The sequence below is a fragment of the Nostoc sp. DedQUE08 genome (assembly GCF_034530895.1).
Classification (GTDB): Bacteria; Cyanobacteriota; Cyanobacteriia; order Cyanobacteriales; family Nostocaceae; genus Nostoc.
Window position 1 is genome coordinate 1 of record NZ_JAVRCD010000002.1, and the last position, 57,671, is coordinate 57,671.

The 57,671-nt window shown below is 42.8% G+C and carries 44 protein-coding genes (1 of these 44 running past the window's edge); 12 read left to right on the top strand and 32 right to left on the bottom strand.

All coding sequences use genetic code 11. The features are described from left to right. Positions 1 to 292: 292 nt before the first annotated feature. The 10 genes from RMY64_RS01325 to RMY64_RS01370 form a co-directional block, all read right to left on the bottom strand. Entirely contained in the window at positions 293 to 505 is a 213-nt protein-coding gene (locus RMY64_RS01325; RefSeq protein ID WP_094351406.1) for a CopG family transcriptional regulator, read from the bottom strand. A gap of 56 nt (positions 506 to 561) precedes the next feature. Further along, positions 562 to 1,236, bottom strand: a complete 675-nt coding sequence (locus RMY64_RS01330; RefSeq protein WP_322686757.1) for a response regulator transcription factor — start codon at positions 1,234 to 1,236, stop codon at positions 562 to 564. Then, positions 1,233 to 2,657 (bottom strand): HAMP domain-containing sensor histidine kinase, encoded by a 1,425-nt coding sequence (locus RMY64_RS01335; RefSeq protein ID WP_322699091.1) that lies wholly within the window; start codon positions 2,655 to 2,657, stop codon positions 1,233 to 1,235. Before RMY64_RS01335 ends, RMY64_RS01330 begins: the two co-directional genes overlap by 4 nt. 405 nt (positions 2,658 to 3,062) lie before the next feature. Continuing rightward, a complete protein-coding gene (locus tag RMY64_RS01340) occupies positions 3,063 to 5,759 on the bottom strand; it encodes an MGH1-like glycoside hydrolase domain-containing protein (protein WP_322699092.1) in 2,697 nt (898 codons plus the stop codon). Positions 5,760 to 5,980: 221 nt separating this feature from the next. Continuing rightward, complete coding sequence (locus RMY64_RS01345; protein WP_322672435.1) at positions 5,981 to 6,436, bottom strand: VOC family protein; 456 nt, start codon at positions 6,434 to 6,436, stop codon at positions 5,981 to 5,983. An 86-nt stretch (positions 6,437 to 6,522) separates the two neighbouring features. After that, positions 6,523 to 7,494, bottom strand: a complete 972-nt coding sequence (locus RMY64_RS01350; RefSeq protein ID WP_322699093.1) for a glutathione S-transferase family protein — start codon at positions 7,492 to 7,494, stop codon at positions 6,523 to 6,525. 139 nt (positions 7,495 to 7,633) lie between these two features. Continuing rightward, positions 7,634 to 9,685: an amylo-alpha-1,6-glucosidase gene (locus RMY64_RS01355; RefSeq protein WP_322699094.1), complete on the bottom strand. Its 2,052-nt coding sequence runs from the start codon at positions 9,683 to 9,685 to the stop codon at positions 7,634 to 7,636. Between the two features lie 202 nt (positions 9,686 to 9,887). Next, positions 9,888 to 10,529 carry a GNAT family N-acetyltransferase gene (locus RMY64_RS01360; protein ID WP_322672438.1) on the bottom strand — a complete coding sequence of 214 codons (642 nt, stop codon included), beginning with the start codon at positions 10,527 to 10,529 and terminating at the stop codon, positions 9,888 to 9,890. Positions 10,530 to 10,729: 200 nt separating this feature from the next. Continuing rightward, entirely contained in the window at positions 10,730 to 11,548 is an 819-nt protein-coding gene (locus RMY64_RS01365) for a PD-(D/E)XK nuclease family protein (RefSeq protein ID WP_322699095.1), read from the bottom strand. A 90-nt stretch (positions 11,549 to 11,638) separates the two neighbouring features. Continuing rightward, a complete protein-coding gene (locus RMY64_RS01370; protein ID WP_322699096.1) occupies positions 11,639 to 12,139 on the bottom strand; it encodes a hypothetical protein in 501 nt (166 codons plus the stop codon). Positions 12,140 to 12,989: 850 nt separating this feature from the next. On the opposite strand from RMY64_RS01370, the gene RMY64_RS01375 reads away from it, so the two are divergent. The 5 genes from RMY64_RS01375 to RMY64_RS01395 all read left to right on the top strand — a co-directional run bounded on the left by RMY64_RS01375 (position 12,990) and on the right by RMY64_RS01395 (position 22,833). Beyond that, a complete protein-coding gene (locus RMY64_RS01375) occupies positions 12,990 to 13,541 on the top strand; it encodes a PadR family transcriptional regulator (RefSeq protein ID WP_322699097.1) in 552 nt (183 codons plus the stop codon). 124 nt (positions 13,542 to 13,665) lie between these two features. Continuing rightward, positions 13,666 to 17,082 carry an efflux RND transporter permease subunit gene (locus RMY64_RS01380; RefSeq protein WP_322699098.1) on the top strand — a complete coding sequence of 1,139 codons (3,417 nt, stop codon included), beginning with the start codon at positions 13,666 to 13,668 and terminating at the stop codon, positions 17,080 to 17,082. A gap of 224 nt (positions 17,083 to 17,306) precedes the next feature. Further along, positions 17,307 to 17,504, top strand: a complete 198-nt coding sequence (locus RMY64_RS01385; RefSeq protein WP_322699099.1) for a hypothetical protein — start codon at positions 17,307 to 17,309, stop codon at positions 17,502 to 17,504. 133 nt (positions 17,505 to 17,637) lie between these two features. Continuing rightward, entirely contained in the window at positions 17,638 to 18,990 is a 1,353-nt protein-coding gene (locus tag RMY64_RS01390; protein WP_322699100.1) for an efflux RND transporter periplasmic adaptor subunit, read from the top strand. 315 nt (positions 18,991 to 19,305) lie between these two features. Next, entirely contained in the window at positions 19,306 to 22,833 is a 3,528-nt protein-coding gene (locus RMY64_RS01395; RefSeq protein WP_322699101.1) for an NB-ARC domain-containing protein, read from the top strand. Positions 22,834 to 22,896: 63 nt separating this feature from the next. Here the strand turns inward: RMY64_RS01395 and RMY64_RS01400 are convergent, their stop codons facing one another. From RMY64_RS01400 to RMY64_RS01410, 3 genes are all read right to left on the bottom strand, one after another. Then, a complete protein-coding gene (locus RMY64_RS01400) occupies positions 22,897 to 23,100 on the bottom strand; it encodes a hypothetical protein (protein WP_322686769.1) in 204 nt (67 codons plus the stop codon). A 10-nt stretch (positions 23,101 to 23,110) separates the two neighbouring features. Further along, a complete protein-coding gene (gene def / locus RMY64_RS01405) occupies positions 23,111 to 23,674 on the bottom strand; it encodes a peptide deformylase (RefSeq protein ID WP_322672448.1) in 564 nt (187 codons plus the stop codon). A 626-nt stretch (positions 23,675 to 24,300) separates the two neighbouring features. After that, positions 24,301 to 24,588, bottom strand: a complete 288-nt coding sequence (locus RMY64_RS01410; protein ID WP_322672449.1) for a Mo-dependent nitrogenase C-terminal domain-containing protein — start codon at positions 24,586 to 24,588, stop codon at positions 24,301 to 24,303. Between the two features lie 382 nt (positions 24,589 to 24,970). Between RMY64_RS01410 and RMY64_RS01415 the strand changes: the two genes are divergently transcribed. From RMY64_RS01415 to RMY64_RS01425, 3 genes are all read left to right on the top strand, one after another. Next, positions 24,971 to 25,873: an ABC transporter permease gene (locus tag RMY64_RS01415; RefSeq protein WP_322699102.1), complete on the top strand. Its 903-nt coding sequence runs from the start codon at positions 24,971 to 24,973 to the stop codon at positions 25,871 to 25,873. A 326-nt stretch (positions 25,874 to 26,199) separates the two neighbouring features. Further along, positions 26,200 to 27,009 (top strand): DUF3598 family protein, encoded by an 810-nt coding sequence (locus RMY64_RS01420; RefSeq protein WP_322699103.1) that lies wholly within the window; start codon positions 26,200 to 26,202, stop codon positions 27,007 to 27,009. Positions 27,010 to 27,081: 72 nt separating this feature from the next. Then, on the top strand, positions 27,082 to 28,599 hold the full coding sequence (locus RMY64_RS01425) for a BamA/TamA family outer membrane protein (protein ID WP_322699104.1): 1,518 nt from the start codon (positions 27,082 to 27,084) through the stop codon (positions 28,597 to 28,599). A 103-nt stretch (positions 28,600 to 28,702) separates the two neighbouring features. Here RMY64_RS01425 and RMY64_RS01430 read toward each other — a convergent pair whose 3' ends face one another. The 18 genes from RMY64_RS01430 to RMY64_RS01515 form a co-directional block, all read right to left on the bottom strand. Next, on the bottom strand, positions 28,703 to 29,380 hold the full coding sequence (locus tag RMY64_RS01430; protein WP_322699105.1) for a hypothetical protein: 678 nt from the start codon (positions 29,378 to 29,380) through the stop codon (positions 28,703 to 28,705). A gap of 184 nt (positions 29,381 to 29,564) precedes the next feature. Further along, on the bottom strand, positions 29,565 to 29,948 hold the full coding sequence (locus RMY64_RS01435; RefSeq protein ID WP_322699106.1) for a hypothetical protein: 384 nt from the start codon (positions 29,946 to 29,948) through the stop codon (positions 29,565 to 29,567). 196 nt (positions 29,949 to 30,144) lie between these two features. Beyond that, positions 30,145 to 30,822 (bottom strand): hypothetical protein, encoded by a 678-nt coding sequence (locus tag RMY64_RS01440; RefSeq protein ID WP_322672455.1) that lies wholly within the window; start codon positions 30,820 to 30,822, stop codon positions 30,145 to 30,147. A 751-nt stretch (positions 30,823 to 31,573) separates the two neighbouring features. Further along, on the bottom strand, positions 31,574 to 32,752 hold the full coding sequence (locus RMY64_RS01445) for an ABC transporter permease (RefSeq protein WP_322699107.1): 1,179 nt from the start codon (positions 32,750 to 32,752) through the stop codon (positions 31,574 to 31,576). Positions 32,753 to 32,824: 72 nt separating this feature from the next. Then, positions 32,825 to 34,096: an efflux RND transporter periplasmic adaptor subunit gene (locus RMY64_RS01450; RefSeq protein ID WP_322699108.1), complete on the bottom strand. Its 1,272-nt coding sequence runs from the start codon at positions 34,094 to 34,096 to the stop codon at positions 32,825 to 32,827. 75 nt (positions 34,097 to 34,171) lie between these two features. Continuing rightward, on the bottom strand, positions 34,172 to 35,383 hold the full coding sequence (locus RMY64_RS01455) for a glycosyltransferase family 2 protein (RefSeq protein WP_322699109.1): 1,212 nt from the start codon (positions 35,381 to 35,383) through the stop codon (positions 34,172 to 34,174). A gap of 172 nt (positions 35,384 to 35,555) precedes the next feature. Further along, positions 35,556 to 36,686, bottom strand: coding sequence for a glycosyltransferase family 2 protein (locus RMY64_RS01460; protein ID WP_322672459.1), 1,131 nt, complete (start codon positions 36,684 to 36,686; stop codon positions 35,556 to 35,558). Further along, the gene (locus tag RMY64_RS01465; protein ID WP_322672460.1) at positions 36,683 to 37,855 is read right to left on the bottom strand and encodes a glycosyltransferase family 2 protein; all 1,173 of its coding nucleotides are present in this window, start codon (positions 37,853 to 37,855) and stop codon (positions 36,683 to 36,685) included. Before RMY64_RS01465 ends, RMY64_RS01460 begins: the two co-directional genes overlap by 4 nt. A 26-nt stretch (positions 37,856 to 37,881) precedes the next feature. Beyond that, positions 37,882 to 39,021: a glycosyltransferase family 1 protein gene (locus tag RMY64_RS01470; protein ID WP_322699110.1), complete on the bottom strand. Its 1,140-nt coding sequence runs from the start codon at positions 39,019 to 39,021 to the stop codon at positions 37,882 to 37,884. A 69-nt stretch (positions 39,022 to 39,090) separates the two neighbouring features. Then, entirely contained in the window at positions 39,091 to 40,293 is a 1,203-nt protein-coding gene (locus tag RMY64_RS01475) for a hypothetical protein (protein WP_322699111.1), read from the bottom strand. 2 nt (positions 40,294 to 40,295) lie between these two features. Next, the gene (locus RMY64_RS01480; RefSeq protein WP_322699112.1) at positions 40,296 to 41,492 is read right to left on the bottom strand and encodes a hypothetical protein; all 1,197 of its coding nucleotides are present in this window, start codon (positions 41,490 to 41,492) and stop codon (positions 40,296 to 40,298) included. A 5-nt stretch (positions 41,493 to 41,497) separates the two neighbouring features. Continuing rightward, positions 41,498 to 42,766: a hypothetical protein gene (locus RMY64_RS01485; RefSeq protein WP_322686785.1), complete on the bottom strand. Its 1,269-nt coding sequence runs from the start codon at positions 42,764 to 42,766 to the stop codon at positions 41,498 to 41,500. A gap of 16 nt (positions 42,767 to 42,782) precedes the next feature. Further along, on the bottom strand, positions 42,783 to 43,478 hold the full coding sequence (locus RMY64_RS01490; protein WP_322686786.1) for a carbohydrate deacetylase: 696 nt from the start codon (positions 43,476 to 43,478) through the stop codon (positions 42,783 to 42,785). Between the two features lie 56 nt (positions 43,479 to 43,534). Then, a complete protein-coding gene (locus RMY64_RS01495; protein ID WP_322686787.1) occupies positions 43,535 to 45,346 on the bottom strand; it encodes an ABC transporter ATP-binding protein in 1,812 nt (603 codons plus the stop codon). Then, entirely contained in the window at positions 45,343 to 47,202 is a 1,860-nt protein-coding gene (locus tag RMY64_RS01500; RefSeq protein WP_322699113.1) for an ABC transporter ATP-binding protein, read from the bottom strand. The genes RMY64_RS01495 and RMY64_RS01500 overlap by 4 nt, the downstream gene beginning before the upstream one ends. A 27-nt stretch (positions 47,203 to 47,229) precedes the next feature. Then, a complete protein-coding gene (locus tag RMY64_RS01505) occupies positions 47,230 to 47,796 on the bottom strand; it encodes a hypothetical protein (RefSeq protein ID WP_322699114.1) in 567 nt (188 codons plus the stop codon). A gap of 24 nt (positions 47,797 to 47,820) precedes the next feature. After that, positions 47,821 to 49,872 (bottom strand): glycosyltransferase, encoded by a 2,052-nt coding sequence (locus RMY64_RS01510; protein WP_322699115.1) that lies wholly within the window; start codon positions 49,870 to 49,872, stop codon positions 47,821 to 47,823. 434 nt (positions 49,873 to 50,306) lie between these two features. Continuing rightward, a complete protein-coding gene (locus tag RMY64_RS01515; RefSeq protein ID WP_322672470.1) occupies positions 50,307 to 52,652 on the bottom strand; it encodes an NACHT domain-containing NTPase in 2,346 nt (781 codons plus the stop codon). Positions 52,653 to 53,750: 1,098 nt separating this feature from the next. Between RMY64_RS01515 and RMY64_RS01520 the strand changes: the two genes are divergently transcribed. From RMY64_RS01520 to RMY64_RS01535, 4 genes are all read left to right on the top strand, one after another. Further along, positions 53,751 to 54,218, top strand: a complete 468-nt coding sequence (locus RMY64_RS01520; RefSeq protein ID WP_322699116.1) for a DUF4870 domain-containing protein — start codon at positions 53,751 to 53,753, stop codon at positions 54,216 to 54,218. Positions 54,219 to 54,387: 169 nt separating this feature from the next. Further along, a complete protein-coding gene (locus tag RMY64_RS01525; RefSeq protein WP_322699117.1) occupies positions 54,388 to 55,485 on the top strand; it encodes a Gfo/Idh/MocA family oxidoreductase in 1,098 nt (365 codons plus the stop codon). 7 nt (positions 55,486 to 55,492) lie between these two features. Then, positions 55,493 to 55,738: an HNH endonuclease gene (locus RMY64_RS01530; RefSeq protein ID WP_322672473.1), complete on the top strand. Its 246-nt coding sequence runs from the start codon at positions 55,493 to 55,495 to the stop codon at positions 55,736 to 55,738. 35 nt (positions 55,739 to 55,773) lie between these two features. Continuing rightward, the gene (locus RMY64_RS01535) at positions 55,774 to 56,019 is read left to right on the top strand and encodes a hypothetical protein (RefSeq protein ID WP_322699118.1); all 246 of its coding nucleotides are present in this window, start codon (positions 55,774 to 55,776) and stop codon (positions 56,017 to 56,019) included. A 70-nt stretch (positions 56,020 to 56,089) separates the two neighbouring features. Here RMY64_RS01535 and RMY64_RS01540 read toward each other — a convergent pair whose 3' ends face one another. Next, a protein-coding gene (locus RMY64_RS01540; RefSeq protein WP_322699119.1) for a DUF3536 domain-containing protein crosses the window boundary here: on the bottom strand, positions 56,090 to 57,671 show its 3' portion. The gene runs 1,160 nt beyond the window's last position; only the last 1,582 of its 2,742 coding nucleotides appear in the window; its start codon lies off the right edge, out of view; it ends in the stop codon at positions 56,090 to 56,092.

A 57,671-nucleotide genomic window follows, 5' to 3' on the forward strand; every position in this document is an offset into this window, starting at 1 on the left:
TCGCCTACATTTGTGATGACCCGTAGCCAAAAATGGATAAAGTCGAGTTTAGAGGATGTCTGAAAAGTTTTTTTTGTATACATCTAACCCTTGGAGATCCCCATAAATCCCCCTTAATAAGGGGGACTTTAAGACTCTTATTCCCCCCTTTTTTAAGGGGAGCCAGCGCGGTCTTGGGGGTTTCCCCCATGAGCGACTGGCGTGGGTTAGGGGGGATCAAGAAATATTTGATACTTCTCAGACATCCTCTTACCCCACTTCTGCAATAAGTCTGCTATATTCGAGTCGATAGTTAGTGTGATTTTGACGAACTGCCAACAGTGATTTTTGAGTCTGCTGTTCCCATCTCAGAGTTTTCAGCATTGTCAACCTCAAGACTTCGGAGCAATTCTCGAATTACATCTGTTGCTGGTCTTCCTGTGAGAGTACAGTATTGTTCAAGTTTCTTCATTTCCTCGGTTGTGAGATTTACTGTCAGTCGTTTAACCGCCCATTTTTTCTTCATAATTTTCTTTTATCTTGAATATGTTGCTTTTTCTCGAAATCACCAACTCATTACGATTACTCCCGTAGTGCATAGCCTACACCACGGACTGTATGAATCAAACGTCTTTCATTATTTTCTTCTAACTTGAGTCGCAAATAACGAATATATACTTCAATAATATTAGAATCACCCATGAAATCGTAACCCCAAACTTTCTCTAAAATTTGATCTCTAGTAAATACTTGACGAGGATGTGAAAGGAGATATTCTAATAAGTCAAATTCTTTTGCTGTTAACTGAATGCTTCGTTTTTCCCGAAATACTTCACGAGTGCGCCGATTTAAGCTTAAATCTTCAAATTGCAACAAATCCTCGTCTGTTTCTTGCGTGCGCCGGAGATGAGCGCGAATTCTAGCTAATAGTTCCTCAATGCTGAAGGGCTTAACTACATAATCATCAGCTCCTGCATCTAATCCGGCGACGCGATCGCTAACTTCATCTTTTGCTGTCAACAAAATCACTGGTACTGTACTACCTGTTGTTCGCAAACGCCGACAAATTTCTAAACCCGTCAACCCTGGAAGCATCCAATCCAGAATTGCTAAATCTGGTGAGGAGTCTCGCGCCAGAGTCAAGCCTGCAATGCCATCATGAGCAACACTTACTCGGTATCCTTCGCTATTAAGCTCTAATTCGACAAATCGCGCCAGTTTGACTTCATCTTCCACCAAAAGGATATGTGCTGTCATATATATATAGGTAAACTGATTGTAAACATACTCCCTTCTCTTAACTTTGATTCCACACTGACACTACCCCCCATCCCTTCTACAAGTGTCTTAACAATCGATAAGCCCAAACCACAACCCCCAGTATTATGAGAACGAGATTCATCTACACGATAAAATCTCTCAAATATCCGTGCTTGCTGTTGCAAAGGAATGCCATAACCTTTGTCACAAACTTGAATAATAGCCCGATCTTGAAGCCGAGCTAACTTAAAAATTATGGGTGTGTCAGCATTAGAATACTTAATGGCATTATCAATTAAATTTAATAATACTTGTTTAAAGCGACTATAATCTGCTTTGATCTCAATTGGATAAATTTCTGATTCGATTGTAATTGTGCGATCGCTATATTTTTTTGCCATCATGACAACTTCTTCAACCAAGTCATTCAACACATAAGATTTTATTTGAAAATATAAGTAACCACTATCTGCACGTGCTAGATCGAGTAAATCTTGTAGCAGACGGATAGTGCGTTCAGCTTCCGATGCCGCAGTTTCTAAAGCTTCTTGTTGAGTTTTGGTTAAGTTATTCTGCCTTCGCAAGACGCTTTGCAAATAACCATGTACAATCGTTAAAGGTGTGCGTAATTCATGGGAAACATTACTCACAAATTCTCGCTCTTGCTCCCATGATTGAGAAAGGCGCGATAACAGCATGGTTAAAGTTTGAGCTAATTCTTTAACTTCACTGGGTGCATTATCAAGATATAGCTGTGCTTGTCCTAAATCTTCAGCAGAAATCACAGAAGCCATTTGATTTAGCTGGCGCAAAGGTTGCAGAGAACGCTTAATGTAGAATGCGATCGCAGCAGTTAAAACAATAATTGCCAAAGCACTAGTAATACCTAAACTCTGCACCATTACGATAAACATTTTCTGTTCGCGGGTAATATCCTTGACTACAAATAACTCACCCAATAACTTACCCTGCACTTGCACAGAACTACTACATAAAACAAAATAGCTTTGGTTTACTTTGTAAACTTGTGGTTTAATCGGCATCTTTGTCAGAGTCATTAACTCAGCTATCGTAGCATCAGATAATAAATCCAAAGTGGTAGATTTTGCTACAATTTTATTATCAGGACTTTTTAGCCATAATAATATATTGGTATTTGCTAAATTATTAATAGCCTTTTGCAACCCAGTTTCAGGTTGCATCATTTCACTATAAATTTGCACATCTTGCGGTAAACGCTTGGCAATTTCTTCTATATTATATTTATGACTATCAACTAAAATTTGCTGCATTTTCCAGCTAGTCCATGTAGCAAGGCTACCTAATACCAAAGCTGAAAATGATGCAATACCAACCGTGAGGCGTGACTGCAAGGAAAATGGATCTATATTTATCCTAACTTTTATGATTTGCTTCACTGTTCCGGTTGCATTTTAGGTGTTTAATAAATCTTAAAAAATAAAATCAAACTGCTAAATGTGAGCTTGCTGTTAACTGTTACATCTTTAGTTATAGCTGATTTTAACTTACTTCTGTTGCATATCTACAGGGAAAAGTACAGCTATTACCAAAAGATTGCTAAATATTTTTATCTCATCGCCCTCTCAAATACGCGAATTATTATTTAATAATATAAATGCATTTCCTAGTAATTAAATTAATTTATGCTGAGAATTACCTTAAAATTTGTAATACTATTTTTTATACTTCTAGCTTGACTGAACGCAGATATTAAAAGTAAATTTTGCTATTTAACCAGAAAGAATAAAGGCAAATAACAAGTCTTTTGAATGAGGGTGAGGTAGGAGTTGGTTTAGATGTACTTACCTTATTTTATCCTTCTCTATTTCTGGTTCTTGATGCTGTGCTTCATATTCACCAAATTGCTGGATTAATTTGGCAACTAAACCTGTCCAGCCAGTTTGATGACTAGCACCAATTCCGGCTCCGTTATCACCATGAAAATACTCATAGAATAAAATCAGATTTTGCCAGTGTGGATCGTTTTGAAACTTTTGCATTCCACCATAAACAGGACGTTTACCAAAAGAATTTTGCAAGAAAATTCTGGTTAATCGTTGAGATAATTCTGATGCAATTTCCCAAAGTGTCATCATTTGACCTGAACCTGTCGGACATTCCACTTTGAAATCGTCTCCTAGATAATAATGAAACTTTTGCAGAGATTCAATTAGGATAAAATTTACCGGAAACCAAACGGGGCCGCGCCAGTTAGAGTTACCACCAAATAAACCACTAGTAGATTCAGCCGATTCATAATCGACTCGAAATTGCGAACCATTAACATCAAAAATATAAGGATTTTCAGCATGAAATCTCGAAAGTGCCCGAATGCCATAAGGGCCAAAAAACTCGCTTTCATCCAGCATTTTTTGCAGAATACTTCTGAGCTTATCTCTAGAAACGATCGCCAGTAATCTCCTCGCACCCACTCCTTTTGTTTCCATACAAGCCACATTTTGCCGCAAATCAGGACGGTTTTGGATGAACCATTCCAATCGCTTTTTAAAACCAGGAAGCAATTTTAAAGTTTCTGGTTCAATAGTTTCAATGGCAAATAGAGGAATTAAACCTACCATTGATCTAACTTTTAAGGTAATTTGTCGTTCGGGTAAATGCAGCACATCATAATAAAATCCATCGGAATCATTCCACAAACTAGCTTCTATTTCGCCGATGTTATTCATCGCATCGGCAATGTAAAGAAAATGCTCAAAGAACTTGGTAGCAATGTCTTCGTAAACAGGATTAGTCTTGGCTAATTCTAAAGCGATCGCTAACATATTTAAACAATACATTCCCATCCAACTCGTACCATCAGATTGGTCAATATGTCCGCCAGTAGGTAAAGCTGCGCTGCGGTCAAATACGCCAATATTATCTAAACCGAGAAATCCACCTTGAAAGACGTTATTACCCTGAGTATCTTTGCGATTTACCCACCAGGTAAAATTGAGCATTAGTTTCTGAAATACCCTTTCTAAAAACTGTCTATCTGTTCGTCCGTAAATCTTCTGCTCAATCTTGTAAATTCGCCAAGTTGCCCAAGCGTGAACAGGTGGATTAACATCACCAAAAGCCCATTCATAAGCAGGAATTTGCCCGTTAGGATGCATATACCATTCCCGTGTTAAAACATCCAATTGATACTTAGCAAAATCAGGATCGATCATAGCCAAAGGAATAGTATGAAATGCCAAATCCCAAGCTGCAAACCACGGATATTCCCACTTATCGGGCATAGAAAGAATATCTTTATTGTAGAGATGAAACCATTCCCGATTTCTCCCTTGTTGGCGTTCTGGAGGTGGTGCTGGTGTATTGCGATCGCCTTTCAACCAATCCTCTACAACATAGTGATAATATTGTTTACTCCACAGCATTCCAGCAAATGCTTGTCGTTGCACATTTCGCATATCTTCATTGAGAGAAAATGGTGTAACGCGCTGATAAAATTTATTTGCTTCCTGTTGTCGTTTCCAAAAGATTATATCGAATTCTTTGCCAAATGGCTCAACTACATTATGTACATCACTCAATCGCAATTTCACGATTTTAGTTTCACCTGCACCAACTGCCAACAAATAATCGGCAGATGCTTTAGTGCCAAATTTATTTGGATTTATTACCTCTTTTTTACCCTGAACAATGTAATCATTAATGCCATCTTTGACATAGGCAGACGAATTAGAATAGCCAAACAATCGCTGATAATTTGTTTCGTTTTCTGTAAAAAGAATTTCGTTTGCTTCTTGACAATACAGCCATCTTTTACCTAAAGTTGGATGAAACGCCTCAATTAAATTAAAGCCATTACCAGATTCGCTTTGTTTTAAAGTCGGTTTGTTGATATCTCCATTCCAACACCAAGTGTTACGAAACCAGAGAGTAGGTAATAGGTGTAGGGTTTTTGCTTCCGATCCTCGGTTGATTACTTTTATTTGGATGAGAATATCTTCAGCATCATTTTTGGCATATTCGATAAAGACATCAAAGTAACGATTTTCATCAAATATACCTGTATCTAGTAATTCAAATTCTGGCTCTTGGCGATTTCTGCGTTGATTTTCTGCAACCAATTGGGAGTAAGGAAAGGCTTTATGGGGATATTTATAAAGCGCTTTCATATAAGAATGGGTAGGAGTATTGTCTAGATAAAAATAATATTCTTTAACATCTTCCCCATGATTTCCTTCGCTACCAGTTAGACCAAAAAATCTTTCTTTGAGAATAGAATCTTCGCCATTCCAAAGTGCGATCGCAAAACAAAGTCGTTGATGATTATCAGAAATGCCAGCAATGCCATCTTCACCCCAACGGTAAGCGCGAGAACGAGCCTGATCGTGGGTAAAATAGTCCCAGGCTGTACCGTTGTGACTGTAATCTTCGCGCACCGTTCCCCATTGGCGATCGCTTAAATATGGCCCCCATCTGCGCCAATGAGCTTTGTGAGTTAGGGCTTCTGCTAATCTAATTTCTTCTTGGGTTAAAATTGTCATAATATCACCCTATGCATATCTGTATTTTAGTCCAGTTAATTTGCTATCTGGAGTATACTTTTTCTACCTAAGATAGGGCTGAAGTTATAATTAATAATTGATAGTAAAACTGGTATACTAATAAAATTTGCGATCGGACGATCGCAAGTTGAAAATAAGCAGACGAAATCGGCACTATTAATTAACTGCAAACAGCAAAGGGGGCTAATGGTAACTTCAACCTATTGGTTGATAGTCTCTAGATATGGCCGCGGTTGGTGAAAACCCTGGAGTGAAGCATCGACGATGAGGCAAACTTCGATATGCATACCATCAGGATCGGAAAATGATAAGTTAAGTACTGGGCCAAGGTCGGCGATCGCGCCATCACTCACACCTCGATCTATGAGTTTGCGGCGGATAATCTGAAATGCTGATTCTGTTGGAGCATTCAAAGCTAAGTGGTCGATGTGTCCCCGTGCAAACATATCCGGCAATCCAGAACTATGGACATTATTAGGTATCTCTGCTGCGTGAAGCACACTCTGCGATCCAGCCAGCAGAAGTGCGTGACGAAAGGCTGGGGTCGTCTCTTGAAAGATTACTGGCATCTCGAATACATCAGTATAGAAGTCGATAAAGCGGTCGATATCTGCTGTCACCACTGCAACATGGTGGATACCTGATACAAGGCTCATGGTGTTACTCCAGTTAGATTGTGCAATTTCTTTTCTATGAATAGAGAGCGATAACTTCTTTACGAAACGCCTTAGTGAAGCGATGTCTACAACGGGCTTACGCCTACGCGATCGTGCTGTTGCTCAAAATCAACCATCGGCCCCTTCGGCACAATTCGATTTGGATTAATATCAGTCATGCTCATGTAATAGCCGCGCTTGGTATAGTCTAAATTGCAAGTCGCTTTGAATGGCTGACGCTGATATAGGTCTAGTAGATAATTCCAGAGATTTGGATAGTCGATAATTCGCCGCAAATTACACTTAAAGTGACCGTAATACACTGAATCGAAGCGATACAGAGTAACAAACATACAAATATCGGCTTCAGTAAGTTGATTGCCGCATAAATATCGTTGCTGGCTGAGAATCGCTTCCCATCGATCTAAACTCTCGAAGAGTTCAGTTACCGCATCTTCATAGGCTGCTTGCGAAGTCGCAAAACCAGCGCGATATACACCAACATTGATTGGCAGATAGATTGCATCGATCGTTTGATCAATCTGATGCTGTAAGTCGCGTGGGTATAAGTCTATTTTTTGTGTTGCCAATTCCCCAAACTCTACATCAAACATCCGCATGATTTCGCGAGATTCGTTATTGACGATTGTTTGAGTTTGCTTATCCCACAATACCGGAACAGTAACTCGTCCTGTGTATTTGGGATCGGCTTTCAGATAAATCTCTTGCAAATATTGAGTGTGATTCACCCAGTCAGGAATAGCTCCCGGTGCTTCAGAAAACATCCATCCCTTGTCGCTCATAATCGGATCGACGATAGAGACTGAGATTGCATCATTCAAACCTTTGATTTCTCGCATAATTAAAGTGCGATGCGCCCACGGACAGGCTAAGGAAATGTAGAGGTGATAGCGTCCTGCTTCTGCCTGAAACCCACTAGAACCATCGGCGGTGACGCGATCGCGAAACGTTGTCGCCGTTTCCTTGAACTTACCGCTAGGATCTGATTTATTCCCATTGGTTGTCCATTTGCCTTCGATCATCATTCCTGACGGCATAATTTCCTCCTAACACTAAGGCGTGTCTATAAACTTTTGAGGATTACTTCAGCATTACGCCTTTGCTTTTCTGAAGGATGTGAATTTCTTAAAAATTCTTGACAAAATCGACTTTGCCGATATACCACGGTTCGGCCTATCAACTCGTTGTCGCCAACCAAGCACGCAAAACCTCTGCCACTGTCCACGCTTGGGCAATACATCCCCGTGGAGTCATCGGGGCATCACCATCAAAAATTTCGCTGAGACTGCCAACACCGCGTGCAGTGAGATGATTCGCCATTGGTTCCAAAAATTGACGAGCTTGTTCGGGATTTTTGTAGACGCGCAGGTGTGCTAAGACGAACGGCCCCAACAACCAACCCCAGACGGTTCCCTGATGGTAAGCTCCATCACGTTGATACTGATTGCCACCGTATTCTCCCTGATATTGAGGACGATCGGGGGAAAGCGATCGCAATCCATAAGAAGTCAGCAGCGATCGCCCGCAAGCTTCCACCACACCCTTCTGCTGGACAGGTGTGAGCGGACTTTCTGGTAATGACACAGCAAATATTTGGTTAGGACGTAGCAACCCATCATCACCATCAGGACTGTCTAAAACGTCATAGCAATAACCTGTCTCTTCATTCCAGAAGCGAGAAAATCTATACTTTGCCCGCTCTGCCATTGCTTCATACTCTTGGTGTGGTTTACCAAGCTGACGGGCAAACTTTGCCATTGTCCGTAAAGCATTATACCAGAGGGCATTAACTTCAATCGGTTTGCCAATTCGGGGCGTAACTACCCAATCATCAACTTTGGCATCCATCCAGGTCAGTTGTACGCCTGCAACGCCTGCATAAAGTAAGCCATCGGCGGCATCGAGATGAATATTGTAGCGTGTACCGCGACAGTGCCAATCAATGATGTCTGCAAGTATGGGAAAAAGTTCACTTAGCAAAGTATCATCCTCTGTAGCGCTGTAGTAAGCGCGGACTGCTTCAAAGTACCAAAGTGTGGCATCGACTGTATTATATTCTGGTTGCTCGCCCGCATCGGGAAAGCGATTAGGTAACATTCCCTGGTCTACGTATCTGGCAAAGGTGCGAAGAATTGAGCGTGCTACCTCTGGACGACCAGTGGAAATTGTCAAACCAGGTAAACTAATCATGGTGTCGCGTCCCCAGTCGCTAAACCAGTGATAACCAGCGATGATGGTTTTGCCGTAGGGGTCTTCTGGCAATGAGCGATCGACAATAAACTGGTCAGCAGCTAGTACTAGATGGTCGATCCAGCTAGGTGATTCTTTAATTTTCAGGGGTCGATTAGTTTTCCAAAATCCTGTTAACTTCTGCTCTTGAGCGCGACGTAACTTGAGTGCAGCTTCACCGTTGAGATTTGGTTGTTTTTCTGTGCTGGCTACAAATGCGATCGCTTCCCCAGGATTCAGTGTAACTTCAAAAGTGGCGGCGTGGAGGTGGTCTTCTCGATCTCTCAATCCCCGATAGCGTTCAACTGCCAAGTCAAAGCCATGATACCAATTATGAACAACAGATGTACTAACACGTGAAATGCTGCGTAGCTTGCCGCCGTAGGCATCGCCTTTAGGTGAATCACTCAGTAGATATAGTGGTACAGCACCCGGATAAGCAGTTACACAAATCCCCTGTTCCACCTCGTCAACAGACATCTGCCAACCATTGCTTTGAGTATCGCTGTGATAATCGCGGTAGTTGACTATTGCTTTGAGCCTCAACTTTAGCGGTTGGGTGGCACGACGCAAAGTATACTGAACATAAGTTGTATTAGCGCCTTGTTGCATCCACACCCGTTTTTCTAATAAGGCATCGGCAATAGCAAAACGCCATACAGGAATTGTACCTTCTAGAGAAAAACGTTCAATATGCTGATAACCGTGCGGACTGACAATACCATCTGCCCAACGATTAGTGTCTAGAGAATAAGAGCGAGCCTCCTGCAAAGGAGCTGCGCTAACGCCATACAATACAGTTTCATCTAGTTTTGTCAGCATTAAAGTGCGACCCAAAGGTGGTTTCAATGCTGCTACCAATAGTCCGTGATAGCGGCGAGTCAATAAACCAGCCACAGTCCCAGAGGCGTAACCACCAATACCGTTAGTAACTAACCACTCCCGCGATTCTGCAATGTCAAGATTGCCGCAGATTTCTCGCCCAAATTCTATACACATAAGTCACACCACTTTGCTCTAAATTCAAAATTGAAAATTAACAATTCCCATAAATTTAGTTGTTCTGTATCATGAGTCTGTTTCGGTTAACACTCTTTCTGGCAATCAATATCTGGATTATCAATTATGAATTCTCTCCTATACTGAGAGTGGTATTAAAAGTTGATAAGAGAGCCGCCAAACTCCTAACTCCTAACTTTTGTTAGATTGGGGATTGATCCTCAGTTATTTGAGATTCACTCACTAGAGGATTGAGGACGACTTCATTTGCTACACTATCAGCTTTACGGGCACGAATTGCTGGACGCGATCGCCTATAACCTGCTCTTTCAGCTTTTTGGTGTTCGTAATCAATCAATCTGCCATAATATTCATGCTTGCTTAAATTCATCGACAAAAAAATATGCTGGCGGATATTACCAAAACCTTTGCGGTTAAAAAACTTTAATGCTGAAGTATTGGTGGGGTCAGTATCTACCAGCATAAACCGCGCCCCATCTTCAATCATCCGAGCGACGACTTTATCAACCAACTTGTCTGCAACTCCCCGACGCTGATACTTCGGACTAACTCCCAGCCATAAAATATATCCATAAGTCCAGGATGCTTTGGTGATGATAGTTCCCAAAACGAATCCTGCTAGTTCCCCGTCTGTTTCAGCCACAAGACAGTATTCTGGATCGGTGTTATAAAGTCCAATCACTTCCCATTCATCCCAGGTCCGGTATAAATAAGGGTATAAATCGCTGGTAAATAACCCTTCTCCCAAGTGGTAAACGGGAGCAATGTCATCAATTCCTAATTCGCGTACATAAATTGCTTCAGTTTCATCAAAAGTTGACATAAATTTAGAAATTGTGATTTATTTACTATAGATATGTTGTTGAATGAAAAAAAAGAGCATTTACCGAATCTAGCTTTTTAAATCAAAATGCTTTCAAATGTTTTAGAGTTAGAAAAAGGACTTTACATTACTTTTTAATTTTCCACAATACTCTACAGATATAAGGAATCTGTTTTAGCAACCAAATCCTGCGGATAAAATCAAAGTGAGACTTCTTGAATACTGTCAAAATTTGGCAATGAGTCTTTCACAGCTTCTTCAGTTGCTTGTGTGCGTAGTTTACCGTCGTAGGCATCGCACCGTTTGGCAAACTGACAATAATCACAGTTTTTGCTACCCTCCACCACTTGGGGAAACTGCTGGTTATTTTGATAATTTTCCAACCAATGAGTTAACTGACTTAATAGTTGATTAAGTTTCTTTCCTGTTTGTGCGTGTTGAGCAGTACTGTAATTAAATTTAATATTTTGCGGTTTGCCCTCAGATTGGACAAACCAATAAGTCATAGAAATCTTTTCTGGCAAATAATCGCTAGTTTCTGCCAAGACATACATATAAAGCCGTGTTTGCCAGTTTGATTCTAACTTGCGTTTGTTGGGTGGTTTAGGATAAGTTTTCCAGTCGAGAATTTGCGCTTGTTGGTTATCTGCAATCAATAAATCATAGATAACTGTGAGCAAATAATCCTGAACTTGCAGAGTCCGATAGTGTTCGCTTTCACGGAAAGTTTGATTATCAGATGCAGCCGTTAAAATTTCTGGCGCTGCATCGGCAAAACCTAGCATCCAGCTTTGCAGTTGAGCATCTGCTTCCAGGAAACTATCAATTGGCAAACCCATTTCTCGCTGTTGCATTAGCAAGTGAAAACGACTACCCAAAGTTAGCCGTTCTTCTTGTTCTGGATTTGAGGGAGAATTAAGTTTTTCGAGATAGGTATGTTGAAATTTACGCGGACAAGCTTCTAGTAAGTTAAGTTGTCCTTGAGACAGTCGCAATAGTTGAGTGGGAGTTGACAGCATTCTTCTATTTTAGAAGTAAATTATAATCTGCAACTCACCTTTGGCAGACTATCTGTAAAAAACAGGTATTTTTTACTGCTTTTACATCTGCTATTTCAACTCGTCTCGATCTACCTCATCCTGGCGATCGTCGGAATGCTTACTTTTTTCTTGAGACTTGATTGAGCCAAAGCTGTAGGCTATAGCTATTTTAACGATGTCAAAATATGCTGGGTGATTAGCTTTGTTAACGATCGCCAAAGAAATTGACCCTGCCACTAAGATTACTAAAAGTGGCGAAAATGTTTCTACTCCAGAGCCGTTGTTGTTGTTAGACATGATACGATCTCCAAGTGAAAAGTTACGAAGCCTTTGGCTGACTTCACTCAGCGAAAGGCTATTTATGGTCAGTATGAGCCTTAACCCCAAGACTCGAAGATCATAGCGATCGCAAATAGACAGACTAGGAAAATCGCTATCTTCGTAACCCACGATCGTAGACTTGCGGATAAAAGCATCCCAACTATTGCATTTGCCCCCAAAGTGTGAGACACAACAAAGGCTATTCCCAGCCCCAGCAGCCCCAGCAGAAAATATTTGAGTCCTATACAAAACCACCTGAACAACAGATTATCGTTATCTTTGAGACTGGGTTTCATAGTTTTTTTCCTGTTTTGAAAGTTGAATCTAGGTAGCAGTTTGCCCTCCCCCGACCACACTAAAGAAACAGCGAATTCTCCACAGCTTTGCTCCCACTAAATCAAGGTAGACAAAAGTCCTACTCCTGAGTGGAGTGGGAATACCAATCAAAGGTGGTCTTGATATTTGCAGATGATGAAAAATTAAGCTCTTTGATGAATTTCCAGGACAATCTGGATATCAAAAATTAGGCGCTCAATGCGCGTAATTGCATAGAAGGCGTACTACGCACATTGAACCCTCGAAATTCCTACAGGTAACTTGTATACAAATTGCCTGTTTCAGAATTTACAGCTCCAGTCTTTGCCTTTATGTCTTACTCACTAAGTTCCTTTTAATTCACCCTTAACCTACTAGGTTACCGCGGTTTCTACTACTAACTATAAAGTCACTTAGTTTCTAAGTCAAGTAACTATCAGTAACTAAGTTACTTACTCAAACTGTAGAGAAAATTATTTAAACAGCTGGGTATTGGGGACTGGGGACTGGGAAAAAGTTTTTTAAAATTTGGTGGTGAGAAAAAGCCCCCACCATAATTTTTCGATTTGACACCCAATCCCTAATCCCTAATCCCCAGTCCCCAGTCCCTTTTACCTACCTATTGTGAGGTGTGCATCTCACTCGCTCGTAACTAGCCCACAGGTAACTTATGCGGCTTGGCCTTTACGGTATGACAGAGAATGCTGACAATTGAACCTTGGGTACTTGGCTAAAAAAGCTCAATTTGATATTGTTGATCGACATATCAGATTGATATATCAAAATGCTGAAGTTGGCAGTATTAGGTCTATTACAGCGAGAACCATTAAACGGTTATCGGCTCAAACAGCAACTAGAGATGTTTATGAGTTGCAGTATTTGTGTCAACTATGGCGCGATTTATCCTCTGCTGAAGCGCATGGAAGAACAAGGTGAAGTGATTTTATGTGCAGAACAAGGAGAAGAAGGTGGACATTGTGGAAAGGTATATGAGATTACACCCCTCGGCAAAAACACTTGGTATCAAGAGATGTTGGCATATCCTCATGAAAGCTGGGTAAATGCGCGATCGCGATTCTTTATCAAATTTTTTTTCTTTAGCCATTTATTACCCGAAGAACGAGTCCAGTTAATCGAACATCGATTGATGTTATGTCAGTTACGCCTTGCAGAGAAAAAAGCACTGGAAGTTACTGATGATTTATATCAAGCGAAAGTGCAAAAACGGGCAGTTCAAGTCATCAAATCGGAGATTGAGTGGCTAGTTGAGCAACTCCAAACAGAACAACTTCAATTAGCTCAAACGCCAACCTCAATCAAGAGTGCTGAGTACTGAGTGCTGTTAGCGATAGCGGGGCGTTTAGCCCGTGCTGAGTGCTGTACATGGATAGCGAGGCGTTGAGCCAGTGCTAAGTAAAACAGCTTTAACCCAAAAAACTTTTGAAGTATCCTAACTAACTATGTGGATCGTCAAAATTGCTTTACGTCTTCCGTATACATTCGCGATCGCCGCTTTGATGATTGTGATCCTGGGTGTAGTGACGATATTTAGTACACCAGTTGACATTTTTCCCGCAATTAACATTCCGGTTGTCAGCGTAGTTTGGACTTACACTGGTACGACATCTGAGGAAATGGCACAGCGGATCGTCACCATTAGCGAACGCGCCATGACAACAACTGTTGGTGACATCGAACACATTGAGTCTCAATCTTTGAGTGGTGTTAGTGTCGTCAAGGTTTTTTTCCAACCCAACGCTAATATCGCCTCAGCAGTTGCTCAAATTACATCTGTCAGCCAAACAATTCTCCGCCCTTTGCCACCTGGGATTACACCGCCATTCATCATTCAATACAACGCTTCTTCGGTGCCGATTATCCAGATGAGTGTCAGTAGCAAAACCTTGCCGGAAGAAGCACTCTTCGACTATGCTACCAACTTCGTCCGCACCCAATTAGCCACAGTGCAAGGCGCGAGTGTACCTCTGCCTTATGGTGGTAAACCTCGGCAAATTATGGTTGATATCGATCCCCAAGCGATGTTGGCTAATGGCATTTCTGCCCAAGATGTGACTAATGCTGTCAGTGCCCAAAATCTGGTTTTGCCGGCAGGTGATATGAAAATAGGCGATCGCGACTTCGCCGTACAAATCAACAATAGTCCAAATGTGGTGGCAGCCCTCAATGACTTGCCAATTAAGCAAGTTAATGGTACTGTCATTTCCATTCGTGATGTCGCGCAGGTAAGAGATGGCTTTGGTGTGCAATCGAACATTGTACGTCAGAATGGGAGGCGATCGAGCTTACTTAGTATCCTGAAGAGTGGTAATGCCTCAACCATTGATGTGATCGAGCGAGTCAAAAAAACTTTGCCTCGCATCCAATCCACCTTGCCCCCAGAACTGAATTTATCATTTTTGTTCGATCAATCTATATTTGTGAAAGCTTCTATCGAAGGCGTTCTTAAAGAAGGATTGATTGCCGGGTGTCTCACTGCGTTGATGATTTTAATTTTCCTGGGAAGTTGGCGCAGCACTTTAATTGTAGCCGTATCGATTCCTCTCTCGATGCTAGTTTCAATTATCGTGATGAGTCGTTTGGGACAAACTTTCAACATCATGACTTTAGGTGGTTTGTCCTTAGCTGTTGGGATTCTGGTAGATGATGCCACAGTCGAAATTGAAAATATCCACCGAAATCTCGGACAAGGTAAACCCATCAAGCGAGCAATCTTAGATGGGGCGCAGCAAATCGCTACTCCAGCACTTGTAGCAACATTATGTATTTGTATTGTCTTTGTGCCGGTTGTGTTTCTCAGTGGAGTAGCAAAGTACCTATTTGTCCCCCTAGCGATGGCGGTAGTATTTGGGATGCTTGCTTCTTATGTGCTATCTCGGACTGTAGTCCCGACAATGGCAAGCTATCTTTTACCATCCGAAGCAGACTGGCATAGAGAAAACGAGGAGCATAATGGTAATAACAACCATCATCTAGATTCGCCAGTTCAAAATAACAATGGTCGCGATAACCACCACAGCCATTCGCTAGTCGAAATCCATGATAATCGCGACCATCATTTAGATTCGCCAGTTCACCATAATGGTAACAACAACCACCACCAGGCAGAAGAAGCAGCAACGACAACTGCCAAATCTGTGAAGAAAGATTGGATATGGCGGCTACACGAAAAGTTTAACCGACAATTTGAGAAATTTCGCAGTTGGTACTACAACGTCCTAGCCTCAGCATTAAATCACCGTCGCATAGTCTTTGTGCTATTTGGTGCATTTATCGTCAGTGCCGGAGTTTTGTTGCCGTTCGTCGGTCAAGATTTTTTCCCGGAAGTCGATGGTGGTCAGTTTAGCCTCCATGTTCGAGCCTTACCTGGTACTCGTTTGGAAGAGACAGAAAAAATTGTCAGCCAAGTTGAAGGCGTTATCCGCCAAACTGTACCGAAGGATAATCTCGCTCTAATTCTGGATAACATCGGCTTACCCACCAGTGGCATTAACCTTACTTATGGCTACAACGGCGCGACAATTGGACAGGCTGATGCTGATATTCTTGTCTCCCTAAAAGAATCTGGTGAAACTTTTTCTTACGTCAAGGAACTCCGCCAGAAATTGAAAGCGACATTTCCCAGCTACACCTTCTTTTTTGAGCCGGCTGATATTGTGACTCAAATTCTCAATTTCGGTTTGCCTGCTGCTGTTGACGTGCAAATATCTGGCCCTCTGAAAAACTCAAAAGCTAACTTTGAAATTGCCCAACAAATCGCGGCGCGGATGACGCGTATTCCTGGGGCTGTAGATGTACATCTCCAACAAGTTGTTGATGCTCCCAAATTACGTCTTGATGTCGATCGCACCGAGGCTCAACAATTGGGTATGACCCAGCGTGATGTTGCCAATAGCGTCCTCACTTCCTTAAGTTCAAGCGGTCAAGCTGCAATCAACCAATGGCTCGATCCCAAAAAAGGCGTGAGTTACACCCTGGCTGTACAAGTTCCCCAATATAAACTTGACTCTATTGATAGTCTAAAAAATACACCAGTTGGCAATGGTCAAACTACACCTCAGCTTTTAGGTAACTTAGCTAGTGTCAAACGCGACACAGTGATGCAAGTTGTGAATCACTACAACATTCAGCCAGTTTTCGATATCTACGCTAACGCCTCTGGTCGCGATCTGGGGGGAGTTGCCGGCGATGTCAATCGAATTATCGCTGATTATCAGAAAAAATTGCCTAAGGGAAGTCAGATTAATGTCCGAGGGCAAGTGCAAACGATGAACTCTTCCTTTCTGGGGCTTGGTTTAGGACTTGTGTTTGCAATTGTGTTGGTTTACTGCTTAATGGTAGTGAACTTCCAATCTTGGCTCGATCCCCTGATTATTATGATGGCGCTACCAAGTGCCTTAGCAGGGATCATTTGGATGCTGTTTGTCACCCGCACCACTCTAAGCGTCCCTTCGTTAATGGGTGCAATTATGAGTATAGGTGTAGCGACATCGAACAGTATTTTAATGATTACTTTTGCGAATGAGCAACGTGTAGAAGGGGAAAATGCCTATAAAGCAGCCCTAGCGGCAGGTTATACAAGGTTGCGTCCGGTGTTGATGACTGCCTTAGCCATGCTGATCGGGATGGTGCCAATGTCTCTAGGTCTTGGTGAAGGTGGCGAACAGAATGCACCCTTGGGTCGCGCCGTAATTGGCGGCTTGTCAGCTGCAACAGTCGCTACTCTCATCTTTGTACCTGTTGTATACAGCATTATGCGGCGTCAACCACCTCGTCTTATTGATGAGGATGATGACGATTTAAATTTCTCCGATTCACGGACAGCATATTCGTTGTCATCATCTCAAGGCAAGTCATAGACATATTTTAGGAGCTACGGTGTACACATAAATCTTTTAAAGTTAACGTGAGTTCGACGAGTGCTATTTTGACCTCTCCCCCAGCCCCTCTCCTCGTAGGAGAGGGGAGCAAAAACCCTCTAATCTCATTACTCCTCCCTCGCCTTTTAGGAGAGGGAGGCTGGGAGGGAGAGGTCTGTCGAACTCACGTTAAAGTTACTACGTAACGTAGGGAAGATTAATTTTTGCAGGTCAATGCAACAAAGGTGCAGGTCAATGCAATAAAGGTGCAGGTCAATGCAACAAAGGTGCAAGTCGATGCAATAAAGGTGCAAGTCGATGCAATAAAGGTGCAAGTCGATGCAATAAAGGTGCAAGCCAATGCAATTAAGGTGCAGGTCAAAAACTTGTGTATACACCGTAGGGGAAAGGGAAAAGGTTAAAGGAAAAAGGTTTTTTCTAAGCTGCTTTCCCCTTTACCCCTTACCTGAATGGTACTTCTGCAAGAAGTCTAATAATGGTAATGACTCTAGCTGCTAAATTTCTGCAAATTAGATAATACAGGACAGTTTACCTATGGATTCTCAGCATCGTCCATCTCCTGATTCTGAACAACAAACGACTTCTAGAAAACACAGGCGCGGCATCGGTGGTATTGGTTGGGGTATAATTGGTGCTGTTTTTTTTGGTAGCCTACTGGCGATAGGTATTCTACCCCGATTAAGCCAAAAGTCAGAATTACAAGCAGCAGTCAAGGAAGCAAGCACAGTACCCTCTGTTAACGTAATCGCTCCCCGTCGCGCTACTGGTGCTACGAAACTGGAACTACCTGGCAGTGTTGTAGCCCAGAATCAAACGACCATCTACGCTCGCAGTACTGGGTATTTACGGCGGTGGTATGCAGATATTGGCGATCGCGTCCGAGCCGGTCAGTTGTTGGCAGAAATTGATTCACCAGACACCGATCAGCAAGTTCTGCAAGCGAAGGCAGAGGTAGTGCAAGCACAAGCCAATGTATCTCAAACTCGTGCTAATTTAGCTAAAAGTGTTTCTGATTTGAAGCAAGCCCGCGCTAATTTATTGATCGCCCGTCAGAGCTGGCAGCGCTGGCAAGTTCTTGTCAAAGAAGGTGCAGTACCTCAACAAGATGCAGATACAAAATATGCTACATATCAAGCTAATCTCGCCAGCGTTGAGGCAGCACAAAACACTATTAATTCCGATTCTGCCAACATCAAAGCAGCACAAGCTAACGCCTACGCAAGTCAAGCAAACTTCCAGCGTAATACTGTTTTGCAGTCTTATAAGAAAGTCACTGCTCCTTTTGCCGGAGTGATTACTGCACGTAATGTCAATACAGGTGTTTTAATTTCAGCAGGTAATGGCAACACCAGTAGCAGTACCAGCAACACTAACACTAGCAATAGCAGCCTTTATACGATTGCTGCTTATGACAATCTAAAGGTAAATGTGAGTGTTCCCCAAAGTTTATCACAGTCACTTCAAACTGGACAAACAGCACAAATTACAGTCAAAGAGTTACCCCAACGAGTGTTTACGGGTAAAGTAGTGCGTACTAGCAACGCTATAGACCCAACTACTCGTACTTTGCTGACACAATTAGAAGTACACAATTCAGACGCGACGCTGCGACCTGGGATGTATGCCAATGTCAGATTTGCCATTAACCGCACTAATCCTCCTTTTGTTGTGCCGGATAGTGCCTTAGTTGTTAATGCCGGAGGTACGCAGGTAGCAACTGTAACCAAAGACCATACAGTGCATTATCAAAAAGTGGCCGTTGGGCGAGATTATGGTACTGAAGTAGAAATTACATCAGGTCTGACAGGAAATGAATCGCTCATTGCCACTCCTACGGTTGATGAGACAGAGGGTTTGCGTGTGCAGCCAGTTGCAGAAAAAAAGTAGACTCAATAGACCTCTTGCAAAAGTCCCCTAACACCCCACCCCCAACCCCTCCCCGCCGGCGGGGAGGGGAGAATTTGACGTAAGTCAAAGGCGGGGTGGGGTTCTTTTTTTTGATTTATGCAAGAAGTCTAATGTATTTAATTCAGGAGTGCTGTTAGCGGTAGCGGGGCGTTGAGCCAGTACAATTATTACTTTTTTTACTCAGCACTCAGCACTGTTTAGGTGAGGTACACTAAACTCATCGGCGCGATCGCGCACCCAATGTTATCTCACTATGTGAGATAACATTGTTTTGTAATATGTCTTTGTGTGAGTATGAGTGTCATTCCCGAAAACGTTCTTTTGGCTTTAGCCGAAAAACGGTGCTTGTCTAACAGCGAGATCGAAGTGTTTTTATATGCTGTTGAGGGACAATCGCCAAATGCGATCGCGAAAGAATTGGCAATCAGTGCCGAAGCAGTACGCAAAAGATTAAGTGAAGTCTACAAGAAATTTAATGTTACTGGTAGCGGCCCAGGTAAGCTCACTAAGTTACAGCAAGTTATAGAATCTGAGTATCAAGCATCTTCACAGACTGAGAAATCCATTACCCAAAACCGTCAAGATTGGGGTGAAGCGCCTGGTGTCTGCTTTTTTCGGGGACGCATAGCAGAATTGTCTCAGCTAGCGCAGTGGCTCATTAAGGATAACTGCCAACTAGTGGCAATATTGGGAATGGGGGGAATCGGCAAAACTGCTTTATCTGTGAAACTGGCAAAGGAAGTTCAGGATAATTTTGAGTATTTGATTTGGCGAAGTCTCCGCAATGCGCCACCCGTCGCAGAGATGTTGGCAAGCCTAATCGGATTTTTATCTGATGAGAGGGAAACAAATTTGCCAGAAAGCGTAGATGGTAAAGTAACGCTGCTGATTCATTATTTACGAGAGCATCGTTGTCTTGTGGTATTTGACAATACAGAGACAATTTTACAATCAGGCGATCGCGCCGGACAATATAAACAAGAATACGAAGATTATGGTCAACTACTTAGGCGGGTAGGGGAAGAACCGCATCAAAGCTGCTTGGTGCTGACATCTCGTGAAAAACCAAAAGAATTTGCTTCTTTAGAAGGAGAAGCATCACCAGTCAGAACATTATCGTTACTCGGCTTAGGAGAAACAGAAGGGCAAGAAATTCTCCAAGATAAAGGGTTATTTGGCTCACAACAGGAATGGGCCAAGCTAGTTGAGAAGTATTCAGGTAATCCTTTAGCGTTAAAACTAGTTTCTGAGCCTATTCGGGAGTTATTTGGTGGTGATATCGCTGCTTTTCTAGCTGAAGGTGAGATCATTTTTGGTGACACTCGAAATTTACTAGACCAGCAATTTGAGCGCTTGTCAGAGATCGAAAAAGAAATCATTTATTGGTTAGCAATCAAGCGCGAGTTAGTTTCTCTCGACGAATTGCTCAATGATATTGTGCGTCCCTTGACCAAAAGGGAAGTGATGGAAGCGCTAGAATCTCTACGACGGCGATCGCTAATTGAACAAAGAACAGCACTTTTCACCCTCCAATCTGTGGTCATGGAATATATCACCGACCAACTGATTGAACAGATTTGTGACGAAATTACCACTCGTAATATTAGACTATTTATCAGCCATGCTTTAATGGAAGCGACGGCCAAAGATTATATTAGAAACACTCAGATTACCCTGATTATTAAACCAATTATAGATAGGTTATCAACTATTTTTAGATATGCTAAAAATATTGAACATCATCTATATCAAATTTTATTGTCCCTGCGACAGGTTCCCCAAATAGCAGGATATGCAGGTGGAAATCTGTTAAATATTCTTTCTCAATTACAAACTGATTTTAGCGGCTATGATTTTTCAAATCTGACCATTTGGCAAGCATATTTACAAAGTGTGAATTTGCATCGGGTAAATTTTGCCAATAGCGATTTAGCTAAATGCGTTTTTGCCGAAACATTAGTTAGTGTTTCGTCAGTAGCATTTAGCCCGAATGGAAAACTTTTGGCTACGGGTGATGCTGATGGCAAGACTTACTTGTGGCAAGTTGACGATGGAAAGCTACTGTTTACCTGTATTGGACATAGCAGTTGGGTAAAATCAGTTGCTTTCAGTCCCGATGGTCAAACTTTAGCTAGTGGCAGTGATGACCAAACCGTGAAATTATGGGATCTTCGTGATGGTAAATGCCTGAAAACCTTGCAGGGACATAGTAATTGGGTCAGGTCAGTTGCCTTTAGTCCCGATGGTCAAACTTTAGCTAGTGGCAGTGAAGACCAAACAGTAAAGTTATGGAATGTCCACATCGGCAAATGTCTGATAACTTTGCAGGGGAATACCAATCGAATTATGTCAGTTGCCTTCAGTCCCGATGGTCAAACTTTAGCTAGTTGCAGTGAAAAGCAAACAGTGAAGTTGTGGGATGTTCGTGATGGTAAATGCCTGAAAATTTTGCAGGGACATAGCAGTTGGGTAAGGTCAGTTGCTTTTAGTCCCGATGGTGAAACTTTAGCTACTGGCAGTGACGACCAAACCGTTAAATTATGGGATGTTCGTGATGGTAAATGTCTGAAAACCTTACAGGGACATACTAATCGGGTTTGGTCGGTTGCCTTTAGTCCCGATGGTCAAACTTTAGCTAGCGGTGGCGACGACCCAACAGTAAAGTTATGGGATCTTCGTGATGGTAAATGTCTGAAAACCTTGCAGGGGCATACCAATCGGGTCAGGTCAGTTGCTTTCAGTCCCGATGGTGAAACTTTAGCTAGTGGTAGTGAAAACCAAACAGTGAAGTTATGGAATGTCCAGGATGGTAAATCTTTGACAACCTTGCAGGGACATAGCAATCGAGTCAGGTCAGTTACCTTCAGCCCCGATGGTCAAATTTTAGCTAGCGGCAGTGAAAAGCAAACAGTGAAATTATGGGATGTCCGTAACGATAAGTTTCTCAAAATTTTGGAGGGGCATAACAGTTGGGTACGGTCAATTGCCTTCAGTCCTGATGGTCAAATTTTAGCTAGCGGCAGTGAAAAGCAAACAATTAAATTATGGGATGTTCAGACGGGACAATGCCTGAAAAAATTGCAGGAACATACCAATAGAATTAGATCGGTTGCTTTTAGTCCGAATGGTCAAATTTTAGCTAGCGGCAGTGACGACCAAACAGTGAAATTATGGGATGTTCACACCGGAAAATGTCTTCAAACCTTGAAAGGGCATACCAGTTGGGTAAGATCGGTTGCCTTTAGTCCCGATGGTCAAACTTTAGCTAGTGGCAGTGAAAACCAAAGAGTGAGGTTATGGGATATTTATACAGGAGAATGCATCCAAGTTTTGGAAGGACATAGCAATCGGATCAGATCGGTTACTTTCAGCCCAGATGGTCAGACTTTAGCTAGTGGCAGTGATGACCAAACAGTGAAGTTATGGGATGTTTTCATGGGCAAGTGCTTGACAACTTTGCAAGAACATACTAATCGAATCTGGTCAGTTGTCTTTAGTCCCGATGGTCAGACTTTAGCTAGTGCCAGTGAAGACCAAACGATAAAATTATGGGATGTCCATAATGGCAAGTGCCTGAAAACTTTGCAAGGGGCTAATTGGGTAAAGTTAGTTGCTTTTAGTCCCGACGGTCAAACCCTGATTTGTGGTAGCCAAGATGAGACAATCAAGCTTTGGGATGTATCGACGGGTGAGTGTGTAAGAACACTGCGATCGCCACGACCCTACGAAAAAATGAATATCACCGGGGTTACAGGGTTAACCGCAGCGCAGTTAGTGACGCTAAAAGCTTTAGGGGCAGTGCAAAATGGAGAGCAAAAATAAAAGGTAAAAGAATGAACTTTGCCTTTTTGCTTCATCCTTTTACCTTTTTTATGTACCTGATGCTTATTTCATGTTAGCCCTTGCGTCCTTAACTGCGGCAAAGAAAAATAATCCTGTGAGTGGAATGCTTAATACCAGGATAATTGCCGTGGCTGTAACACCAAAATCTGGATGTCCGTAACCGAGTTCAAAAACCGAACCGACAGCTGCGATCGCACTTACACAAGAACCACCCAGAAATAAACTGCTTTTTGGAGTTAAATACACTATTGCCCCCCTATGCTATTGGTTTCACCGCTTGATACGAGAAGCCATTCTTAGATAGCTCCTGGGCTAAAGTCAAGGAGTTTTCTACACGGTCTACAAATACCACGCCGTTAAGGTGATCCATCTCGTGCTGAATGCAGCGTCCCAGCAAGTCATTAGCCTTTAATGTCCGGGGACGACCGTACTCGTCTTTATAGGCAATTTCTACGACTTCGGGACGCTTTACGTCTAAATATACGTTGGGAATACTCAAGCATCCTTCTTGGGCAACAGAGATGTCGCGGCTGACTTGTTTGATGGTGGGGTTAATCAACACCAAAGGCTGATTAGCTGCGTTCTCTGGTTCTAGGTCGATGACAACTAGTTGTTTGTGAATTCCTACTTGGGGTGCAGCCAAACCAATGCCATCTTTGCTGTACATAGTTTGCAGCATTTCGCGCACTATTTGGCGAAGTTCGTCATCAACTTTAGAAATCCGCTTTGCAGCTTGACGCAGCACGCGATCGCCTAAATAATGAAGCTCCAAAGGTGGATTTTTTAACTTTTTTTTCTCGACAGCAATTTCAGAGGGCATGAGTCTCGATGGCTAGATGGTGAAAATTCCTACTATTTTCATTCTATCAATCTCAGTTAGAGGATGTTTAAAAAGTCCTGGAGTATACCAAAAACCCAGTTGCCATTCTTCTTTTTGCTTGCTTAACGGCAGACTAATGCCACGAGTGAGAGGCTGTGAAACCCTTATTTTATCCTCGGTAAGGTTTGCTAGGGGGTTAGGTCTCCGAGGTTGTATTGTTAGCAATAATACTTTTTAAATATCCCCTTAGACGTAGTACCAATCTCCAAAATAATTATTGTGAAGTCACGTTGCACCATACTTGGAGCGATCCTTTTATCAAGGCTGACATCATTAAACAGTACTTTTAAATGTGAAATCGATTATCATCGCAATTCTCTATGAAGATGCGCCTAATTATTTTGGGACATAGCGAATTATCTTCAAAAAACCTCTGTGTACCTTTGCGCTAACCTCTGCGTACCTTTGCGTTGAAAAAAGCTAGGATTTGGCGCAGCTTTACAAAGAAACGGGATCAGTCGTTTATCAGCCTATTTCTGACGCTCTGATTGCAACTAGGATTCCTATACAATTTTTCTTAGTAAAAAGATTTCTCCAATCAATTTTTTATTGATAAAAACCTATATTTAGCAATATTTTCTGGCATCCTCACCACATTCATTAACTAAATATAATAAACACTTAAAACGAAGACCAACTATCTGTTCATAAAGGGGATTTAATTTACACATAGGTGGAATGCGAAGTAGAGTCCGACCGAAAACTTTAACAGTTCTTTCAAAAGGGCAATTGGAAGGAATTATTTTGCACAATAGTCTGGCTAGATTAGAATTATGTATTTCTACGGACTCAAGCCGATCGCGGATCTGGTTTAATAAGCTATTGTCCAAATTGGCTTTGTTTAAGAAGTTCATAACTCAACTTTCCTTTAATTAATCTGTTGCTTTTATAAATTACTCCGATATTCAGAGAAAAACATAGTAGAAATACCAAACTATTTTCCCTCTTCCTAGAGGTCAAGTTTAAATAACAGTAAAATTGCTGAGAAACCAGAACAGCTAGCCAATTATTATCAATAACTGTTAGAGACAATAATGAATATATTTGTGGCAAATAGTATGAATATCGGGTAAATGGTCAAGATAGCAGGACGACAGAAGAAGGAAGTAGCAAGAGATAAAAGCTGATATATTGGCAAACTTTGCACTATTGACTATAAATAGTGGTGTTATTGACGCAAAAACGCAAAAGCTGGACTTAGTGCTTTGGCGTTAAGTTCAAATTTTGAGGTGATGTGTGTTTAAATCTTTCACGAAACTTGACTATCTGCTAAAAGAAACTTTCCTCGGTTTACTGCGGGGAGGTTGGATGAATTGGGCCGCTGTCAGTACTGTGACAGTGTTACTGTTTTTATTCGGCTTGAGTCTGCAAACCTCTTGGCAAGTCGAAAAACTTCTTTATCAGTTTGGTAGCCAGCTAGAAGTATCAGTTTATCTCGAACCAGATACACAAATCGAAAGTATTGAGGCACTAATCGCCAAAATGCCAGAGGTAGCGGCGATAAAAACCATTACCAAAGAAGAAGCTTGGACTAAGTTAGTTAAGGAAATGAGAATTTCTGATATTGAGGGTGCTACCCAGCAACTGGGTGAGAATCCTTTGGTTGATGAGATGAAGGTGAAAGCACGTAATTCTCAAGTTGTACCAACCTTAGCAACACAGTTGGCTAAATTACGAGGAGTTGAGACGGTGCAGTATGTGGATGAAGCAGTTAAACGCATTGCCCAGTTGCATCGGGGTCTGAACTGGATTACTTTAACAATTACGATGATTCTGACTTTAACAGCGATCGCAGTGACTACCACCACAATTAGGCTAATTGTCATGGCGCGTCGCCAGGAAATTGAAATTATGCAGCTAGTGGGAGCAACTTCTGTTTGGATTTACCTGCCGTTTATTTTACAAGGAATTGCCTTTGGTTTGGTTGGTGGTGCGATCGCTTGGAGTTTCATTTCTGTGATTCAACAGTTTCTCGGTAAGTTGCTAGCCAATCAACCTGAGTTTATCCAAGTCATCACCAATAGAGTGCAACTCACTCCAGCAGAAATTTTATTATTGCCCCTGATTCTTTTGAGTTTCGGTGCAGGTGTAGGATTAATGGGGAGCTTATTTGCTGTCCGACGTTTTGCTAAAGGATAGTCATTGGTCATTGGTCATTTGTCCTTTGTCCTTTGTCATTGGTCATTTGTCCTTTGAACTTGGAACTTCGACCTTGGAACTCAGAATTTTGACTTCTGAACTCAGAACTTCGACCTCTGAACTCGAAATTTCCAAGATTTTAAAAGAATAACTGAAGTTTTGCTTGAACGAATATGAAATTAAACCTATATATCAACTTAACAAGGCTAATCAAATGACCAATGACAAATGACAAATAACAAATGACCAATGACAAATGACAAATGACAAATGACAAATGACCAATGACAAATGACAAAAGACCAATGACAAATGACAAAATAACTATGAAATCACAATGGGAATGTTTTTTGCAGAATCTCGGTGTTTGGGAAGGTTCATTTACTAATTTTTCTCCCCAAGGAACACTTTTGAACGATACTCCTAGTCGTCTTTCCCTAGAACATTTGAACAATAGCCAGAAAGTGCGCTTAACTCTGAGCCGTTCGGGGCAAGATATAATCAGAGACTTTAATTCTGTGGGAGGGGGTCTGCTGTTTTTTGAAAATGGTTCCTTCTCTGAAGGTGTAATTCAGCTAGGGCCATTTTCCGAATTTGGTGGAGAACTCGCTTTGGTTCATGAAAATCGCCGCTTACGTCTGGTGCAACTGTTTGATAATACTGGTGAGCTAAAGGAATTAATCTTAATTCGAGAACATCTAGCTGGAACCCCAGCAGATGAACGTCCAACTTTACAGATAAATGATTTGTTGGGAGAATGGCAAGGCCAAGCAGTGACAATATATCCAGATTTGCGATCGCCTGATACTTACTCTACAATCTTCAAATTACAACTTGATGATGCTGGGCGATTAATTCAAAGTACCTCTTTTAGCGATCGCACAATTACCTCAACTGCTACTATCAAAGGCCCGATTGTTCTCTTTGACCAAGACCCACAAAAGCAGGTGCAAGTATTGTTTTTACCAGATGGCGCTTCTGCAACTTCACCTGTCAAGGTGCAGTTACGCCAACCATTTTTTCTGGAAGTGGGGTGGTTAATCCAGCCAAACCTTCGCCAACGGATGATTCGCAGCTACAACGAGAAAGGCGAATGGGTTAGCTTGACATTAGTCACTGAAGAAAGGAAGCTTTGATATCATGTCCGCTTGATTACTTATCAAATATTTAACTGTTGCCAAAATGTGGGTAATGACAAAGCTTTATTTATGTATATTCAAATAGCTGTAGTTGCGATCGCATTCATCTTAATAGCTGGAGAAAATCTAGAGGCCGTTGCAGACTCGCAATCTTCTACTGAAGATAGTCCTAGTAGTATTGTGGCAACATCGACATTAGAGATAGAAGGAGAGTATGCAAAATATGGTGACTATATCGGATTAACTCCAGTAGATAACCAGTCTGCCGAGTTTTCCCAAATTTCTCAAAGAATTGTCAAAGATATCCAGATTCGTTTTGTTAATAACAAAGATCGATTACTCGATGAAAAAGGTCAGCCGATCAAAGGACGTACTCAAAAAGAGTTTATCATTGGTCTGCTGAAACTCAAACCTGGTGAGGTATTTCGTGAAGATTTACTAGAAGCAGATTTGCAACGATTGCGGAGATTAGAGTCATTTAATGAAGTCAATGTTTATCGCCAAGAAGATGCCAATAGCGTTAATCTCATTTATGAAATCAAAGAGCGTAACTTCCCTTCTCTAATTTTCGGAGGCGGTAATAACGACGATGTTGGATTATACGGTCGGGTAGGTTATAGAGATGAAAATATCAGCGGTGTTAACGATAAATTAGATACAATTGTACAAATCAGCGGTCAAGATGTCCAATTTAATGGTCAGTTCATTAGTCGTTATCGTCCCCAAGAACCAAACCGCTTAGGCTACAGCATCAGAGCTTTTCGTACTCGTAATACATCGGGAACTTTCAACGACGATATCAGATTGTCTAACGGTGACAAGGTACGCGAGGGAAGGTTTGGCGGTTCTGTGGGAGTTTTAAAATCTTTTGATCGGTGGGATGCAGCTATAAGTTTGAACTATACCAGAATTAGCTTACGCGATCGCGACTATAACGTTACACAGGTCGATAGATTAGGGAGTCCTTTATCTCTTAGCGGTACTGGCATTGATGACTTATATACAGTATTATTTTCTGTATCCAAAGATCAACGCGATCGCCGAGAAAATCCGACTCAAGGATCGATTCTCACTCTCAGCACAGAACAAGCAATTCCGATTGGACTGGGTAATATTTCTAGCAACCGCCTACGGGGAGATTATATTCAGTATTTACCAGTCAGTTGGATCGGTAATGGTAGACCAACTGACAATCCAGAAATGTTGGCGATTAATTTCCAAATTGGTACGATTCTGGGAGACTTTCCACCAGCTGATGCTTTTAATATTGGTGGACTAAATTCTGTCAGGGGTTATGGTTATGGAAAAGTTGCCAGTGGTCGGAGTTATGGTTTAGCTTCTGTGGAATATCGTTTCCCAATTTCTTACTCAATCGGGGGAGTTGTTTTTACTGACTTCGCCTCAGATTTCGGGTCTAGCGAAACCGTGCTAGGAGAACCAGGAGTGCTACGAGATAAACCCGGAAGTGGCTTTGGTTACGGCTTAGGATTGCGCGTCAAGTCATCCTTTGGACTGATTCGAGGTGACTTCGGAATTAGCGATCAAGGTGAACTTAGATTTGAGCTGACTACAGGTCAACGATTTTAACGGGTGGCAAAAAAGTTCTAGAAAACTACTGGAGATTGCTTAATAACACACTCAGCGCTTTGAGTGTGTCTAGTCCCAAAGGACATAATCAAGACATTGGAGATTACTTACACATTTGTAACGTGCGGCGATCGCTAGCTGCGATCGAATTTAACCGATAAAAGTCTTGCAGAGCCAGGGAGTAAGCATAAGAATTTGACTCATCCTCACCAACCTTGGGCAGTCTATTGCTTGTAGCTACCTGATTCGATTGTTCAGAACTGGCTTCATTTGACGAAGTATTAACCGTCATCGCCAACTCTCCTGATGGGTTGATTGTACCCTGAAAGCAATTTAACTCTGATTGGGGCATATACAACGCACCCCTTACCTTGTCTTGCTGCTTTTGAAATATGATATAACCTTGACCAAGCTGGTTTGGCTTTGGGGATTGACCATAAAGGTAAATCCCATCTTTTACAGGAAAACTTCCTTTTGGTAAAACTCTGGCGCTTTTTGTAGTTCCCCCATCGCCTGGAACCAGCGCTGTGATTGTAGGTACTGTGTTTCCGCCTCCAGAAGCCGTATTAAGTTGACTTCTTTGCTCTCGAACTTTTCTCAGCTGCGACAAAAGAGAGTTTTCGGAGGTTTTGTGAATCTGAGCCGATGATAATCGAGAATCTGTAAATGATGTTACTTGAGTTTGCTTGGCTAGAAAGCCCAAACCGAGAAGTAAGCCTAAGCCCGCGAGGGGAATTCCCCACTTTCGGGGAGATAATAACTGATGAAGGTTGTTAAGCACCCTACTTATCCTGTTAAAAAACTAACTAAGTTCTCTAGAACTTACTTAAATCATAACCAAGTCTTAATTGTTAAAGACTTTATTCACGACTTATATTACTGTTGTCCAAAAAAGAAAACTGTCAAAAACAAAAGTTTTTATTGGATTTGGTTCTACAATCTTAGATTACCATCAGTTAGAGTCTTTATAACAGAGGGTAGAAGGCAGTTTTTGCTGGGGCAGGAGTCAAAAGGCAGGAGTAACCCACCTTTAAAAGCATGAGATTAAAGTAAGGGACTTCCAGAAAATAAAATATACAGGTTATAAGAATGATAATCATTCCGAGGGTTAGTGTTTGACTTTCTGATGACAAACTGCGGTCTAACGTTACCCTTGGGTGTGTAGATATCTTGAGTTTGTCGCGTACAGCATTCACGGATTCTACAGGACTAAACAGGCAGACACCGAACAAAGCGCGTAGGCGTAGCCCGCCGTAGGCATCGCGCCCGTTGTCTAAGCCATCGCTAAAAATTAGCTGTATCTCTTGCTGTGTTAGAACCCTGGCGCGGCCATGACGGTTTATTTTCATCGCTAGACTGTAGACCCTGCGATCCACAGCTGACAACGATTTAACACAGATTAATCGGAATTATTTAACCGAGATTAGCGATCGCAAATTAATGAATAATTTTGAGTGCAAAGACGACCCAATTTCTCGCATCAGCCCACAAAAGTTACATATCTCTTTGTGAAAAAATCCCCATAGCGATCATTAAAAACGTCATTTAGAATGTCATACTAAAAATTTTACTTAGGTCTAATTCTCCCGCATAAAGCTCAGTTGGTTGGATAGAAGCTTGGGGTAATCCCCACGGTTGAAACTGTGTCGAAGTGGGAGAAGTTTGGATTTTGAATACTTGCGGGCTTGAACTTACTGTCGGAGATAAAGTTATATTAAATACATAGTTTGGGGCGCCGAGAACATCAGTGCTAGGGAGGGTATTTACAGTAAACGTTTTTGCCAAGCCATATATTACATTAGTTGTAGTAGGAGGATTAATATAGCTTGGACGACTGCCTTGATAAGAAGCAAAACTAGGATAGTAAGTTTTAGTGGTAGTACTGTATTCATAAGTAGCAAAGGAAATTGCTACCACCTTTTTACCGATTACTCCCATCAACAAAGCTAACTGCGCCTTATTTGGGGTCGAAATACGCCCTGTAAGGAATATATCTCCCACTGGCGAACCATCCCATTGAACATTACTAAGCACTGCTACAACAGGGTAATTATATATCCCGGTTCCGCCAGGACTTGGGCGACTAGTGGGATCGATTACGTATTGATCTGCGACTAGAGCTAAATCACCAATGCTTAATGTCTTAATAAACCCAAGAGGTTTATAGGTATTTGGCTGGAAATTGTAACCTTGTTGTACATCTAAAGATTTGTTAATACTCACAGCGAAGACCGGAGTAGTAAAACCTATTGAACACGCTATACAGCCTAGTAATAAAGCTTTACTCAACAGCATAAGTTTTTCCAAATAGTAAATAGATGGTTTGAGTCTTTTTTAAGGTATAAACTCATAAGATTTATACTTGCATGAATCATGCTACAACTCCATATTTAAACAAATTTTAATAGACATGATGTGCTACGGAATGTAGCACCAGGTTTTGTTTTTAGTGTTGAAAAAAACGTATTTAAAACAGTGATTATCGCTAAAAAGAAGGCCGAGGATTATTTGAAATAACTATTAGAAAACAGTGCAAATAAGCAAGTCGGTACAATAAAACCAAACTGTGTAAATAAAAGTAAATAACGCTCAAACTCTTTCTCCCCCTGCTAAAAGCTCTCTGCTTTTGTCTTATGCCAACAATATTTATTTACGCTGACTTACTTAAACCCGACTCTACTAACTGTAAAAGCGGATAATATTCGCCGTCTACGCGAGTTGATGAATAAGGGACTTCCAAAGAATAAATTGTTCCAGAAAACTAATCTTTTGGCAGAAAATTCAATCATTATTACTGAATTTACTACAAAAAGGAGGGGAGAAAGCGGCAGCCATCGGCTGCCACTTTCTCCCCTATAATAATGATTATCATTATTTTAAATGGAATGTTTTATTTTTTGGAAGTCCCTAAGAAGAATTGTATCTGGCTACACTCTACTCAATATACTTCCTGCCTCAAAATGTAGAAAAAAACTTATGAGCGCAAGGCTTTTACTGGATCGATCTGGCTAGCACGCACGGCGGGAAGCAAACTAGCTCCCACCCCCACCAGTAGGGCTGAACCCACTGCTAGGACTGCAATTCTGCTATCAAACTTATAGGGCAAGCTAAAGGTATCAGTAATTACAACAGTCAATCCATGTACTACTCCTAGAGCCGCTGTTCCTCCTATTAGACTTAAAAGCATCGCCTCTAAAATAAATTGCAGCATGATTTCGCGTTGGGTTGCACCTATAGCCCGTCTCAAACCTATTTCAGCAGTTCGTTCATTTACAGAGGCAATCATAATATTCGCAATTCCAACACCGCCAACCAAGAGCGCGATCGCTCCTACTGCTGTTAGACCTTGAGAAGCCATCTCTAGAGTTTTCTGCTGCTGTATAATATCTGATACATTATTCCAAAATTTAAATTTGTAACCTGGAAATCTTTGTAACAGTAACTCCTCTGCCTGGTGACTTAAGTCTTCGATATCTGCAAGTGCATAAGGGCGCATTTGGATGCTCCCAATGTCGCGGCTACCAGTCGAAGCGTTGTAGATAGACATCGGCACATACAGTTGACCCGCCGGAGGTGCATTTTCACTTAAAATAGTTGCTACCACCCCGATCACGATATAGGGTCTGTCCCCAGCATAAATCAGCTGCCCTACAGGTTCTTGCTTTTGAAAAAGTTGTTCTGCCAGCAATCGATCGATTACGATTACCGGGCGGTAGTTGGCAAAATCTTCAGACGTGAAAAACCGTCCTGATACTAAAGATATCCCTGAAGTCAACAAAAAATCTTGGGAAACAGGTGACAAAGTTGGAGTAAATTCCTTGTCCCGAAATATAGTTGGTGTAGAACCAGCCCAATTAAAAGAACTGATCGCTTGCAAGCCCACCATTCGCTGTCGCAAGAATTCCATATCTTCCAACTTGAGTTGGGTAGCTTCACCACCAGAATCCCAATTTGGATAAACTGAAACTTGAGGCGCGCCTCGTTTTTTTAATTGTTGAGCGATCGCATCTCGGCTAATATTACCAACCTGAAGTGTAGCGCTGACAGCAGCCACACCCATAAATACCCCCAGAGTAGTCAGAGCAGAACGCAAGGGGTTTCTACCTAAAGAGTGAAAGGTAATATTTAATAAGTCAAAACCTGAAAGAGCCATAATAGTTGCTTTGCTCTAGCTTGGGGACAAGGGGCAGAGGGGCACAGGGGCAGAGAGGCAGAGGGGAAAAACTTACTGCAACTTCTCCCCTGCTCCCCTGCTCCCCTGCTCCCCTGCCTTAACTGGCAGCCCTGGCTTGAGTTCCGACTCAACGGGGGGCAGTATAACTTGTTCGCCGGGATGCAAACCAGAGGTTACTTCTACATTCATTAACCCTTCCAATCCCAGATTAATGGTGCGTTTTTGGGCTTGATTTTGGCTATCCAGAACCCATACAAAGGGGCGTGGCTGCGATCGCACAATTGCCTCTGTCTTCAAAACTACTACGTTCTGGCGTTGCTGCAACACAACCTCGACATTTACCCTGCTACCAGGGAGTAGTGTACGAGTCGGGCTATCAAGCTCAACTGTTGCGGGTACTGTTGGTTGCTCTGATTGTTTTGAACTACTACCATCTTGTTTTTGGGCTTCAGGGCTGAGTGCTTGAGGATACAAGCTTTTTACGCGTCCAGAGAATCTCCTTGCATTCGGCCCGATCGCATTAATGCGGGCAAGTTGGTTGACGCGAACTTGAGCAGCATTGAGGGTAGAAAGCTGGAGTTTCACTAAAACTTTTCTGGGATCGCCCAAAGTGAGCAGATTGGTACGCAACTCGACCCCATCACCATTTTCTACATTCACACCCAAGACTACGCCATTCAATGGTGCAGTGACAATATTATCTTGGAGTTGCTGCTGAATAAGTTGGCGCTCCAATTGCAAAGTCTGAATTTTCAGGGTGGTTGTACGTGCCTCTGCTTGACTATCTCGCAGGCTAGCGCGAGCAACGCGTACAGTATCTTCCTGCGTTTTGGCTTGTTCTTGGGCAATAGCTCCCTCTCGCACCAAGGGAGCAAGCCTCTGGAGTTGTTTTTCTTCGGCTGTTAGTCGTTCTTGGGCTTCAATAATTTTCTCGCGACTACGTGCTAGGTTGAGTTGCTCTTGTTGAATTTGTAATTGCTGATTGGTAAGAGCAACTTTTCGTTCGGGGTAGCGCAGGGTCAGCAGCACTTGACCAAGTTTTACCCTCTCACCAGGTTTTACCATGACTTGTTCTACCGCACCCTCTTTTGGGGACTTCAAGATTCGCTGTTCCCGTAACTCAACAGTACCGCTCTCATTGATTGTGGTTTCAACATTACCTCGCTCCACGGTTAACAAGCGTACTGCTAATGGTTCGGGAGGTTGATTTAGAGCTAAAAAGTAGGTTAGCCAACCGCCAGCACCAGCTAAAGCCAAAACTCCTGACCAGGCTAGCCATCGACTTGGGATATTAAATTTATCTTTTTCATATTTCCAGTTCATGACAACTCGATCCAGTGAGTTTGCAGTTGATTGCAAGTGAGGCTTTCACCGCAGATTAATGTTGGTTGAAGAATCTCATAGCGAGAGATCGAACACGATAAGGCGACTGTTGTCCAAAACGCGGCAAAAATTTGAACTGAGATAATTTCGTAGACCAGAGTAATAATCAAGCCACCAGAAAGCGGGCCAGGCGATGACCATGAAACTTGCTCCCGCTTGACGCATTCGTTCCAGTTCGCGGATGGCGATCTCGTCATTCAGTGGCGCTCCCCAGTATTGACCCTCTTGTTCTAAAAAGGGCAGGGCATCGAATTGCGGCAGAATCTCGCAGCCCAATTGATTTTCATCGACCAAAATCAAACGCTTCCCGGCGGGAATCACAGATGTAATTTCCTGCATCGCAATTCGCAGGCGTTCTGACCAGCTCAAATTAAGTTCAGGTATCAATTCAGACGTAAACTGACTGCGGCGCATACTTATATGCAACAGGCGCTCTGCTAGCCACTGACGATAAGATGCATCCTCTGCACGCGGCGACTTTAACAAATAAGCGATCGCATCAGTACGTTCTGCGATCACACCAAGTGGGCCTGTTCCTCCAAAACTAAAATTAATTTGGGAATCTTGTTCAACGTGATATCGGACTTGGGCTAGTTGTTTAGCAATAAAGAAGAGATCGAATTGCGCCGCCATACGTAAGTATAAGTTCAAATCAAGCATATACTTCGAGTGCGGTGCGTCGATTCCCCCAACCATTGCCAGGGCATTAGCGCGAAACACGATCGCTGAACATAGCAAAATCCATTTCCGCCCATCAGCAATTTGGTGGATGAACTCTAGACCATCAATTGACCCTTCTGGAAAGTTATCTGAAAGCTCTCTGCCTGTCACATGCACTGGAACACCATTAGTGTCGATAATTTCAGCTTGCGCAACTGAAAAACCAGCATCTGGATGGTTGTCTAATGCTAAGACAGATTCATGGATGAAGTTGGGCAGCAGAATGTCATCGTCCGACAAGAGAGCTAGATAGGGACTAGAATTTACCTCAATAGCTCGCTGCCAATTGCGAAACATTCCAATATTCGTTTCGTTGCGTATATAAGTGATGCGCGAATCCGCAAATGAACATACAACTGCCTCTGTATCATCGCTAGAAGCATTATCTAAGACAAGAACTTGAAAATCTGGATAGTCTTGTGCCAATGCGCTCTGCAAGCTAGTTTTTAATAACTCCGAGCGATTGTAAGTTGGAATTACAATGCTAACTTTGGTTTGAAGTGCCATGTTTTTATAATTACCGCCTTTTTAACTAAAAATTTTTAAATATAGCAAGGGACTGGGGACTGGTGACACTTCGACAAGCTCAGTGCATCGCTGGGGATTGGGTGAAAAGTCTTGTTTTGTCTAAGTTTTATCATCTGTTAATCTCCTAACCACGAAGGCTTGTGCTATAAAATTAAACAGACATACGTAAATCAAAGACAACCAAGCGCTCATTATCTAAAACACAGCGAAACTTAGTACGTAAATAGCAAGCGAACTCAGCATAATAATCAAACCACCAGAAAGCTGGCCATCCAAACACGATGAAACTTGCTCCTTTCCGGTACAGTCGTTCAAACTCCTTAATGGCAATGGCATCATCTTTTGGTGCTCCCCAATACATCCCATCTTTTTCTAGAAAGGGAATTGATTGGCATTTGTCCAAAAGCTGACCAGATCCCCATTCGTTCATGTCAACTAAAATGTACCCTTGCCCGATTGGAATTAAGGGAGTTAGTTCCGGCTCCAACGCGCCCAGACGTTGGATAAACTCATACTCAGAACCCTTCCAACGCTCAAAAGCATCTTCGATTTGAATGTCGTGCTTGTGTAAAGACTCGCACAAAGCTTTTATATGATTGTGATATTGGCTAAGTTGCCAACTATAAGTAAGCTTGCTAGTGCCATTATCACCATGAATCCGATATAGGGCTTGGTACTCAGCAATGCGCTTGATGCTACCGAAAAAAGGAGACAAAAAAGTTAAGTACGCATCAGCGTTAAGAGAGTAGTAAATATCGTGCAGGGGAAAAATTTTCTCTAAATAGCTACGCGACCAGGCATTGCCGCTCGTGGGTGAGAAGACATAGCTTTCAATGCTACCTTGGAGATGCGCCTCGCGTAAATCTCCTTCTGGCAGAGGTCGATCGGGAATCAATTTTCCTAATGGCTTACCATCAGCATCTATTGCGGATAAAGGCCAGTGTACCTGTACTATATTCGGATCGCCCAGCAGTTCAACGGCTCTGGCGATCGCATCAGGCAGCAAAACATCATCTGCATCTAAAAAACAGACAACCTCACCACGGCTTGCGGCAAAACCGACGTTGAATGCAGAACCCTGTCCGCCATTTTCTTTTAGCAGAGGGATAATCTCTTCCCCATAATTGGTAATGATTTGCTGTGAGTCGTCTGTTGAACCATCATCAACCACAATCACTTCTAAAGGCTGATAGTTTTGATTGAGAGCGCTATCAATTGCCTCCTTCAGAAAACGTTCATAGTTGTAGTTGGTGATGATAATACTGGCTAGAGGCTTGTTCATGAGCGTAGGTCAAATACAATCAGATGGTCATTTTGTAATACACAGGGAAACTTTTGCCGTAAATATTCATCAAATCCGGTGTAGTATTCCAGCCACCAAAAGGTGTGCCACAAGAAAACGATCGCACTAGCACCAGTTTGGTATAGGCGATCGAATTCTCGAATAGCTGTGTCGTCATCTACTGGACGTCCCCAATACCAACCATCGCGTTCAGTAAAGGGGATTGTTTGAAAACCTTTGATGATTTCGTTACCGTTCAGGCGGTCTTCATCGACCAAGATAAAAGATTCCTGTGGCGATATCAGAGTTTTGAGTTTTTCTCTTACCTCGTACAGATGACCAATGTGATTCCGCTCTATGGCAAAACTTAAGTCTCCGTACAGTGAAACCAAGTTCCATTTTTTTTGAATACGCTCGAGGCTCTTGGCGGATTGTTCAAGATCCCATCTCATGAAAAAATAATCGAGGTCTTCTGGATGAGGAGGATAAGGGTGCCAGAAATGAACAACAGATTTCGGCTCAAAGACAACTGGAATTTTGGCATTATATAAAGCCAAACTAGAATCGAAATGATCTAGAAAAATAACATCTTCATCGAAAGGAGAGACTCGATCAAAAACACTTCGACGGTAGAGCCGACAGTGAGCCTCTCCAGCTAACTGTATTGTCCGGCGATGAGTTCCGCGATCGAGTTGCTGCTCGCTCGTGGCTGGAAGGACTTCCCATTTAACGCCGTCGGCTGTTTGTACTGACCGAACCTGACCCTGGTTTGGGTCCCAATGAACGTTTGTTGCTCCTAAAGGCCCCTCAATAATCCGGGGCACAGCTACATCAGCTGGTTGTTCTTCGCAAGCGGCGATCAGATGGGATAACCAACCTTCCTCAACAAGAACATCATTCTCAACGAAGCACAAAAAATCATCGTTAGCTTCCTGAATTACCAAGTTTCTTAATTGGTTGGGCTGCAAATAACAATCTTTGTAAATGACTTTGACATTACTGCGACCTTCTAATACCTGTTCCATCTGCTGCCAATACACTTTTGGAGTATTGCAGTTTACTACAATCAGGTTAAACGGGATGTGGGTGTAGTTGAAAATTCGCTGTAAAGATTCAGCTGCTAAGGTAAATTGTTCGCGAGGAAAGAATCCGATAGTTACTGTTGACATAATATATCTCCTATACTCAATGACAGTTAATTCATTGCCGCCTCTAGCAGAGACGAAAGAACTTTATCTGAGTCAAAATATTCCTCTGCTAACCTGCGTGCTGCATACTTGTGTCGCTCATAGTCAGCGTTGATGGCTTCTACACCTTTGACTGCCTCCTGTTGGTCGCAAAAAGTTAAAATCCCTTCTTCGATCGGCAACCAATCGCTTAAACCTGTGTCTTGAACTAGAATTGGCTTACCGGAAGCGAGATAACAAACGCTGCGATCGCTAAACCAGCCACCTTTGGTAGCAACATAACCCTGTTTTGCGACTCCAAACTCAGCGCGGGATGCTTGGACAAATTTCTGGTAAGATTCTGGTGTAAAGGAGGCAATCCATCCGGGAATCACTTCCCAGCCATACTGTGATAGTTGATCGGGAAAGCCACCGCTTAAAGCAATCCGAAATTGCTGTTTGGTGAGTTGCGGTATATCTATAAACTTTAAAAACTCTTTATCCTTATTGCCGTAGGTGACTCCTTCGTAGACCACCTCTCGATAACTGTGCCACTGCATAATCGAACTGAAGTGGGTGGTGTGATTGTCTTCAGTTACTGGCCAGTAAGGCAGTGCTACTGGAGGTAATGTCTTTTGCCAATGCCTACCGTTTGTGGGAATAAGACAGTCCTCAGCACCAATGCGTTGCCCAATCGTGAAGAGGCGATCGCAACGTTCAATTGTCTCTACTAATTCCGAATTACCGCTAGCAATCTTAATCTGCGTAAAACCTGGATCGGCGTCAATGTAGATGCGGCGCTGCGGCCATCCATACTCATCTCTCCAAACAGAAAGTGGAGAGCCACGAACAATCATTAAATCAGCTTGGGAACAAACATCGTTAAACTCGTCAACTGCCATCCCTATTGAGCGAGAGCCAGCGCGGTAAATCCATTGGTTTGCAAAGCCAAGCGGTTCCAGGCAGTTTGTCACATAATTGCTGGGATAGTCTAACTCGGTTGTGAATTCTTCAGTCTGCCAGTTATAAACCCACGACTCTAACCCGCATTCTTCTAAGTAGAAGATATCATGCCCAAGCGCACGCAGACCCAGGAGGTATTGCAGGTCAGACCAGGCGTTGCCTCCTATGGGAAACCGACCAATAGCACTAGCAAAAATAATAATCATCCTATTTTAAATTTGTTATATGTTTTCATTAGATTTATTAGCTGATGATTTTTCCTTCTCCATAGCCAGTCAGACTCGAAATTGAGATAGATGGGCTGTGTTCTTGCTTAAAACTGTTTCCAGTAGTCGAGGTAGCACCACTTTGTAACTAAAGAATTGTTCGGCTAATTCCCTTGCTGCCTGACAGTGAGCTAGATAATTTGTATTGACGCGCTCGATGCAATCTACCGCTTCCTCCAAAGATGAAAACGCCAACACACCTTGCCCCGTCGGCAGCCAATCGCTAAATCCGGTATCTTGTAAGATGGCGGGACGACCAGCAGCGAGATAACAAACACTGCGATCGCTAAACCAACCGCTACGGGTTTTGACATAAGCTTGTTTGGCAACGCTAAATTCTCCACGGGAGCCAGTCAGATAAGTTATGTAGATTGACAGACTAGCGCTAATTTTTTTGCCATCTCGAACTAACCAACCTGCCGCCTTTAAAGATTTCGTAACCTCTGCTATTTCTGCATCCTTGCCAGCAAGAGCGAGTTCGAGTTTCTGCGAACAGTGGCTAGGGAGTTCCAGCAAACGCATGAATTCTCGATCTTTCTGCCCATAATCCTCACCTTTGTAAGTCACACCTCCATAGGCATTCCAATTGGCAATTGTCGTGAATGGTAAATCTGCGCGTTCTTCGCCACTATCTTCGGGAATAAGTATTGGGCTTTTCCATATCTCTGGCACAACAGGCGGTACGGTAGGGAGCCATTCAATTCCATCACTCGGTATGCCGCAATCGGGTTGTCCAATATTAACGCCATAACTAAAGTAGGCGTGATAATCGTTACGACCCTCGGCAGCGAACGTCCCAATCTGGGTAAAGAATGGGTCCATATCGATTAATACTCGATGTTTGCATAAAAGAAATTCAGATAACCAGCAAACTCCACCGATATTTAATAACAGATCCGCCGTCTTGAGCATCTGCTTTATTTCTTGCCAATCTGCACCGTAGACATCTCCTGTATCCCGATTTACATAACAGACTGTGGCATTCACGCCATAACTGTGTATTAGCGTTTGGACTGCGTGAAGTCCAAAGCCTGGATCATCAGTGTAATTGTGGGCGATGGGATTATAGCAAGACCCAGCCCAGCCGCTTTCCTCCAGGTATAAGACTTCATGTCCCAAATGATGTAGCCCTAAAACATAGTGAAAGTAGGCTAAGAGATTGCCAGCTACTGGATGTCGAATCATATATCCGCAAACAACAATGCGTGCCATGCTTAGAACCCCGCTCGTTCCATGAGACTGCCAATCACTTTCTCTGCGGCAAAGTACTCTGAGGCAATTTCGCGGGCTGCCCGACAATTGCCTTCGTAGTCGCTTTCGATCGCGTCTACTGCCGCGAGAATATCTTCCATAGTGTTGAATGCAAATAATCCCTTCCCTGTAGGCAAGAACTTGCTAAATCCTGTTTCTTGTGTTATTACAGGACGACCTGCCGCTAAATAGCAGACAGAGCGATCGCTGAACCAGCCAGTGCGAGGACGAACATACTGATCCTTTGTCACAGTGAACTCGCCTAGAGAGGCACAAATATAGTTACGATAGGCGATCGGATCGGATAATGCCCTAGCACAAACAATCCGCCAACCGTGATTAATCATTTCAGCTTGCTCTTGAACATTAATACCTTCAAGAGCAAGCTCAAGCGGTAGCAAAGATTTTGTTGGAAGGTCTATGAAACGCCGGAATTCTCGGTCTTTGCGCCAGTAATACTTCTCTCCCTGCCAAAGGATATCATTGTCCCAATGCTCCCAGTTTGAGATAGTTGTCAGAGCTGAGTCCAAAATTGGTGGACTATCGGTAAACCACCAATCGAGGCAAACTGGCGGTCGCGTAGGATGCCACTGGTATCGATCGACGGGTACAAGACAGTCGGGCGCTTCAAGATTCTCGCCATAGGTGAATAAGTAATTGTAAGCATCAAGTTGCTCAATCTTTTGAGCGTCATTCTCAGCTACTTTAATCTGATCGACCATCGGATCGGTTTGTAAATATATAAGACAGGCTATATCGTCGTGCTCACTACGTAGGGGATGGTATCCACATAGATTGATGACTGCATCCGCTTCCTTGTATAATTTTGCCAATCCCATTAAGTCACGTGCTCCCAGGGTTGCATCTCGCACTCCTGGAGGACGGAAAATCCAACGATCGCCCAAACCGATACTATCCATGTATTGGGCAAGATAGCGCACATTTGCTGAATATTCTGATGTATGCCAGCAGAAGGTAATGGGATCTAATAGTTCGCTATCAGTATCCTCGACGTACCAGACATCGAAACCTAATCGCCGCAAGCCTGCTAGATAGTGGAGCACTTGCCAAGTCATGCCTCCAAATGGGAAGGATGCTAGCATTCCCCAGACGACGACTATTCCCCGATTAGCAGGCGGATAGTCAAAAGAAAGGATCATTGGGTTCACTCCATCGATCGTTGAAATTTAAGAGCATAGTTAAGGATGCCATTCAAAGTTTGTTTAGCTTCAAAATATGTTTCAGCAATTTCCCTTGCTGCTCGACAGTGCTTTTCATAATTGGTATTTATTGTTGCTAAAGCATCAGCTGCTTCACTAAGCGTCGAGAACCGGAACATCCCCTCGCCATCGGGTAGAAAGGAACTCGATCCAGTATGTTGAACAACAACAGGTTTCCCGCTTGCTAAATAGCAGAGGGTGCGATCGCTAATCCAGGCATTTTGAAACTTCATGCATGAAGGTTTAGCGCAACTAAACTCTCCTCGCGACATTTGGATGTAAGATTGATACCTATCTGGACTGCTAGCCATTTTGTAGGCATGACCCACCCGCCAACCATAGCTCTCCAGCACTTCTCGATCCTCTGCGTCTCCTTTATAATCAGTAACATCAGACGGTACGGTATTGTTAGCTTGCCAGCTTTGCTCTTTTCTGCTTTGGTCATCTTCCACGTCTCCCTCACCCAGGCACAGCGCCAGCTCAAGCACTTGGTCGGTTAAGCGCGGTAGTTCCACAAATTGCATGAAGGAAACTCGCTTGTTGTTCTCGTAGCAGATATCCTGCCCGTCCGTAATCCATTCCCCTTTGCCACCATTGCCCCACCAACCGGAGACAGTCGTAAATGCTTCGCTGTTGGGATTGTAAACGTATGGCCACAATTCAAGACATACTGGTGGTCGAATTCGCATCCAAGTCAAACCACAATCCGAAAACTTAGCGCTAGGTGTGCCGACAGTTTCACCAGTACTAAAGTAATAATCGTGTGGGGGTACGACGAGCTGTCCAACTGTTATCCAAAATTGTAATAAACCTGGATCGATATCTATTAAAGCAGTCCGTCGAAAACATGAAAGCAAAGCTGGATGAATACCATAGTAAAAATTTAGTAAAAGGTCTGCTTGCCGAAAGATTGCCTGTGCCTTTGATGACCAAACTCCGACGTATTCATACTCGCTGCCACGATCCGATATCGCCTTCTGGTCTGAATAAAGGATGACCTTTCCACTCAGTCCATAGCGTTCCATACGTTGATAAAACGTAGAAAGCATAAGTTTATCCTGCTCTCGATCGCCGCTGCTGTGGAAGCGCTCTAGCCAATACACCTCACATCCCAACTGGCGCAGCCCCTGCACATATTGCATATAAACCCAGAAATGACCCCCTCCTTCTGGAAAGGTCACGACGTTTGATGGGGAGATGACAACGACAGACATAATACTTCCCTCCCAACTAAGCTGATAGGTTTGCTAGAAAATTGGCGAGTTCTCGAAAGCCTATAAGTTGGATCTGGAGTTCTGTGAGCTTGCTTCTGATGATTGGGCTGCAAAGCGTTTGTAATTCCGTTTCTCGCTCGATCGCATAGGTTGATGAAAACTCTGGATCGACGTAACCTGGATGGCAGCTCAATTCAGTAAACCCTTCCTGAACTTCGGTTTCTAGCATTTGGACTAAATTTTCCACACTAATCTGCTCCAGGTGCGTCTCTCCATCCCATTGCCCATAAAAGCTGGGGAAATAACGAACCGGAGAGTGTTCTCTTAGTGGCAATCGATATTGCTGCGCCAAATTAAGGAAGTGGGGCAGTAATTGAGGAGAGCGATGGATGTTATGATGCGAGTCAAGATGAGTCGGTAGACGCCCTGTTAGCTCTTGAAAGCGTTCCAATTGGCGATTTAGTTCGGCACGGCATCGATCCAAAGTCGTGAGATCGAGTGCTAATTCTCCATCCTCGGTTGTGATATTTATATGCAAACCAACGCTCAGTTCGGGTAGTTTACGGCTTAAGATAGCTGCTTCCTCACTCGCTGGCATATTCACCATTAAGCTCGTGCTAGTTAGGACTCCCTTACAGTGGGCTTCAACAATGCCACTGTTAATTCCTTGACTAGCACCAAAATCATCTCCATTAACAATGCAATACTTCATGGATCAAACTCTTTAAACAGAAATCTTGCTAGTTTTCTAACCACCTGTTTGCGAATTCACGATCGCAGATCGCATGGTTGAGTTGAGCCGAAGTGTAATTTATACAGCTTCTTGTAATAACCATTTACCGCTAGCAACTCCTCGTGAGTTCCCATCTCTACTACTTTCCCCCGCTCCAAAACTACGATTCGGTCAGCTCGTTGAATTGTTGAGAGGCGATGGGCAATGATAAACGTAGTCCGTCCTGCCATCAGTCGCTCTAATGCCTCCAGCAGCAGAAACTCCGTTTGAGCATCTAGGGCAGAGGTGGGTTCATCCAGAATTAGCACTGGAGCATCCTTGAGCAGGGCGCGGGCGATCGCTAACCGTTGTTTCTCGCCTCCTGAAAGTGTCGCTCCGCGTTCACCAATTACCGTGTCATAACCTTGAGGTAATCGTTGAATAAAGCTGTCAGCATTGGCAACTTGAGCGGCTTTGACGATCGCTTCCCGGCTAGCATTAAAGCAGCCATAGGCAATGTTCTCAGCAATAGTTATCGGCAGTAAAAACGGCTCTTGCAGTACCAGGGCAATCTGCTCGCGCAAGTTTTTGACTGGCACGCTTTGGACATCCACCCCATCAAAGAGGACTCGTCCCTGCCAAGGATCAAAAAACCGGAGAATCAGGGAGACTAGGGTAGTTTTGCCAGCACCCGTTGCGCCTACGAGTGCGATCGTTTCTCCCGGTCGCGCTTCTAGGGTAATTTCTTGAAGGACGGGATAGTTCGGTTCGTAACCAAAGGTGACTTTCTCTAAACATACGTGTCCGCTTCCTCCGACTGGACGAACTGGCAATGGTCTAACATTAGGAGCATCCTGCACCCCATCTTGAGCATCTAAAACCTCTAGCACTCTCCTAGCGCTAGCAGCTGCCGCCGCAAAACTCGACGACATATAAGCTAGAGTTGCCATCGGCACGTACAAGGAGGCGAGATAAGAGAGGAAGACCAGTAAAGAACCAATTGAGAGCGATCCATCCAAAACCTGGAAGCCACCATAAGCCATGATTGCTGCTGTTCCAACTGCGGTTACGCCACCCACCCCAACTTTGAATTGCATTTGGGCAAGGATAGAGCGTACATAAGCTTGCAGGGCTTTTTGAGACAGGTAGCGAAAGCGCTGATCTTCGTATGCTTCACGTCCGAATGCTTGAATAATCGGTATTGCTGTCAAGGTTTGCTCGCTGAGTGCGACGATCTCACCTTCAAACTGTTGATACTGATAGGTTCGTTCAGTCATGGGCTGGTTAAAGACCCAAATTAGTAAGACTATTAAAGGAGCGATCGTCAGCGAGAGCAGTGAAAGCAGTTGATTAATCTGCCACATCACGCCGAACATTGCGACCAAATTCACCAGAGAAGTAAGCACGGGCAGAAAAACCCCCATTGCCAGATTCTGAATACAGATGCTGTCAGTCATTACCCGCCTGACCAGATCGCCAGCACGTTGTTGGTTGTGGAATCTCAAAGAAAGATGCTGTAAGCGATCGAATAGTGCTGCTCCCAAGTCATAAACCATCTGGCTGCCAACACCAGCTCCAACATATTCCTGTATCAGCCGAACTCCCTCACTGGATAAAAATAAAACGATTGTGGCAGCTGCTAACCAACCGAGCAACTGCATATCGGATTCACTACCAGGCAAGGTTTTGAGCCAAACAACGTTATTTGGTAGCGATTGATTGTTCAAGACGCAATCAACGATCAACTTCAAAGGCCAGGGTTTGAGTACATTTAGCCCGACATTAATCAGCATTAGCAGCATGACAAAGGTGAGTTTGCGCCAACGAACCAGGGCGTAACGCGCCAGTCGCAGCCACCACAGTTTCATAGAACGGCCTCCTGCGGCGGTTTGGAAAACTGCAAGGAGTGCAAACGCTGGTAGAAACCACCGATAGCCAGCAACTCTTGATGCGTTCCCATTTCCACAACCTTTCCCTGCTCCAGAACTACAATCCGATCTGCTCGTTGAATCGTGGAAAGTCGATGGGCAATGATAAATGTAGTCCGGCCTTCGATCAGGCGATCTAAAGCTTCTAGGAGTAAATTCTCAGTCTGGGCATCCAGGGCAGAAGTGGGTTCATCGAGAATCAGTACTGGCGCATCCTTGAGCAGGGCGCGGGCGATCGCTATTCGCTGTCTCTGTCCCCCAGAGAGGAGCGCTCCTCTTTCACCGATCGGGGTATCATACCCTTGGGGCAACTGTTGGATGAAGTCGTCTGCCTTAGCCGCTTTGGCTGCTGCGACAATCTTCTCTAGGCTTGCTTCTGGACATCCGTAGGCAATGTTCTGTGCCACCGAGAGCGGCAGTAAAAACGGCTCTTGCAGCACCAGGGCAATTCGCTCGCGCAAGCTTTTGAGTTGCACATCTCGGACATCCACCCCATCAAAGAGGACTCGTCCCTGCCAGGGGTCAAAAAAGCGGGGAATCAGAGAAACCAGCGTACTCTTACCAGCACCTGTCGCGCCTACCAGTGCGATCGTTTCTCCCGATCGCGCTTCTAGGGTAATTTCTTTGAGGACGGGATAGTTCGGTTCGTAACCGAAGCTAACTTTCTCTAAACATACGTGTCCGCGTCCTTCTGTTGGACGAGCTGGCAATGGTCTAGCACCAGGGGCATCCTGCACTCCATCTTCAGCATCCAAAACCTCTAACACTCTATCTATATTGGCATCTACAGACTTCAGGCTGCCGTAGATGCCAAATAGACCCTTAAATGCTCCTTGTATAGATTGTAGGTATGCTAAAAAGACAAGCAAGCTACCGATACTCATAGCCCCCAATAACACCTGCTGTCCGCCCACATACAGAACGATCGCAGTCCCAATCGTTGTCACAGTACCATTGGCCACACCGTAAACACTCTTGAGCAGAGTTTCGCGTTGTGAGAGAACAACTGCGTCTGCCGCTAAATGCTCAAACTGCTGGGTATTGTAACTCTCTCTACCAAATGCCTGAATCATCGGGATTGCTGTTACCGTTTGGTGGACAAAACTGGTGAGGCGGGACTGGGCTTCCCGGTTAAGTTTTGTCCGGCGCTTGAGTCGGGAACCAAAAACAAGGGCTGAACAGCCCATTATTGGGGCTACGAAAAGCGAAAGCAGCGTTAGTAAAGGACTTAGATTCCAGGCGACGAGGCTAATAGTTGCTAGCGTCAGCAGGTATTGCACAGGTGAAATCAGCAAAGCACCGCTTAAGGTATAAACGCAATAGGTATCTCCGGCTAGACGGCTGAGGGAATCACCCACAGTCCGTTGGCTATGGAACAGCAGTGAAAGGCGTTGCAAACGATAGAACAGTCTTTGGGCAAGTTCGTAGACCATACCTTGCCCAGCAGCGCTCCAGGCCCAGCTAAGGCTAGTTTCCAAGGTAGCGTTTAAAGCATAAAGTCCAAGGCTACAAACAGCGGCGACAACAACCAGCAACGCTGGTGTGAGCGCCAAGTTAAAAGTCCCCAGGAATGAGCGAACCGGCGGGGGGATGACTGCCTGGCCGAAAGCATAATCCACCAAGATTTTCATTGGCCAAGGTTGAAGTGTGGCGGTGGCACAAGTGCCAGCCGTGAGACCGAGGATTGCGATTAAGGTACGCCACTGGCGCAGCGGATATCGGAGCATCTGCCCGTATCGATGCATTATTAATTCGATCTCTTGCCTCACTTGCAGATTTACCTCTCGTCTGGTCATTTGCTTACTGGAGTACCAAGACGTTTGTCATGGCTGTAATATTACACTTTCTGCGACAGACTGGTTGTTGGTGGTTTGTATTGGCAGCAAGTAAACTCTTTTGGCAACAATCTCCAGTACTTGGTAAAGAATACGTCCCAACTGGAAGTTCTGATATAAGATGACAATGGTGTTTAATATACTTAGTGCAATTGTAAGTTTTGCTACTTCTGGCATTTCCAGAACGATCGCCACAATTGCCAAGAGACAATAGCCAACCATCGCCATCATGGCTAACTGTGACATTCTCAAGGCACACCGCACTCTCAAAACTCTTTTGTTACCTCCATGATTTTCAGCACATACTTTCAGCTGAATTTTTGACCAAATCCCCTGGTAAATCTCTAAATCCCAGTCGCTCCAGCCTCGATCCATCGCAATGAAATACTTGCAAGGCAAGAGTAAATCCATCACTTTTTGCAGCAGATTCTCCTTCTCTATTCCTGCATCTGTCCAATAGGACAACTCATAGGCGCGATCGCGCCAAGAAATATTTACTTTGTGCGCTGGCGAATCAAATTGAATTAAATCTGCTTGAGTTAGTGTTTGAGTCATTTTTTTTAATGCTTCTATTTTTATTTACAGTTCATCAAACTTTATCGGCTCGGCTTTCTTAAGTTCTTTGATTCGCCATTTATAGCGCTCTATACTACGTACAATTGGCCCCAGGTAAATCAGTAGCGCCACCAGCAACCGTGCCCTTCTTTTGAGAAAACGAGAGTCAATCCGCGCTTGTATAGCACCAGCTACACACCAGGTAAAAGAGATGAGGAACATTGCTGCACCCAACCAGGGGCGATCGCCAGATAAAAGCGCAGAGACAAATAGGATAAAAGCTGCGACATTCCACTCCAGTGTCAGTGGCAGGTAAGAAATCAGAGACGAGGAAGGCTCGTACAAGGTTTGAAACAGACCGCGACCAAACACCCCAGAGTAGATAATTGGTTGACCAATACGAAGAAATGCCGATAAATCTCCATAGATTCTCCCCAACCAAGAAGGCTGTCCCAGAAGGTTAAAGCGGTAGGGATGCTGAAAATAAACGAGCGCTTCTGCCTTGCCATAACCTTGCTGCTGTTTGAGATAGGCTGCTACTGTATTTCGGCGAAAATGCCATACGATTGCCGTTGGGCTAAAACCAATGGTGTAACCTCGATCTTGCAGTCGCCAGCAGATATCGACATCATCCCCAGCAGTACGAAATATCGGGTTGAAGCCGTTAATTTCTTGTAGAACCTCCCGACGAAAAGCCATGTTACAGCCAGCAATATGTTCGGCTACTTCATCACTCAAAAGTATGTGGGTAGGTACGCCGGGTGAGACAGCAACGCAGGCGGGAACAAGAGAGTCTTCCGGGGGAGATAAGTTGGGCCCGCCTACGGCAGCTACACCAGAGGAGAGATTGGCGACCAGATAGGTGAGCCAGTCTGGATCTGCCATACAATCAGAATCGGTATAGGCGACAATCTCGCCAGTTGCGGCGGTCATACCAACGTTGCGGGCGACGCTTAGTCCTTTATTTTCTTGGCTAATTAGCCGTACATAGTCGTAACGCTGAGTAATTTCTAAAGTGCGATCGCTCGATCCATCATTAACTACAATGACTTCATAGTTGGGATAGTTGAGTTCTTTGAGAGAAGCTAGACAACTATCCATCGTGCGTTCAGCATTGTAAGCGCAGACAATCACTGAGACTTTAGGATACTCAGGTAGCGCTGGCGGTAGAGGCGCTGTGTAATACTGCTGAACTGTCTCAAAGGCAGGCTTTTTGAGCCGTTCGGCGTCAACTAGACCAAAAGCCCAGTCCTGTATGGCATATCCGCCGGTAAACCATTCATCCGTCCAAGAAAATATTATTGTCCCGGCTGCTCCCATCTCAAAACTAGATGACAGCTTTTGAGAGAGAATTTCGGCTTGGGCTTGGGTTCCTTCACGCATTGAGTCAACGCCAAACTCACTCAGCACTAGAGGTTTATCCTCGGCTAGGTTATGGAGTCGCGAGAGGTAGCGGCGAAAATCTGTTTCCCGATGCAAGTAAACGTTGAAGCATGAGAAATCAGTAAAGTCAATATTTAAATACTCTGTAGAGGGGTAATTGGCATAACTCACCAAACCTTCGGGATCGCTGTCTTTTGCTACCGCCATTAACTCTTTAATAAAAGCTCGAACTGGTTTTGCTCCATGCCATCGGACAATATCTGGAGGAATTTCATTGCCCACCAAATAGGCAAAGGTAGCGGGATGATTCCGGCAAACTTTAACTCCTTGAACAATGCAGTTACGGATTTCTGCTTTTAGAGCAGAAGAGTTAAGGAAGGCAATATGCTGAGACCAAGGTATACCAATTAACAGCCTCAGACCAGAGATTGCAGCTAGATCCAACAGCCAATCAGGTGGAACAGTATAGGTACGCACACAGTTAGCCCCCATTTCTGCCATCATGGCGAAATCTTTTTCCACAACTGATTTTTCTGGAAAAGATTCACCGTGGCTACCAATGGAGAAAGGGCCGTAACTAACTCCTTTAAGAAAAAACTTTTTATCCTTAATAAAGAAAAACTTACCTTTTGCTGTGACTACCTCGCCTTGTGCAAGTGGTTCAGCACAGAAGCCAGAAGGTGTTGAAGTCAAGTTTCGCAAATTACCCCCGACAATTCCCTGCAAATTTATTTCCTTGTTACTGAAACGCTACGTCAATTGGCTCAAAAAAAGAAACACACATATACTTAGTTCAATGCATTGGCAGCATATTTTGCGTTAGTACCACCACAATCGCTATTGATTAACAACATTGCAATATTTAATACTGTGCCAGAAGTACGTTTGCGATCGCGTTTACGAAAATGTATGAATTAACGTATACTTTTAGTCCAGTTTTGTATCCAGTTGGTCGATCAAACTAGCAACGTTAGTTGCTGAGTCAGTTCAAAAATGTGTAGTTGAATACATAGATTCAGGCTTCAATTTCAGCCAATGGACGAAATTTTGCTAAAAATTTTATACTACATATACTAACTCGGAAAAGAGTAGTTTAAAACTTGTTACTACTATCCTTCATAAAGCTGCTAGCTGCCGTATTTCATCAATATTTTAGGGGTGGGTAACAATAACGTTGCTAAAAGACTCTCTGGTACGGTGGGAGTTACTTTACAAGCACTATTAAGGCAATCTACCAATAACTGACTGGCAGTGTAGTACTGCTTGAGTATTTCTTTGTGCTCCTCGCTGAACTGCCATTGATGACCAATGTTGCGACACTGAACTATCACCAACCTCAAATTATTAGCCCAAGTTTGACCGTTAGCATTCCACCATTCTTTTAACTTTTCTCTGCCTTGAACTGGGGTTGGTAATTGTTCTTTGAGTTTTTGCAAAGAATGCTGTAACTCAGGGTGACAGACAAGAATTCGGTCATCAGAAAGAGCAAAGTTTAAAGCCAAAACTCGATCTAAAGTCGGCTCGTTAGAGAGGGCAACGCTTAAGTGAAGGGCACACTGAAGAGTTATATCTAAAGCTAAATCAGGGGTAAGATTGCTAGTAAGTCTGAGATCGATGCCAAGAGAAAAAGCCAAGTCATTAGTCAAGCTCAGATCGTCGAGAAGTTCTAGGGTTAGATAAAAGGCACGAATAGCTACTCTTTTATGAGTAGACTGAACTGAAAGAGACTTATGGTTAAGCCAGTTGAAGAAATTTTCTAATTGCCGGTCAAAGGCGACAAGCCGATCGATATGTTGCTTCATTAATTGCAACAGACAAGTGGGATTATCCAACATCCCAACGGTTAGTAAAAAAATTTTGCGCCAACGTGGTTCAGTTAAATGACTAACCAGATCGATTAATTTTTTTTCTAATATTTGGGGGTTAGCCCTAGTAACAATATTTTTAGCTGTTAAATACTCCTGAAAAGCTATATGCGAAAACGAGTAAATTCCCTGCGCCTGCTCTATTAGTAATCCATGTGTTTCAAGCAATTTCAGCACTGCTTCACTGTTGAGTTGCAGCATACCAGGCTCAGTTTGGGCTATGGGTAAGTTACAGAGGTAGTCCGTAATGTATTGCTCGACAATACTTTGTGTGAAAAAGTAATGACCTTGTTTAAACGTACTAGCAGCAATTTGACTCAGCAGTTCAATCTTCTGAGCTAAAGACAAATGAAGATAAATTTCATCTCGTTTAATGTTCCTCACTTTATCCCAGCGATTGAGCAAAATGTCCAATCCTTGTCTGTAAAATTCGACCCTTCTAATTGGAAAGTCCGAGCCAGCTTGAAACACACAACAAGCCAAATTAAGCAAAAGTGGTCTGACAGCTAGTTCTCGAATTTGTTGATTCTCTAATAACTGTAATTTTTGCACGAACTGACAAGCTAAGGCTTTTCCTTTTTCGATGGAATTTTTGCTAACGTTGACAAACCAATTTTGCACAAAGGCCTCAATTTGAGAACAATCAAAATCAGCAATTTCAACATCGCTAAATTCTTCAAACTGATACTGTTGATAACCGATACGACATGTTAGAATCAACTTATTTTGGTAATAAGTTGCAGCAAAACTACGAATTTTAGTGATAATTTTGGCGTTATCATCTTCTGGAATTTCATCTAAGCCATCCAGTAGAATTAATATTTTGCCACTAACTAGTAATGTTTGAATTTCTTGGTCTGAAGCACCGCAGTTGGCAAGCTCTTGACTAATATAGTTCAATAAACTGTAATTTCCGGATTCTCTAGCATCCTCGGCAAAGTTTTTCAAGCGAATAAAAATTGGTATCCGGTCTGATAGTAATTTGCCTTGATTGCATTGCATGGCAATATACTGTAAAAACGTAGTTTTACCAGACCCTGGTTTACCTAGTACCATGAGTTTGGGATAGGTGATAACTGCTTGAATTGCAGAAACTCGTTCTTGATAAAGTTGATTAAAAGTAAAACAGTCGAACTCTTCGGGAATGAAGCTTTGTAGGTCGAGGATATCTACCCATCTTCGACTTGTAATATTATTCAGAATATTGGTGCTGACATAAATTTCTTCTAGTTGAATTGGTCGATCGATATCTAACAATCTGGTAGTGCCACATTGGCATTTAATCTTATCACTTAGACGCGATCGCAACATTTGCACTAAGCTTTCGGTATCTTGGCAGTTTTCCCTTTCCCATTCCTGGTTGTTTTCTGTCAGTAGCTTCTGATTGGGTAGTTCAGCAATATCTTGCCAATCTAAACCGAGTCGAAAGCATATTTCCATAAAGTTCTGACGCTCAATCGGCTTGCCTGTAAAAAATTTCCAGATTGGTTGCCGAGTCTCAAGTCCTATCTCGCTAGCTAAATATTCTTGCGTCCATTCTCTAATTTTAAAAGCCTTTTTTGCTTTCTCAATACCTACAATAGATGCTTTCAACGAACGTCGTGCCATAAACCAGTTTTTTAATCTCCAGTTATTAACTTAAGGAAATATTTAATTAATTAATTATTGATTCATAATTATGTCACTTTCATGTTTAAGTTTTATCAATTTTTTTTGATATATTTAAATAAAAAATTGTAACCAACGTAATCGATGTAGTTGCACTGATATTTATTAATACGATCGGTTTAATTACTGGCTTTTAAAACTAACTAATTTATTTCGGGGCTTTCTTCCCTCTTATGGCTTATATTTTACCTTTCTTTTGAAAAAAATGTTTTTTATGATTCGTGATTTTAAATACGAATTAAAACAATTTAATTGAAAGTAGGAAAAGTAGGAAAGGTAGGAAAAGTAGGATAGATATACAAATTCAAGCAAACTCATCTGATATAACTTATACGTTAAGTCATACATCCTCCTGAACGCGATCGCAAACAGATTTATTGGATTCATCCTTTATTTAGAAAAACCTTGCTATTAGGTATCCCAAAAGATAGTTGCTATTTTCGCCAGTACTGAATGTAAACTTTCAGACTATTTTCAGATTGCGATCGCGTTGATGAAATTCTCAAAGGTTTTACGTCAAAAAGCTACGCCAAGGCCATCTTTAGCAGTGCAATCTGCGAAACTTTATGCCAAAAGAGGGAAGCAAAAAGCCCAAAAACCTCTCTTATCTGCATCTCTGCGATCTCAATGATAAGTTTTTAAGCGGACACGGTATCAACTAGCTACGCCTACGCAGGTATACTTAAAAGTTGTGAATTATACCACAATCTGAACCAAACAGTTGTGTTTGCTACTTCGAGTTGCTTAACCTAACTATGATAGAAGTTGCACTATAGGACTCATATTTGATTTCTGAAAAAACTCACTCAGTACACCTTTATTCCTATCTTCCCAGTCCCCAGTCCCTAGTCCCCGATCCTTACGAGTAATCAGGAATCAAATAGGATTGCTATATTACCAGGAGAAAACATAACCTGGCAAATAAAACCTCTTTTCGTCAATTATCACCGAGAAATACTCAGATTTTAACTTTGGTGGCTTTTTTATAGATAATTATAGTGGGGAATTATCAGCTAAATCCACTACCAATAAAAAGCCATGAAAGAAAAACCTAAACAACAAATCCGTATATGGGCGATGTTGTGTCATCTCTCGGCTTTGCTAGGGTGGATATTATTGGGTTTTTTAGTATTTATTGGCATTCCTTTATATATACCTTTAAATATTTTGCCTCCATTCATCATTTGGCACTTTAAAAAATCTCAATATCCTTGGATTGATTTACAAGGTAAGGAATCCTTAAATTTTCAAATTTCTTTAACTTTTTATACTTTTATTGCGATTGCAATATCCTTAATTTTAGTAGTAACTAGCTTGAGTCTAGCAGTGACTACTAATGGTTCAATTAATCAAATAAAAAATACTTTAGATAATTTATTAATTATACTTATGTTATTAATTTTATTCAAACTGTTACTACAATCCTTTGTAGTGACTTTTGCTGCTGTTAAAGCTTACAATGGCGAGCATTATCGTTACCCCTTTACAATTAGAGTTTTACGATAAGCCTATCTGATAGTATACTAGATTCAAAAGAGCGATCGCTAGATGTTATCAACTCAATATCAACCGCAAAGCAGGAGGAAAATATTGCCAATAAACTTTGATATAACTACATATTAGAGATAAATTATAAGTAAACAATAAGTTGCATAAATATGAGGATAAAAATTAGATGATTGGAGTTGCGATCGTCGGCACTGGATTTGGTCAAAAAGTCCATATACCCGGATTCCAAGCACATTCTCGGACTGAGGTAGTTGCTGTTTATCACCGCGATATAAATAAAGCCAAAGCCATAGCAGAATCTCATAATATTCGTCACGCTTTCGACTCACTTGCAGATATTGTGGCATTACCAGAAGTGCAAGCCGTCAGCATTTCGACACCGCCTTTTTTGCACTATGAAATGGCAAAAACTGTACTGCAAGCTGGCAAACATTTATTATTAGAAAAACCGACAACTTTAAATGCATTTGAAGCGAAAGAACTTTATCAGTTAGCTAAAGCCAAAAGCGTCATTGCAACTGTAGACTTTGAATTTCGCTTTGTACCAGCATGGCAATTGTTTGCAGAATTATTGTCAGAAAACTATGTGGGTGAGTTACGCCTAATTAAAATTGATTGGTTAGGTTCTTCTCGTGCTGATGTTTCACGCCCTTGGAATTGGTATTCTGAGAAAGAGAAAGGAGGCGGTGCATTGGGATCTTTGGGTTCTCACGCCTTCGATTATATTCACTGGTTATTCGGGCCAGTGCGTAGATTAAACGCTCATTTAACTACTGCTATTCCTACACGAGTTGACTTGATTAGCGGGGAATCTAAGGCAGTGAATACAGATGATAACTGTATATTAACGCTGGAATTAGCCAATGGTACACCTTGCCAACTTTCTATCAGTGCGGTTGTTCATGCAGCAAGAACGCATTGGGTAGAAGTATATGGCGATCGCGGTACATTAATTGTAGGCAGTGAAAATCAAAAAGATTATATACATGGTTTTCGTGTTTGGGGTTCCCAGCCAGGTAAATCTCTAACAGAAATAGAAATACCGAATCGGTTAATTTTTCCCAAAAATTATGCTGATGGCCGGATTTCAGCATTTATCCGCGTAATAGACCAATGGGTGCAAGGAATTGACCGCCATCAGGAAATTACACCATCACTACGCGAAGGAATTTATTCTCAGCTGTTGATGGATTTATCTCATGAATCGCATCAAAAAGCAAGTTGGGTAGACGTACCCAGCTTGGAAAGATTTCTGAGTAACTAGAAAACAAATGAGCAAAACTCCCCGCATTCGTATCCCACCGGAAGTAAAAAAATACGTTTTACAACGCGACCAATACCAGTGTCAAAGCTGCGGTAAAACTACTATAGAAACTCACCTCAGCATCGACCATATTATTCCCCTCGTCCGTGGAGGTCAAAATGATATTAGCAATTTACAAACTCTCTGTCTTACCTGCAATCAGCAGAAAACAGATAATATTGACCCCCGCTTCCGGCGATATTTTCAGCTTTAGGCTACAATAGTACGGGCTATTCGTTTCTTATTTCTATGCCTCCAAATCACAATAGCAATTCTCGAAGATTCCCCAATATTAAAACTACAATTCTTTACCTCTTCACTTTCATGACTGTTTTAGTAATAGCCTTTCCCTGGCTATATGAGGTTAAAACTAAAGCTGGGATCAATATATCACGTAGCCGCCACGCAGGAACCTTTTTTGAGAAACATACCTTCGGACTTTTTAGGTGTGAGTGGCTTTATCCCTACCATTGCGATCGCTCTCACGTTAGGTAAAGCAAATTAAAAAGAGAAGGGGAAATTTTCCCCTTCTCTATGCGTGAGATTTTACCGTGCGTCCCTACATCTATTTCAACTGATTTGAGATCGAGCTAACATCAACGGCTAACTTTTTACCCAACTTGAGCAACTGAAGACACTGATTATCTCCTTCATTCCCAACGCTAGTAATACACACTGGTGCTATCTGACTTTGCAGACAACTAAAATATAGTTCCTGCGATCGCTGTAGGGAAATATGAATATTTAGTTGATCCCCGACATCAATCAATCGCTCCAATAGTTGGATATCTGCATTAAAGCTATCATTGGCATCGTGCAACAATTGCCAGAGCGATCGCGCAATTAACTGTTCTAACATTTGCTTCCCGTCGGGAATATTCAGCCGACAACGCAGATGTTTTGCTTCAGTAGCGATCGCCTCTAATTCTAAGATGTGATTCCAACTTTTTTGGGGATCGGCAATCTCTTGCTCAAGCGATCGTAATGTCATCAGACAGCGATGCCCTAAAGCAATATCTGCTGCAACTTGCAATTCTTGCGGTACTGCGATTTCATCACGATGAAACGCCATCAGCACACCGTAATTATCACGGTAGGCTTGAGTATATAACTGTCCTAAACGTGCCAGTGTTTCCTGGCTCAACAGCCGCATAATCCGGTGGCGTTCTTCAGCAAATAGATTTTGCAAGTTAAAAGCTTCTTTTCCAAATAGCTGTGTCATCGCCAAGATCGTATGAGCCGCACTAGCTTGTTTTAGCGCCCCAAACAGCTTTTCTTTTAATTTGCTGTAGTCACGCCGCCCAGTAAATTGTTGAATACCACAGTGGAAATCCCAGCCTCCCAAATGTAGGACTGCAAATACCAAATGCTCACTTTCCCAAGTAATCTCTGATACCAGCTTTAAATTTCCCACAGCCAGAGTTAGCGATCCCATACGTTGCAGTTGGTAATCTAGCTCATTGGCAGCATAGCAATAAACCCGCTTCTGGTAACGCTGAGACTGTTTGTCAGCAGCATCTTTTCTCGGTAGAGAATTATGTGTTTCTGCTGGTTTCTGATTGGTAAACAGGGAAGTAATGGCGTAATGGGCTGCAACTTGCTTAAAGCCAAGTTGGGCAGTTAACACTAGTTGTCGATAAATTTCCGCACCGTGTTTGAACTGATCCACATTACTGGGGGCTAAACCAAGATGTTTGACGAAGCCTTTTTCTAGCTGCACGCCGGCCACTTCCCCTGCCAATTCCAAAGCACGGGCGGCATAGCGCAGAATTTGTGTCCCTTCTGGACGGGAAATTTCTTCAAAAAACCAGCCACAACTAGTGAACATCAACAAAGCATGACGCTGCATTTCTAACAAGCGCAAAGCGTCTACTTGTTCGGCTGCGGTTAGTTTGTGGGTTTGATGACGGGCGAGAAAACGGTTGACATTGCTAGCAGAGCGATCGCGTATTACTTGGATATATTCATCTCGCGCTAGCCAGGGATCGCGAAATAACTGTCTACCATGTTCTGCATACACTTCAGTTAGCCGATCCCGCAGCCAATTTAGGGCATCCCGCAGTGGACGACGCCATTTCTGATGCCAAACTGAGCCTTCCCCACCGCAACCACAGTCATCCTCCCATCTGCCGACACCGTGGGCGCAA

Excerpts from the sequence above, each read along its gene's own strand:
- RMY64_RS01355 (WP_322699094.1), bottom strand. The coding sequence starts at position 9,685 with ATGTGTATAGAATTTGGGCGAGAAATCTGCGGCAATCTTGACATTGCA.
- RMY64_RS01425 (WP_322699104.1), top strand. The coding sequence starts at position 27,082 with ATGTATATTCAAATAGCTGTAGTTGCGATCGCATTCATCTTAATAGCT.
- RMY64_RS01380 (WP_322699098.1), top strand. The coding sequence starts at position 13,666 with ATGTGGATCGTCAAAATTGCTTTACGTCTTCCGTATACATTCGCGATC.
- RMY64_RS01390 (WP_322699100.1), top strand. The coding sequence starts at position 17,638 with ATGGATTCTCAGCATCGTCCATCTCCTGATTCTGAACAACAAACGACT.
- RMY64_RS01520 (WP_322699116.1), top strand. The coding sequence starts at position 53,751 with ATGAAAGAAAAACCTAAACAACAAATCCGTATATGGGCGATGTTGTGT.
- RMY64_RS01365 (WP_322699095.1), bottom strand. The coding sequence starts at position 11,548 with ATGCTGTCAACTCCCACTCAACTATTGCGACTGTCTCAAGGACAACTT.
- RMY64_RS01465 (WP_322672460.1), bottom strand. The coding sequence starts at position 37,855 with ATGTCAACAGTAACTATCGGATTCTTTCCTCGCGAACAATTTACCTTA.
- RMY64_RS01340 (WP_322699092.1), bottom strand. The coding sequence starts at position 5,759 with ATGACAATTTTAACCCAAGAAGAAATTAGATTAGCAGAAGCCCTAACT.
- RMY64_RS01330 (WP_322686757.1), bottom strand. The coding sequence starts at position 1,236 with ATGACAGCACATATCCTTTTGGTGGAAGATGAAGTCAAACTGGCGCGA.
- RMY64_RS01395 (WP_322699101.1), top strand. The coding sequence starts at position 19,306 with ATGAGTGTCATTCCCGAAAACGTTCTTTTGGCTTTAGCCGAAAAACGG.
- RMY64_RS01495 (WP_322686787.1), bottom strand. The coding sequence starts at position 45,346 with ATGAAACTGTGGTGGCTGCGACTGGCGCGTTACGCCCTGGTTCGTTGG.
- RMY64_RS01515 (WP_322672470.1), bottom strand. The coding sequence starts at position 52,652 with ATGGCACGACGTTCGTTGAAAGCATCTATTGTAGGTATTGAGAAAGCA.
- RMY64_RS01485 (WP_322686785.1), bottom strand. The coding sequence starts at position 42,766 with ATGTCTGTCGTTGTCATCTCCCCATCAAACGTCGTGACCTTTCCAGAA.
- RMY64_RS01470 (WP_322699110.1), bottom strand. The coding sequence starts at position 39,021 with ATGATTATTATTTTTGCTAGTGCTATTGGTCGGTTTCCCATAGGAGGC.
- RMY64_RS01345 (WP_322672435.1), bottom strand. The coding sequence starts at position 6,436 with ATGAGCCTTGTATCAGGTATCCACCATGTTGCAGTGGTGACAGCAGAT.
- RMY64_RS01525 (WP_322699117.1), top strand. The coding sequence starts at position 54,388 with ATGATTGGAGTTGCGATCGTCGGCACTGGATTTGGTCAAAAAGTCCAT.
- RMY64_RS01490 (WP_322686786.1), bottom strand. The coding sequence starts at position 43,478 with ATGAAGTATTGCATTGTTAATGGAGATGATTTTGGTGCTAGTCAAGGA.
- RMY64_RS01455 (WP_322699109.1), bottom strand. The coding sequence starts at position 35,383 with ATGGCACTTCAAACCAAAGTTAGCATTGTAATTCCAACTTACAATCGC.
- RMY64_RS01350 (WP_322699093.1), bottom strand. The coding sequence starts at position 7,494 with ATGCCGTCAGGAATGATGATCGAAGGCAAATGGACAACCAATGGGAAT.
- def (WP_322672448.1), bottom strand. The coding sequence starts at position 23,674 with ATGCCCTCTGAAATTGCTGTCGAGAAAAAAAAGTTAAAAAATCCACCT.
- RMY64_RS01435 (WP_322699106.1), bottom strand. The coding sequence starts at position 29,948 with ATGAAAATAAACCGTCATGGCCGCGCCAGGGTTCTAACACAGCAAGAG.
- RMY64_RS01375 (WP_322699097.1), top strand. The coding sequence starts at position 12,990 with ATGCTGAAGTTGGCAGTATTAGGTCTATTACAGCGAGAACCATTAAAC.
- RMY64_RS01410 (WP_322672449.1), bottom strand. The coding sequence starts at position 24,588 with ATGAACTTCTTAAACAAAGCCAATTTGGACAATAGCTTATTAAACCAG.
- RMY64_RS01420 (WP_322699103.1), top strand. The coding sequence starts at position 26,200 with ATGAAATCACAATGGGAATGTTTTTTGCAGAATCTCGGTGTTTGGGAA.
- RMY64_RS01450 (WP_322699108.1), bottom strand. The coding sequence starts at position 34,096 with ATGAACTGGAAATATGAAAAAGATAAATTTAATATCCCAAGTCGATGG.
- RMY64_RS01475 (WP_322699111.1), bottom strand. The coding sequence starts at position 40,293 with ATGGCACGCATTGTTGTTTGCGGATATATGATTCGACATCCAGTAGCT.
- RMY64_RS01500 (WP_322699113.1), bottom strand. The coding sequence starts at position 47,202 with ATGACCAGACGAGAGGTAAATCTGCAAGTGAGGCAAGAGATCGAATTA.
- RMY64_RS01325 (WP_094351406.1), bottom strand. The coding sequence starts at position 505 with ATGAAGAAAAAATGGGCGGTTAAACGACTGACAGTAAATCTCACAACC.
- RMY64_RS01445 (WP_322699107.1), bottom strand. The coding sequence starts at position 32,752 with ATGGCTCTTTCAGGTTTTGACTTATTAAATATTACCTTTCACTCTTTA.
- RMY64_RS01535 (WP_322699118.1), top strand. The coding sequence starts at position 55,774 with ATGCCTCCAAATCACAATAGCAATTCTCGAAGATTCCCCAATATTAAA.
- RMY64_RS01505 (WP_322699114.1), bottom strand. The coding sequence starts at position 47,796 with ATGACTCAAACACTAACTCAAGCAGATTTAATTCAATTTGATTCGCCA.
- RMY64_RS01530 (WP_322672473.1), top strand. The coding sequence starts at position 55,493 with ATGAGCAAAACTCCCCGCATTCGTATCCCACCGGAAGTAAAAAAATAC.
- RMY64_RS01480 (WP_322699112.1), bottom strand. The coding sequence starts at position 41,492 with ATGATCCTTTCTTTTGACTATCCGCCTGCTAATCGGGGAATAGTCGTC.
- RMY64_RS01460 (WP_322672459.1), bottom strand. The coding sequence starts at position 36,686 with ATGAACAAGCCTCTAGCCAGTATTATCATCACCAACTACAACTATGAA.
- RMY64_RS01360 (WP_322672438.1), bottom strand. The coding sequence starts at position 10,529 with ATGTCAACTTTTGATGAAACTGAAGCAATTTATGTACGCGAATTAGGA.